This is a genomic window from Bartonella sp. MR63HLJHH (genome assembly GCF_042194155.1).
Lineage (GTDB): Bacteria > Pseudomonadota > Alphaproteobacteria > Rhizobiales > Rhizobiaceae > Bartonella > Bartonella grahamii.
This window is the reverse complement of record NZ_JBHIMN010000001.1, coordinates 57,672-115,342: the sequence shown is the minus strand read 5'-3', so window position 1 is coordinate 115,342 and position 57,671 is coordinate 57,672. Positions and strand designations below refer to the sequence as shown.

49 protein-coding genes and 1 tRNA gene (2 of these 50 cut by a window edge) are annotated in these 57,671 nt (G+C 37.5%); 31 read left to right on the top strand and 19 right to left on the bottom strand.

Annotation, left to right across the window (positions count from 1 at the left end; translation table 11 throughout):
• The 6 genes from rho to ACFIKQ_RS00475 form a co-directional block, all read left to right on the top strand.
• Positions 1-668 carry the 3' portion of a transcription termination factor Rho gene (gene rho / locus ACFIKQ_RS00500; RefSeq protein WP_015857121.1) on the top strand. It extends 598 nt beyond the left edge of the window, so 668 of the gene's 1,266 nt are visible here — the last part of the coding sequence; its start codon lies off the left edge, out of view; the stop codon is at positions 666-668.
• Between the two features lie 31 nt (positions 669-699).
• The gene (gene mnmE / locus ACFIKQ_RS00495; protein WP_375655552.1) at positions 700-2,007 is read left to right on the top strand and encodes a tRNA uridine-5-carboxymethylaminomethyl(34) synthesis GTPase MnmE; all 1,308 of its coding nucleotides are present in this window, start codon (positions 700-702) and stop codon (positions 2,005-2,007) included.
• A gap of 106 nt (positions 2,008-2,113) precedes the next feature.
• The gene (gene mnmG / locus ACFIKQ_RS00490; protein ID WP_375655550.1) at positions 2,114-3,982 is read left to right on the top strand and encodes a tRNA uridine-5-carboxymethylaminomethyl(34) synthesis enzyme MnmG; all 1,869 of its coding nucleotides are present in this window, start codon (positions 2,114-2,116) and stop codon (positions 3,980-3,982) included.
• A complete protein-coding gene (gene rsmG, locus ACFIKQ_RS00485; RefSeq protein WP_375652548.1) occupies positions 3,982-4,629 on the top strand; it encodes a 16S rRNA (guanine(527)-N(7))-methyltransferase RsmG in 648 nt (215 codons plus the stop codon). The genes mnmG and rsmG overlap by 1 nt, the downstream gene beginning before the upstream one ends.
• Before the next feature lie 6 nt (positions 4,630-4,635).
• The gene (locus ACFIKQ_RS00480; RefSeq protein ID WP_375644349.1) at positions 4,636-5,433 is read left to right on the top strand and encodes a ParA family protein; all 798 of its coding nucleotides are present in this window, start codon (positions 4,636-4,638) and stop codon (positions 5,431-5,433) included.
• Between the two features lie 32 nt (positions 5,434-5,465).
• On the top strand, positions 5,466-6,371 hold the full coding sequence (locus tag ACFIKQ_RS00475; RefSeq protein WP_375635354.1) for a ParB/RepB/Spo0J family partition protein: 906 nt from the start codon (positions 5,466-5,468) through the stop codon (positions 6,369-6,371).
• Positions 6,372-6,929: 558 nt separating this feature from the next.
• Here ACFIKQ_RS00475 and ACFIKQ_RS00470 read toward each other — a convergent pair.
• The 6 genes from ACFIKQ_RS00470 to dapF all read right to left on the bottom strand — a co-directional run bounded on the left by ACFIKQ_RS00470 (position 6,930) and on the right by dapF (position 12,744).
• Positions 6,930-7,769: a hypothetical protein gene (locus tag ACFIKQ_RS00470; RefSeq protein WP_375644347.1), complete on the bottom strand. Its 840-nt coding sequence runs from the start codon at positions 7,767-7,769 to the stop codon at positions 6,930-6,932.
• Positions 7,770-7,834: 65 nt separating this feature from the next.
• The gene (gene gloB, locus ACFIKQ_RS00465) at positions 7,835-8,596 is read right to left on the bottom strand and encodes a hydroxyacylglutathione hydrolase (protein WP_375635352.1); all 762 of its coding nucleotides are present in this window, start codon (positions 8,594-8,596) and stop codon (positions 7,835-7,837) included.
• Between the two features lie 62 nt (positions 8,597-8,658).
• On the bottom strand, positions 8,659-9,345 hold the full coding sequence (locus tag ACFIKQ_RS00460) for a septation protein A (RefSeq protein WP_375655548.1): 687 nt from the start codon (positions 9,343-9,345) through the stop codon (positions 8,659-8,661).
• Entirely contained in the window at positions 9,342-10,595 is a 1,254-nt protein-coding gene (ftsY, locus tag ACFIKQ_RS00455) for a signal recognition particle-docking protein FtsY (protein WP_375646932.1), read from the bottom strand. The genes ACFIKQ_RS00460 and ftsY overlap by 4 nt, the downstream gene beginning before the upstream one ends.
• Positions 10,596-10,609: 14 nt before the next feature.
• The gene (gene mtaB / locus ACFIKQ_RS00450) at positions 10,610-11,893 is read right to left on the bottom strand and encodes a tRNA (N(6)-L-threonylcarbamoyladenosine(37)-C(2))-methylthiotransferase MtaB (protein WP_375644345.1); all 1,284 of its coding nucleotides are present in this window, start codon (positions 11,891-11,893) and stop codon (positions 10,610-10,612) included.
• On the bottom strand, positions 11,893-12,744 hold the full coding sequence (dapF, locus tag ACFIKQ_RS00445; protein WP_375655546.1) for a diaminopimelate epimerase: 852 nt from the start codon (positions 12,742-12,744) through the stop codon (positions 11,893-11,895). The genes mtaB and dapF overlap by 1 nt, the downstream gene beginning before the upstream one ends.
• Positions 12,745-12,970: 226 nt before the next feature.
• Between dapF and ACFIKQ_RS00440 the strand changes: the two genes are divergently transcribed.
• From ACFIKQ_RS00440 to lpdA, 8 genes are all read left to right on the top strand, one after another.
• A complete protein-coding gene (locus tag ACFIKQ_RS00440) occupies positions 12,971-13,516 on the top strand; it encodes an AprI/Inh family metalloprotease inhibitor (RefSeq protein ID WP_015857108.1) in 546 nt (181 codons plus the stop codon).
• Positions 13,517-13,614: 98 nt separating this feature from the next.
• A complete protein-coding gene (gene zapE, locus ACFIKQ_RS00435) occupies positions 13,615-14,814 on the top strand; it encodes a cell division protein ZapE (protein ID WP_375655653.1) in 1,200 nt (399 codons plus the stop codon).
• 288 nt (positions 14,815-15,102) lie between these two features.
• On the top strand, positions 15,103-16,065 hold the full coding sequence (gene mdh / locus ACFIKQ_RS00430; protein WP_375635347.1) for a malate dehydrogenase: 963 nt from the start codon (positions 15,103-15,105) through the stop codon (positions 16,063-16,065).
• Positions 16,066-16,155: 90 nt separating this feature from the next.
• A complete protein-coding gene (gene sucC / locus ACFIKQ_RS00425) occupies positions 16,156-17,352 on the top strand; it encodes an ADP-forming succinate--CoA ligase subunit beta (RefSeq protein WP_375635346.1) in 1,197 nt (398 codons plus the stop codon).
• A gap of 3 nt (positions 17,353-17,355) precedes the next feature.
• Positions 17,356-18,258, top strand: a complete 903-nt coding sequence (gene sucD / locus ACFIKQ_RS00420; protein ID WP_375625535.1) for a succinate--CoA ligase subunit alpha — start codon at positions 17,356-17,358, stop codon at positions 18,256-18,258.
• Positions 18,259-18,422: 164 nt separating this feature from the next.
• Positions 18,423-21,422 (top strand): 2-oxoglutarate dehydrogenase E1 component, encoded by a 3,000-nt coding sequence (locus ACFIKQ_RS00415; protein WP_375652541.1) that lies wholly within the window; start codon positions 18,423-18,425, stop codon positions 21,420-21,422.
• A 32-nt stretch (positions 21,423-21,454) separates the two neighbouring features.
• Complete coding sequence (gene odhB / locus ACFIKQ_RS00410; protein WP_375655544.1) at positions 21,455-22,666, top strand: 2-oxoglutarate dehydrogenase complex dihydrolipoyllysine-residue succinyltransferase; 1,212 nt, start codon at positions 21,455-21,457, stop codon at positions 22,664-22,666.
• Positions 22,667-22,697: 31 nt separating this feature from the next.
• Positions 22,698-24,104, top strand: coding sequence for a dihydrolipoyl dehydrogenase (gene lpdA, locus ACFIKQ_RS00405; protein WP_375655542.1), 1,407 nt, complete (start codon positions 22,698-22,700; stop codon positions 24,102-24,104).
• Between the two features lie 1,141 nt (positions 24,105-25,245).
• Here the strand turns inward: lpdA and ACFIKQ_RS00400 are convergent.
• Both ACFIKQ_RS00400 and ACFIKQ_RS00395 read right to left on the bottom strand, forming a co-directional pair.
• Positions 25,246-26,484, bottom strand: a complete 1,239-nt coding sequence (locus ACFIKQ_RS00400; RefSeq protein ID WP_375655540.1) for a saccharopine dehydrogenase NADP-binding domain-containing protein — start codon at positions 26,482-26,484, stop codon at positions 25,246-25,248.
• A gap of 53 nt (positions 26,485-26,537) precedes the next feature.
• Positions 26,538-27,635, bottom strand: coding sequence for a carboxynorspermidine decarboxylase (locus tag ACFIKQ_RS00395; protein WP_375655651.1), 1,098 nt, complete (start codon positions 27,633-27,635; stop codon positions 26,538-26,540).
• 167 nt (positions 27,636-27,802) lie between these two features.
• Between ACFIKQ_RS00395 and ACFIKQ_RS00390 the strand changes: the two genes are divergently transcribed.
• The 7 genes from ACFIKQ_RS00390 to mnhG all read left to right on the top strand — a co-directional run bounded on the left by ACFIKQ_RS00390 (position 27,803) and on the right by mnhG (position 34,583).
• On the top strand, positions 27,803-28,300 hold the full coding sequence (locus tag ACFIKQ_RS00390; protein ID WP_375644339.1) for a BA14K family protein: 498 nt from the start codon (positions 27,803-27,805) through the stop codon (positions 28,298-28,300).
• A 231-nt stretch (positions 28,301-28,531) separates the two neighbouring features.
• Positions 28,532-31,453 carry a monovalent cation/H+ antiporter subunit A gene (locus ACFIKQ_RS00385; RefSeq protein WP_375646923.1) on the top strand — a complete coding sequence of 974 codons (2,922 nt, stop codon included), beginning with the start codon at positions 28,532-28,534 and terminating at the stop codon, positions 31,451-31,453.
• The gene (locus ACFIKQ_RS00380) at positions 31,453-31,794 is read left to right on the top strand and encodes a Na+/H+ antiporter subunit C (protein ID WP_015857096.1); all 342 of its coding nucleotides are present in this window, start codon (positions 31,453-31,455) and stop codon (positions 31,792-31,794) included. The genes ACFIKQ_RS00385 and ACFIKQ_RS00380 overlap by 1 nt, the downstream gene beginning before the upstream one ends.
• Positions 31,794-33,416, top strand: coding sequence for a monovalent cation/H+ antiporter subunit D (locus tag ACFIKQ_RS00375; protein ID WP_375635339.1), 1,623 nt, complete (start codon positions 31,794-31,796; stop codon positions 33,414-33,416). The genes ACFIKQ_RS00380 and ACFIKQ_RS00375 overlap by 1 nt, the downstream gene beginning before the upstream one ends.
• Positions 33,413-33,898: a Na+/H+ antiporter subunit E gene (locus ACFIKQ_RS00370; protein ID WP_375644337.1), complete on the top strand. Its 486-nt coding sequence runs from the start codon at positions 33,413-33,415 to the stop codon at positions 33,896-33,898. The genes ACFIKQ_RS00375 and ACFIKQ_RS00370 overlap by 4 nt, the downstream gene beginning before the upstream one ends.
• Positions 33,895-34,176, top strand: a complete 282-nt coding sequence (locus tag ACFIKQ_RS00365; protein WP_375635337.1) for a K+/H+ antiporter subunit F — start codon at positions 33,895-33,897, stop codon at positions 34,174-34,176. The genes ACFIKQ_RS00370 and ACFIKQ_RS00365 overlap by 4 nt, the downstream gene beginning before the upstream one ends.
• Positions 34,173-34,583: a monovalent cation/H(+) antiporter subunit G gene (gene mnhG / locus ACFIKQ_RS00360; RefSeq protein WP_375644336.1), complete on the top strand. Its 411-nt coding sequence runs from the start codon at positions 34,173-34,175 to the stop codon at positions 34,581-34,583. The genes ACFIKQ_RS00365 and mnhG overlap by 4 nt, the downstream gene beginning before the upstream one ends.
• A 16-nt stretch (positions 34,584-34,599) precedes the next feature.
• Here the strand turns inward: mnhG and ACFIKQ_RS00355 are convergent, their stop codons facing one another.
• From ACFIKQ_RS00355 to ACFIKQ_RS00340, 4 genes are all read right to left on the bottom strand, one after another.
• Positions 34,600-34,989 carry an MliC family protein gene (locus tag ACFIKQ_RS00355; RefSeq protein WP_375635335.1) on the bottom strand — a complete coding sequence of 130 codons (390 nt, stop codon included), beginning with the start codon at positions 34,987-34,989 and terminating at the stop codon, positions 34,600-34,602.
• A 17-nt stretch (positions 34,990-35,006) separates the two neighbouring features.
• Positions 35,007-35,402, bottom strand: coding sequence for an MliC family protein (locus ACFIKQ_RS00350; RefSeq protein ID WP_375635334.1), 396 nt, complete (start codon positions 35,400-35,402; stop codon positions 35,007-35,009).
• Positions 35,403-35,826: 424 nt separating this feature from the next.
• Entirely contained in the window at positions 35,827-36,960 is a 1,134-nt protein-coding gene (aroB, locus tag ACFIKQ_RS00345; protein WP_375644335.1) for a 3-dehydroquinate synthase, read from the bottom strand.
• Complete coding sequence (locus ACFIKQ_RS00340; protein ID WP_375644417.1) at positions 36,935-37,567, bottom strand: shikimate kinase; 633 nt, start codon at positions 37,565-37,567, stop codon at positions 36,935-36,937. Before ACFIKQ_RS00340 ends, aroB begins: the two co-directional genes overlap by 26 nt.
• Positions 37,568-37,826: 259 nt before the next feature.
• Here ACFIKQ_RS00340 and ACFIKQ_RS00335 point away from each other — a divergent pair, with 259 nt between their 5' ends.
• The 3 genes from ACFIKQ_RS00335 to ACFIKQ_RS00325 all read left to right on the top strand — a co-directional run bounded on the left by ACFIKQ_RS00335 (position 37,827) and on the right by ACFIKQ_RS00325 (position 40,590).
• Positions 37,827-38,765, top strand: coding sequence for a site-specific tyrosine recombinase XerD (locus tag ACFIKQ_RS00335; protein ID WP_375635467.1), 939 nt, complete (start codon positions 37,827-37,829; stop codon positions 38,763-38,765).
• A 78-nt stretch (positions 38,766-38,843) separates the two neighbouring features.
• Positions 38,844-39,800: an acetyl-CoA carboxylase carboxyltransferase subunit alpha gene (locus ACFIKQ_RS00330; RefSeq protein ID WP_375644415.1), complete on the top strand. Its 957-nt coding sequence runs from the start codon at positions 38,844-38,846 to the stop codon at positions 39,798-39,800.
• Between the two features lie 40 nt (positions 39,801-39,840).
• On the top strand, positions 39,841-40,590 hold the full coding sequence (locus ACFIKQ_RS00325) for a L,D-transpeptidase family protein (RefSeq protein ID WP_375635332.1): 750 nt from the start codon (positions 39,841-39,843) through the stop codon (positions 40,588-40,590).
• A 1,533-nt stretch (positions 40,591-42,123) separates the two neighbouring features.
• Here the strand turns inward: ACFIKQ_RS00325 and ACFIKQ_RS00320 are convergent.
• The 3 genes from ACFIKQ_RS00320 to ACFIKQ_RS00310 all read right to left on the bottom strand — a co-directional run bounded on the left by ACFIKQ_RS00320 (position 42,124) and on the right by ACFIKQ_RS00310 (position 46,197).
• Complete coding sequence (locus ACFIKQ_RS00320) at positions 42,124-43,185, bottom strand: CobW family GTP-binding protein (RefSeq protein WP_375655538.1); 1,062 nt, start codon at positions 43,183-43,185, stop codon at positions 42,124-42,126.
• Between the two features lie 416 nt (positions 43,186-43,601).
• Positions 43,602-44,693: a D-alanyl-D-alanine carboxypeptidase family protein gene (locus tag ACFIKQ_RS00315; protein WP_375646917.1), complete on the bottom strand. Its 1,092-nt coding sequence runs from the start codon at positions 44,691-44,693 to the stop codon at positions 43,602-43,604.
• A gap of 706 nt (positions 44,694-45,399) precedes the next feature.
• Positions 45,400-46,197 (bottom strand): 1-acyl-sn-glycerol-3-phosphate acyltransferase, encoded by a 798-nt coding sequence (locus tag ACFIKQ_RS00310; RefSeq protein WP_015857082.1) that lies wholly within the window; start codon positions 46,195-46,197, stop codon positions 45,400-45,402.
• A 129-nt stretch (positions 46,198-46,326) separates the two neighbouring features.
• Between ACFIKQ_RS00310 and thiD the strand changes: the two genes are divergently transcribed.
• Positions 46,327-47,181, top strand: coding sequence for a bifunctional hydroxymethylpyrimidine kinase/phosphomethylpyrimidine kinase (gene thiD, locus ACFIKQ_RS00305; protein ID WP_375635329.1), 855 nt, complete (start codon positions 46,327-46,329; stop codon positions 47,179-47,181).
• A 1,320-nt stretch (positions 47,182-48,501) separates the two neighbouring features.
• On the opposite strand, the gene ACFIKQ_RS00300 is transcribed toward thiD, so the two are convergent.
• The 3 genes from ACFIKQ_RS00300 to ACFIKQ_RS00290 form a co-directional block, all read right to left on the bottom strand.
• Positions 48,502-48,714: a GNAT family N-acetyltransferase gene (locus ACFIKQ_RS00300; protein ID WP_375655536.1), complete on the bottom strand. Its 213-nt coding sequence runs from the start codon at positions 48,712-48,714 to the stop codon at positions 48,502-48,504.
• A 48-nt stretch (positions 48,715-48,762) separates the two neighbouring features.
• Entirely contained in the window at positions 48,763-49,308 is a 546-nt protein-coding gene (locus ACFIKQ_RS00295; protein WP_375655534.1) for a hypothetical protein, read from the bottom strand.
• 473 nt (positions 49,309-49,781) lie between these two features.
• Positions 49,782-49,856: transfer RNA gene (locus ACFIKQ_RS00290), tRNA-Gly, on the bottom strand.
• Positions 49,857-50,041: 185 nt separating this feature from the next.
• Between ACFIKQ_RS00290 and ACFIKQ_RS00285 the strand changes: the two genes are divergently transcribed.
• The 4 genes from ACFIKQ_RS00285 to holA are packed head-to-tail and all read left to right on the top strand — an operon-like array spanning position 50,042 to position 53,806.
• Positions 50,042-51,019, top strand: coding sequence for an ABC transporter substrate-binding protein (locus ACFIKQ_RS00285; RefSeq protein WP_375635327.1), 978 nt, complete (start codon positions 50,042-50,044; stop codon positions 51,017-51,019).
• Positions 51,020-51,077: 58 nt separating this feature from the next.
• Entirely contained in the window at positions 51,078-51,974 is an 897-nt protein-coding gene (locus ACFIKQ_RS00280; RefSeq protein ID WP_375635326.1) for an ABC transporter permease, read from the top strand.
• Positions 51,967-52,761, top strand: a complete 795-nt coding sequence (locus ACFIKQ_RS00275) for an ABC transporter ATP-binding protein (protein WP_015857078.1) — start codon at positions 51,967-51,969, stop codon at positions 52,759-52,761. Before ACFIKQ_RS00280 ends, ACFIKQ_RS00275 begins: the two co-directional genes overlap by 8 nt.
• A gap of 4 nt (positions 52,762-52,765) precedes the next feature.
• Positions 52,766-53,806, top strand: a complete 1,041-nt coding sequence (gene holA, locus ACFIKQ_RS00270; protein ID WP_375635325.1) for a DNA polymerase III subunit delta — start codon at positions 52,766-52,768, stop codon at positions 53,804-53,806.
• 375 nt (positions 53,807-54,181) lie between these two features.
• Here holA and ACFIKQ_RS00265 read toward each other — a convergent pair whose 3' ends face one another.
• A complete protein-coding gene (locus ACFIKQ_RS00265; protein WP_375635324.1) occupies positions 54,182-54,328 on the bottom strand; it encodes a hypothetical protein in 147 nt (48 codons plus the stop codon).
• A 1,261-nt stretch (positions 54,329-55,589) separates the two neighbouring features.
• Between ACFIKQ_RS00265 and ACFIKQ_RS00260 the strand changes: the two genes are divergently transcribed.
• Positions 55,590-56,519, top strand: a complete 930-nt coding sequence (locus ACFIKQ_RS00260; protein WP_375635323.1) for a prephenate/arogenate dehydrogenase family protein — start codon at positions 55,590-55,592, stop codon at positions 56,517-56,519.
• 410 nt (positions 56,520-56,929) lie between these two features.
• Positions 56,930-57,671, top strand: the 5' portion of a protein-coding gene (locus ACFIKQ_RS00255; protein WP_375635322.1) for a YihY/virulence factor BrkB family protein. It continues 113 nt past the right edge of the window; only the first 742 of its 855 coding nucleotides appear in the window; it begins with the start codon at positions 56,930-56,932; the stop codon falls past the right edge of the window.

The window sequence follows — 57,671 nt, the reverse complement described above, 5'->3', positions numbered from 1 at the left end:
CTAATCATCCTGAATGTTATCTCATTGTTCTTTTAATTGATGAACGACCAGAAGAAGTTACAGATATGCAGCGTTCAGTAAAAGGAGAAGTGGTTTCTTCTACTTTTGATGAACCTGCAATACGTCACGTACAAGTAGCAGAAATGGTCATTGAAAAAGCCAAACGCCTCGTTGAATATGGACGCGATGTTGTTATTCTTCTTGATTCTATTACACGTCTTGGGCGTGCATATAATACAGTTGTTCCTTCTTCGGGTAAAGTTTTAACAGGTGGTGTGGATGCAAATGCTCTCCAGCGTCCAAAACGTTTTTTTGGTGCAGCACGTAATATTGAAGAAGGTGGATCTTTAACCATTATTGCAACGGCTTTGATTGATACAGGAAGTCGTATGGATGAGGTTATTTTTGAAGAATTTAAAGGAACAGGTAATTCTGAAATTGTTCTTGATCGAAAAGTTGCTGATAAGCGTATTTTCCCTGCTATGGATATTTTAAAGTCAGGAACGCGTAAGGAAGAACTTCTGGTAGAACGACAAGATTTGCACAAAATTTTTGTTCTTCGTCGTATTTTAGCATCTATGAATGTAACAGATGCAATTGAATTTTTGATTGATAAATTAAAGCAAACAAAAAACAATAGTGAATTTTTTGATTCAATGAATACGTAGAGTCATTAAAGTTTTTATTAGGATAAAACCTGTGGATACAATCTTTGCTGTTTCGAGTGGATTGTTACCTTCAGGGGTTGCAGTCATTCGGCTTTCTGGTCCTCATGTTGTGGATATAGTTAAAACGCTTTGTGGTCGTTTACCTAAAGCACGTTTTATGCATTATGGAAATCTTACTGCTCGTGATGGGAGCTTTTTAGATTCTGGTTTAACTGTTTTTTTTCCCGCTCCTCATAGTTTTACGGGGGAAGATTGTGCAGAATTCCATTTACATGGAGGAAAAGCCGTTGTTAGTCGTTTTCTCGATGAATTGTCGACATTTTCTGGATGCCGTATTGCAGAAGCAGGTGAATTTTCACGTCGTGCTTTTATGGAAGGAAAATTAGATCTTGTTCAAGCAGAAGGTCTTGCTGATTTAATAGAAGCAGAAACGGAAAGCCAACGGCGTTTAGCTGTTATGGGTACAAGTGGACATTTAACGACACTTTATCGTGATTGGCGTCATAAGCTTATGAAGGCGCGTGCTTTTATTGAGGCAGAACTCGATTTTGTTGATGAAGCAGATATTCCTAACGCAATATCTGATAAAGTTTGGAAAGATGTTGAGGATCTTTGTACTTCTATTCGTGAATATATTACTGAAGGAGAGCGTGCTAGTATTTTACGTGATGGATTAAAAATTGTTATTGCTGGTGCTCCAAATTCTGGAAAATCAAGCATTATGAATCGTCTTTCAGGAAGATCTGTTGCTATTGTAACGGAAGAAGCAGGAACAACCCGTGATGCTTTAGAAATGAGAATTATTCTTGGTGGTTTACCTATTTTTTTAACGGATACTGCTGGTTTTAGAAAAACAGAAAATAAAATAGAACAAATGGGAATAGAAGTTGCTAAACAGCATGTTAGGGAAGCTGATTTAGTTATTTTGGTTTATGATATAGGAAATCCTGAGCAAGTTGATTTACCAGAAACATCGGCTGAAATATGGTGTGTTGGCAATAAGCTTGATCTTTATGAAAAAAATGATCAGTATTGGTCTATACAATTTTCCGCATTAACTGGTTTAAATTTTGATTATTTTATCAAAGAACTTGAATCATTTTGTCATCATCGTGCTTCTGAAATTGGAAATATTGTTCCGGCGCGTAAAAGACAACTTCAATTATTAAAGGAGGCTGTTAAAGAGATTGAATATTCTCTTAATTATCATTCTCTTGATCTCAGTTTACGTGCAGAACATCTCCGTTGTGCAAGTGATTTTCTTGGAAAAATTACAGGAGATATTGATGTTGAAGATTTGCTTGATATTATTTTTTCAGAGTTTTGTGTTGGTAAATAATGATTCACGTGAAACATTGATTATTTCATAGACAGATTATAAAGATTATGTAATTTATATTCTGTTTCACGTGAAACCTTAGAATATTTTCTACGGAATGAATAAAATGCAATCATATGATGTTGTTATTGTTGGTGGTGGTCATGCTGGCTGTGAAGCGGCTTCAGCTTCAGCGCGTGTAGGAGCCAAAACAGCGCTTGTTACACATAAAATATCAGCACTGGGAACAATGTCGTGTAATCCTGCTATTGGTGGACTTGGAAAAGGGCATCTAGTTCGTGAAATAGATGCGTTAGATGGTCTCATGGGAAGAGCAGCAGATGCTGCTGGAATTCAGTTTAGACTACTTAATAGACGTAAAGGACCGGCAGTAAGAGGACCACGGACACAGGCGGATCGACAACTTTATAAAAAAGCAATTCAAAAATTATTAAAAGAACAAGAAAATCTTACTCTTATTGAGGATGAAGTTATTGATCTGGTTGTTAAAGATAATTGTGTATCAGGTGTTATTTTAAAAAAACAAGGAACAATTTTATCTGGTGCTGTTGTTTTAACAACAGGAACATTTTTAAATGGCTTTATTCATATTGGTGATAAAACATGGGCTGCTGGACGTATGGGAGATCAGTCAAGTGTGCAACTTGCTAAACGTTTAAAAAATTATCATATAAAACTTGGTCGATTAAAAACAGGAACCCCTGCTCGTTTGAGTAAAAAAACAATTGCTTGGGATCATCTTCCAAAACAACAAGCAGATGAAAATCCCATTCCCTTTTCTCTTTTAACAGAGAAAATTGAACAACCACAAATTGAATGTGCAATAACACGTACAAATGAGAGAACACATCAAATTATTCGCGAGAATATTTATCGTTCTGCTTTATATTCTGGAAATATTGAAGGGTTAGGACCACGTTATTGTCCTTCTGTTGAAGATAAAATTGTGAAATTTGGAGAACGTGATGGACATCAGATCTTTCTAGAACCAGAAGGATTAAATGATGATACTGTTTATCCAAATGGTCTTTCTACTTCTCTTCCTGAAGATGTACAAATTTCTCTATTGAAAACCATTGAAGGGTTGGAAAATGCTATAATTTTGCAACCTGGTTATGCTATTGAATATGATTTTGTTAATCCACAACAATTAACGAGAAGCTTAGAATTATGTTCTTTACCGGGTTTGTTCTTAGCAGGCCAAATTAATGGTACAACAGGATATGAGGAAGCAGCAGCACAAGGACTTTTAGCTGGATTAAATGCGGCACGTAAAGTAGGTAAATTAGATGAAATACTTATAAGTCGTTCTACCGCTTATATTGGTGTTATGGTTGATGATTTGGTTTCACGTGGTGTTTGTGAACCTTATAGGATGTTTACATCACGTGCTGAATTTCGTTTATCTTTACGATCTGATAATGCTGATACGCGTTTAACACCTTTGGCACAAAAATGTGGTATTGTGAGTGAAATACGTTGGGAATGTTATCAGAAAAAACAAGAACGCCTTGATCAAGCACGATCAATATGTCAAAATCTTTTTTTAACACCCAATGAAGCTTCTGCTCATGGATTACACGTTAATCATGATGGAATTCGGCGTTCCGCTTATGATTTTCTTGCTTATCCTCATATGACTTTAGAGCGTCTTTCAGATTTTTGGCCACAATTACAAATGATTGATTCTAAAACAGCAGAATCTTTAGAAATTGAAGCACAATATGCGGTTTATTTAGATAAACAAGCACAAGATATTGCCTCTCTTCAAAGAGATGAGCGTTTAGAAATTCCTTCTTCTCTTGATATTCAGGCAATTTCAGGTCTTTCAAATGAACTTAAATCAAAAATTCAAGAAGTGTCGCCGCGTTCAATTGCTGATGCACAAAAAATTGATGGCATGACACCCGCCGCGTTATCGCTTATTATTACATATATTCAACGTCAACGACGTGAAAAGGCTAAAACAGCTTAATGGATTTTTATACAGAAAAAAAATATCAACAATTATTAAATATTGTTCCTTCTGTTTCACGTGAAACGATGGAAAATTTAATTCAGTTTGAGTCTTTAATACTTCAATGGAATGCGCATATTAATTTGATATCTGCTACAACGATACCAGATCTATGGACACGGCATATTCTAGATTCAGCACAAATTTTTCCTTTGTATGCTCATTCTTTACATTGGTGTGATTTAGGATCAGGAGGAGGTTTTCCTGCAATTGTGATTGCTATCTTTTTGAAAGAAAAAAAAGTAGGACATATTAATCTTGTTGAAAGTAATGGGAAAAAAGTTTCTTTTTTGCGAACAGTTATTGCTCAACTTAATCTTCCAGCAACGGTTTATCACGCTAGAATTGAAGATGTATATCAAAAAATTCCCGTATCTGATATTATAACGGCACGGGGATTAGCGCCGCTCAATAGTCTTTTACAACTTATTTTTCCTTTATTAACAGAAAAAACAATCGCTCTTTTGCAAAAAGGTCGGGATTACGCTACAGAAATAAAAAATGCCTCTGCCAATTGGCACTTTGATCTGTTAAAACATAAAAGTAAAGTTGATGAAAATTCTGTTATTTTAGAAATTTCTCATATTCGATCATATAGAGGGTAGAGCAAAATGAGCGAAACACGAATTATCGCTATTGCAAACCAAAAGGGTGGAGTCGGAAAAACAACCACAGCAATTAATCTTGCAACAGCTTTAGCGGCTATTGGTGAAAATGTCCTTATTATGGATGTTGATCCACAAGGTAATGCTAGTACAGGTTTAGGGATTGATCGTAATAACCGTCCTTTATCTTCTTATGATGTTTTAGTTTCGGGAGTTTCAATTACACAAGCGGCTTTAAAAACAGCAGTACCTAATCTTTATATAGTTCCCTCTACACTTGATCTTTTAGGTGTGGAAATGGAAATTTCTTCATCACAAGATCGCATACAACGCTTACGTAAAGCTTTCTATGATGATCCGGAAATGGAAAAAAAATTCAATTATATTTTAATTGATTGTCCTCCCTCCCTTAATCTTTTAACACTTAATGCTATGGGGGCTGCGGATTCTGTTTTAGTGCCTATGCAGTGTGAATTTTTAGCACTTGAAGGTTTAAGTCAATTACTTGAAACAGTAAAACAAGTGCGATCCGTACTTAATCCATCTTTAGAAATCCAAGGTATCGTTCTAACAATGTATGATGGACGTAATAATCTTTCAAATCAAGTTGTTGAAGATGTACGTTCTTTTATGGGAGATAAGGTTTATCGTACTGTTATTCCACGAAATGTAAGAGTATCAGAAGCGCCCTCTTTTGGAAAACCTGTATTGCTTTATGATCTCAAATGTGCTGGGAGCCAAGCTTATTTGCGTCTAGCATCAGAAATGATTCAACGTGAAAAACAAGCGCGTGCTGCTGCTTAAAAAAATCAACTAAAAATTTAAAGAGCAAAATTATGAATGATGATCAATCAAAAAAAAGGCTGGGTCGTGGATTAGCGGCATTAATTGGGGATATCAGTTTAAACAGCGATCTTACACGTTCATCAAATACTGACAAATTTACAGAGTCCGATACAGCTTCTCCTGTTTCTGAACGATTTGTTCCACTTGAATCTATTTCGTGCAATCCACATAATCCGCGACGCCATTTTACCGATTCAGAACTTGATAATTTAGCACAATCAATTCGCCAGCACGGTGTTGTTCAACCTGTTATTGTAAGACCATCACGTGATCATCCTCATCGTTTTGAATTAATTGCTGGCGAACGGCGTTGGCGTGCTGCACAGCGAGCTAATTTAAATAAATTACCTGTTATTGTTCGCGATGTAGATGATAAAACGGCTTTGGAATTGGCAATTATTGAAAATGTTCAACGTGCCGATCTTAATCCTATCGAAGAAGCAATGGGATATGAAATTTTGCTGAATGAGCATGGATATACGCAGGCAGATTTAGCGCAAGTTATTGGAAAAAGTCGCAGTCATGTTGCTAATACGCTTCGTTTGTTAAAACTTCCACCAAAAGTACAACAATTCTTAACCGATGGACAACTTTCCGCTGGTCATGCACGCTGTCTTATCACTGTTGAGAATCCACAGGATTTAGCCGAAAAAATTATTCGCGAAGGGCTTTCTGTGCGCCAAACGGAAATACTTGCGTATGAACAAGCAAATCCAAAAGTCAAAAAACGAACTGCTGTTGAGAAAGATACAGAAACAAAATCTTTAGAAAAATTACTTGCAGATGTTATCGGAATGAAAGTGACTATTCGGCATGGCAAAAAAGGTGGTGATTTAAAAATACGCTACTCTTCACTAGAACAATTAGATGATATTTGCCGGCGTTTGCAAAACTAGTTAATTGTCTAAAATAGTACGAATTCTATCGATATATTTTTGATCGAAATTTAAATCATCTGAAGATATAGTATTTTTTCATTGAAGAGGATTTCTTTATCTTCAAAGGCTATTATTGCAGCAAAGTTGCTTGAAGAGTCATGAGATCAATAATGTAATCTTTAGGTGAGAGATTATGTTTTCTTAAAAGATCTGTTAGTTTTGATCTAGAAAAAATAGAAGCAATGAGTCTTTTAATGCTGTTATCATTTCCGGTATTGGATACCTCTGGCTCTGGAGGTAAATCCTCAATTTCTTTGTTTTAGTTATTCTATTTTTAAGAGGAAATATTCTGTTAAAGGATAATTTACAGTGATATTTGGATGGCTGCTAGGGAGAGAACAAATAGATTGTTTGTTCCCTTTGCCATTGTTATTTGAATATATGTTAAAAAAGAGAAAAGAAAAAACAAACACAATGCCAATTTAAACATGATCAAAATTTATCCTTTCTTTTCCAAATTTCAGTGAAGACTTTTCCGTTTGCGAAGTTAATCATTTGTTCAAAGTAGCATGAATTCTATTTACAACGCCCTCTTAAAGCAACAAGCATTCTATACATATATTTTTTACCAAATTCCAAATTATCTGAAACTACAGCATTTTTTTTATCAAAAGAAATCTCATCTTTTTTGAGAACTTCAAGAGGAAATAACAGCATTGTTAATGTTGCTTGAATGGCGAGGCGACCTATAACAAAATCTTTAGGTGTGATATTATTTTTTCTTAAAATATTCATTAATTTTGGTTGATTAGAAATAGAAGCTACTAATCTTTCAATACTGTCATCGTGTTCAATTTCAATATCAGATGCTTTTTCAGTATTGGATACTTTTGATTCTGGTGGTGAGTTTTCACACTCTTCTTTATTAATTTGTTCCATTTTAAAAAGCAAATCTTCCGTTAAGATGTAATTTGCGATGACATGCGGGAAATTGAATTTATTGGCTGTTTCCTTTTTCTTTGTTGGGTTACAAATTTTGCTTTCAACAGCCAATATTCTATACATATGTTTTTTACCAAATTCCAAATTGCTTAAAAACACAGTTTTTTTTTCATCAAATTCAAAACCCCAGCTAAGCGCCATCAATATTCCTTCAAACATATTGCAACCAACAGCAAAATCTTTAGGTGTGATGTTATTGTTTTTTAAAATACTCATTAATTTTGGTTGATCAAAAATATAAGCGGTAAATTCTTTAATACTACTGTTATATGGGGTATTAGATGTTTTTAACTCTGGCAGTAAATTTTCATATTCCTTTCCAATTTGTTCCATTTTTAAAAGAAAGTCTTCAGTTAGGGTGTAATTTTCAATGAAATGCTGGAAATTAAATTGATTGTCTATTTCCTTTGCCATTGTTAGTTTAGTATGTATCACGAAAAGAAAAAGGAGGAACAAACGTAATACGAACTTAAGCATGTTTAAAAGTTATCCTTTCTTCTTCGAATTTCAGCAAAGATTTCTTCATCTGTTTCTTCTTCCATTGCGAGGTTCCTTCGCAACACACTATCATCCCAGCGGAGAAAGGGATTGGTAGCTTTTTCTTGCCCTAAGGTTACTGGTAAAGTCATAGTATTTTTTGCATGTAGCAAAAAAACTTCTTCTACTCTTTGACGAAGTTTCTGATTATGTGGATCAAGTGTTAACGCGAAAAGAGCATTGTTTTTGGTATATTCATGACCGCAATAAAGAAGTGTCTTATCGGGAAGTTGACGAAGCTTTTTTAAAGAGTTCAGCATTTGAGCAGGTGTTCCTTCGAAAAGGCGTCCACAACCGAGTGAGAAAAGTGTATCTCCAGCAAAGAGCAAACCTTCTTCAGGAAAATAATAAGATAATGCGCCCGAAGTGTGACCAGGTGTTGAAAGAGCCAAAAGTGGGTGAGAACCAAAGAGAAGTTTTTCATCAGGTTGAAGTGTTTGATCAAGATGGTGAATCTTTTCTTTTTCTGCTTCTGGTCCGATAACCATAGCGTTGTATACTTGTTTTAATTCTTCCAATGCTTCTACATGGTCGTGATGATGATGAGTTACAAAAATAGCCTGAAGTGTCCAGTTACGGCGTTTTAAGGCGTCATGAATCGCTTCACCTTCAGGAGCATCAATTGCAGCTGTGTAGCCACTTTTTTCATCATGAATGAGTACACCAAAGTTATCTTTTCGACAAATAAACTGTTCAATCAACATGTTTTTCTCCTGAACAGTGTTTGGTGATGAATCTATAGAATAATATATAGTGGTGAATTTTTTTAAGAATCAGATTTGTCCTCTTCTGTGAAAAGTCCTTTTGAATGTTTCATAATGATAGGCATTTGGGTAAGCATAAAGAGGACTGTTAGGGGCATGACGCCAAATACTTTAAAACTTGTCCAAAAATTGTCGCTAAAATTACGCCAAATAATTTCATTCAAAAGGGCAAGAAAAACGAAAAAGAATGCCCAACGATAGGTAAGTTTTTGCCAGCCTAAATCATCAAGTTTTAATGTAGAATCAAGAGCATAACGTAAAAGTGGTTTTTTAAAACACATACCACCAAAAAGGATGAGCGCAAATAAGCTATTAATAATTGTTGGTTTCATTTTGATGAAAGTATCGTTGTGAAGCCAAAGAGTTAAAAATCCAAAGACTAGAACAAAGATTCCTGAAAGAAGAGGCATAATAGGAATTTGTCTTGCAAGGATCCATGATAAGCTTAGAGAAATAATAATCGCTATCATAAAAATAGCTGTTGCAGGGAAAATAGGTTTACTAAAATTTTGAAAAAATCCAATGTTTTTTATTAACCATTCTCCCTTATAATTGGCAAAAAAGAAGGCAACCAACGGACCCATTTCTAAGAGAAACTTTATGGTTGGTGAGAGAGGGGGGGTCTTATTGTTATTCATATTTTTTTCAGAATTATTGCGTGAATTAGGGTTAGATAAAGGCTGTTTCATGTATGTTTTCCTGCGATAGTTTCGGCAAAGTCAGAAGCAGAAAAAGGTTGAAGGTCTTCAATATTTTCTCCTATACCGATAAAATAAACGGGTAATTTATATTTTGCTGCTATAGCGACAAGAATTCCTCCTCGTGCGGTTCCATCTAGCTTTGTCATGACTAAACCATTAACACCAGCAATATCACGGAAAATTTCCACTTGGTTGAGTGCATTCTGTCCGGTAGTTGCATCAAGCGTTTGAAGGATTGTATGGGGTGCTTGGGGGGTGTGTTTTTTTAAAACACGAATAATTTTTGCCAACTCATCCATCAATTCAGATTTATTTTGTAAACGCCCTGCTGTATCAATAATTAATACATCGCTGTTTGCTTTTTTTGCTTTTTCATAAGCATCAAAGGCTAAGCTGGCGGCATCTGCACCCAATTTTGTCGAAATAACAGGAGAATCAGTACGTTTACCCCAAATATGCAATTGCTCAATAGCTGCGGCTCGGAAAGTATCACCAGCTGCAAGCATAACTTTTAATCCCCCTGCTGTTAATTTTGCTGCAAGTTTTCCGATTGTTGTCGTTTTTCCAGTTCCATTTACACCTACCAGCAAAATAACATGAGGTTTATAGCTGAGATCAAGCTCTAATGGAATTGCAACAGGTTCCAGAACTTTTTTGACCTCATCAGCTACAATAGTATGAATATCGTCTGGGGAAAGATCTTTTCCGTAACGACTGGAAGCTAAAGTATTTGTGATGCGTGTCGCCGTTTCTACTCCAAGATCAGCTTGGATAAGGATATCTTCGAGCTCTTGCAATGTATCTTCATCAAGTTTTCTTTTAACAAAGAGGTCGCCAATTGATCCGCTTAGGCGTTGTGAAGAAAGAGATAGACTTTTTTTAAGGCGCCCAAACCACGCTATCTTTTTTTGTTCAACAGAAGGTTCAGATAAAATTTCTTCATTCTTTTTTTCACGGATGTTGTCTGTGACAATAATTTTACCAGAAAGAGGAATTTTATCAGAATGGGATTCTAGAAATGGAGATTTTTTATCATATTTTGTAAGTGTTAACTCTCGATTTTTTGTTTGCTCTTCTTTTTCTGTGTCTATAGAGATTTGGTTATTTTTTGTCCTTTCATTTTTGTCTTTATTTTCTTCCATTATATCGCTTTTATCAGGAATAGAAATCTGTTGTTTCATTTCCTGCTCTTGAGATTTGTTAAAAGAGAATATTTTTTTAATAAAAGATTTCGTCATAAGAATTTTCCTGCTCAAGCAGCGTTTAATTTTGGAAGGACAGCAATCAATTTATCGCCATCATGATCAACGATAAGGGCTTGAACAATTGTTCCTGCTTTTGCACCTTTAACTTGTACAAGAGTATAATCTTCTGTTCGTCCGATTTCATCTTTTTCAATGAGAACTGTTTGTAGACTGTTTTGCAAATGAGCAAGATGCTTTTGGTAAGCCTCTTCACCTGCTTTACGTAATTTTTCAGCACGCATCTTAACTATTTTACGGTTGATTTGTGGCATACGTGCGGCAGGTGTTCCTTCTCTTGGACTAAAGGGGAAGACATGGAGATGGGTTAAATTACAATCTTTGATTAAAACAAGACTGTTTTGAAACATCTCTTCTGTTTCTGTAGGAAAACCAGCAATTAAGTCGGCACCATAAACCATTGTAGGACGTTTGGCACGCAACTCTTGGCAAAATTGAATGGCATGTTCGCGTAAGTGTCGCCGTTTCATCCGTTTTAAAATCATATTATCACCTGCTTGCAAAGATAAATGCAAATGGGGCATGATCCTTGTTTCATAAGCTAAAAGATTAATGAGTTCTTCGTCTGCTTCAATAGAGTCAATAGATGAGAGGCGTAATCGCGCTAAGTCAGGGACATGATGCAAAATTGCTGAAGTTAATTTTCCTAGAGTAGCTTTTCCAGGAAGATCGTGGCCATAACTTGTAAGGTCAACACCTGTAAGGACCACTTCTTGGATACCCTCACCGATCAGCTTTTTAATTTGTTCTATGACAGCACCCATGGGAACAGAGCGAGATGGTCCTCGTCCATAAGGAATAATGCAAAATGTACAGCGATGATCACATCCATTTTGTACCTGTACAAAAGCGCGGGTGCGCTCTTGCATTGCACTGACCATATGTGGAGCAATTTTTTGTACTTCCATAATATCATTGACACGCACCTTTTCGGAATGGTTAATACCAAAATCAGGAAGTTGACGATAAGAATGGGCGTGAAGTTTATCTTCGTTTCCTAAAACGAGATCCACTTCTGTCATTGAGGCAAAATTTTGTGCTTCTGTTTGGGCTGCACACCCTGTTACAATGATACGTGCATGAGGATTTTCACGTCGTGCTTTGCGGATAGCTTGTTTTGCTTGTCGTACGGCTTCGGTAGTGACAGCACAGGTATTAAAGATAATAGCACCATCTTTAAGCTGATCTAGCCCTGAAGAAGTACTTTCTTTGCGAATGATTTCCGATTCGTAGCTATTAAGCCGACAACCAAAAGTTACAATTTCTATTGCCATCAGGAGTGATCCTTTTTGTAGCACCCTGTTAAAGGGCTTAAAAAACCACTAAATTGATATTTTATTGGTCCTGTCATAATAACGTGATCATCTTCTCGGTAAAAAATATTAAGTGTTCCCTTTGGTAAGTTTACATCAATATGGCGTTGTGTAAGACCACGACGATAAGCAGCCACTGCACTTGCACAGGCAGCACTTCCACATGCTTGTGTTAATCCTGCTCCTCGCTCCCATGTCCGTAAATTTAGACTTTTCTTTGACGTTATGCAAGCAATGGAAATATTGCACTGTTCGGGAAATAGGGGATCATGTTCAAGTTTTGGCCCATATTTTTCTAATGGAATATGTTGAATATCATTTTCAACAAAAAAGATAGCATGGAGATTGCCAATGGATATGAGACAAGCATCTTTTAGGGGACCAGCCGTAATTTCTACGTGATTGGTATCAACTATTTCACGTGAAACAGGCATCTCTTTTGCATTGAAATTTGGGCATCCCATATCAACAGAAATGAGATTATCGGTTTGATATGTCCCTTCAATAATTCCAGTGGGAGTTTCTAAACGAAATTTTTCACCAAAATTGTGATCTTTAAGCCATGCAACGACACAGCGGGTACCATTGCCACAAGCTTTAGCCATTGATCCGTCGGCATTCCATATTTCTATGCGGAAGTCGGCTTTTTTCTGGGTTGGTGTGTGGATAGCCATGATTTGATCAAAATGCATTTCGGGATCTGCTGACAAAGCAAGGATTGCTTGTAGTGTAAGAGCATGAGTGCTTTCACGCATATCAATAACAATAATTTGATTTCCAAGACCGTCCATTTTGCTAAATGGCGTTTTCATGAAACTTCTCTATTTCTAATGATTACTTATAAAGAAATATATGACTGAAAATCTTATAAATTTCTAGTCTTTAATAAAGATAAAATTGGGTACATAAATTATTTCGTTTAAAAATAAGTGATTTTAACCTGTTTTTTTTAATTTGTTAATTTATCTTTGTAACTATAACAAATATTCACTTAATTTTTTTGTGAACTTATTTATTGTCGTGGGAGAGAGTACAGATATGTCGTTTTCAAAAATTTCGTTTTTCGTTGCACTATCAACTGTAATGCTTTTAGGGGGATGTTCAACAACACGGTTTGACAGTAATGACGGTAGTAACGCATTAGAAGTTTTTTATCCATCTCAACAAATGACAACATTGGAAGTGTCTGATCTGTCATCTACTTCTTCGTCGATATCTGAGGCAGCAAACGCTTCGATGTATGAAAAAGGAGATTCTCAGAGTGATGGACGAATGGCTAGTCTCGAATTGCCAAGTAATGCTACTGATTTATTTCCTGCAAGTGTTGCTGGTGTATGGAATCTTTCTATGGGGGGTAAAGTTTGTCGGATCGCAACGCCGCAAACAAAGTTTGGACAAGGGTACCGCGCTGGTCCTTTACACTGTCCAGGAATTGCTTCCCAAGTGAGATCGTGGGCTGTTAAAGGAAAAAGATTATATTTTTATAATAACTCTGGACGTGTTATCCTTGCTCTCTACTCTTCAAATGTTGATCGTTTTGAGGGCCGTACACTTGATGATCATCCCGTTGTTTTAAGTCGTTAAATCATTTTTGATCGTTTATGAAAAACTAAGCTAGACGGGCAGATTCGTGAAAAGTATTTGTATTTTTCATTGAGAACGGTTTGAAAAAGGTTATTTGGATGATTCTCGTTTCAACACGTTATAAAGAGCTTGTCTCTAAAGGGGAGGTTTGTTTTGATCCCGCTCAATTAGCTATAACAGAATATTTTGACCATTTATTAAAAAAAATTGCGGAACAAAACATCTCTCGTCCTTGGACTTGGATATTTTGCTCTTTCTTTAATAGAATATTTAAGAGGAAAAAACAAAATATCTCTTGTGTTGTAAAACAAGGGGATGAAAAAGGTTCTTTTCAGGGGTTGTATGTTTTTGGTGAAGTAGGACGGGGCAAAACCATGCTGATGGATTTGTTCTTTTCTTGTTTGCCTAAAGGTCATAAAAAGCGTGCTCATTTTAATGATTTTATGACTGATGTGCATGAGCGTATTAATTTTTATCGTCAAGCATCTGGGGGTGAAAAGTTTAAACAAGATAATCCTATTTTAGCTGTTGCTGAAGATCTTGCACGAGAAGCAAAGGTACTTTGTTTTGATGAGTTTAGTGTAACAGATATTGCTGATGCTATGGTATTGGGGCGGCTTATTTCTGCTTTGTTTGATAACGGAATTTTCTTTATTGCGACTTCAAATGTGGCGCCGGATAACCTTTATTATAACGGTTTAAATCGTGAACTCTTTTTGCCTTTTATTCAAGTTTTGAAAGCATATGTTCGTGTTGTTAATCTTGATGCAAAAACAGATTATCGTCTTGAAAAATCAAATCTACAGCCTGTGTATGTAGCACCTTTAGGGAAAAAAGCAGATGAATGCATGGATCAAGCATGGGCACTTGTATTGCAAGGACATAAGGAGATATCTGATGAGCTTTCTATAAAAGGGCGCCTTATTCCTATTCCGCGGGTTGGTGCAGGATGTGCACGCTTTGATTATGGAGATTTATGTGCAAAGCCTTTGGCAGCGGCTGAGTATTTGGTATTAGGGGAGAATTATCATACGATTTTTATTGATAATGTACCGGTCATGGATGATACATGTCGCAATGAAACAAAACGGTTTATTTTGCTTATTGATATTCTTTATGAGCGCCACATACGGTTATTTATGTCGGCTGCGGCAGAGGTGGGGGATTTGTATAAAGGGCATGCGCAGATTACGGAAACATTTGAATTTCAAAGAACACAGTCACGTCTTTTTGAAATGCAAAGCCACGATTATTTAAAACTTTGGGAAGAACATTTTCTTTTGAAGAAGAAGCATTGATTATACTTTTACCTTTACGTAAACTGTAAAAACAATAACTCTTTGAAATTAAAGAAATGTAATAATTCTGTTGTATTTTTTTAAAATTCACTTTATCGATACATCGTGATAATTTTCTAATAGTTGTTTCAGCGGAGGGTTGTTGTTTCTGTAAGGAGAAAAATTTGTAAATTTCATTTCTTTACTCCTTTTTATGATATTGTTTGAATATGGTTGAAGTCAAAAATATTCAGTATAGGGACGCTGATGGGTGTGCGCTGAATTATCTAAAAGTTAGGAAAAAATAAAATGGCACGGAAAAAAATAGCTCTCATTGGTTCAGGTATGATTGGTGGTACTTTAGCACATATTATTGGGCTTAAAGAGCTTGCTGATGTGGTCTTATTTGATATTGCAGAAGGTGTGCCACAAGGTAAGGCTCTAGATATCGCCGAATCTTCTCCCGTTGATGGTTTTGATATCAGTCTAAAAGGTGCTAATGCTTATGAAGCAATTGAAGGTGCTGATGTTGTTATTGTAACAGCAGGCGTTGCGCGAAAACCTGGTATGAGCCGTGATGAACTTTTGGGCATTAATTTAAAGGTTATGGAACAAGTTGGAGCTGGAATTAAAAAATACGCTTCTTCAGCATTTGTTATTTGTATTACCAATCCCCTTGATGCAATGGTGTGGGCATTGCAGAAATTTTCAGGTCTCCCTACACATAAAGTGGTTGGTATGGCTGGTGTTCTTGATTCAGCGCGTTTTCGTCATTTCTTATCTGAGGAATTTAAGGTCTCTATTAAAGATGTGACAGCGTTTGTTTTAGGGGGGCACGGTGATACAATGGTTCCTCTCGTGCGTTATTCAACAGTTGGTGGTATTTCTTTGCCTGATCTTATAAAGATGGGCTGGACAACACAGGAAAGAATTGATCAAATTATCCAGCGTACCCGTGATGGCGGTGCAGAAATTGTTGGTTTGTTAAAAACAGGTTCTGCTTATTATGCACCAGCAGCTTCTGCTGTTTCTATGGCTGAGGCCTATTTAAAGGACACTAAGCGTGTTGTGCCTGTTGCAGCTTATCTTTCAGGAGAATATGGGGTTAATGATACCTACGTTGGTGTTCCTGTTGTAATTGGTGCAGGTGGTGTTGAACGAGTCATTGAAATTGATCTTGATAAAGAAGAAAGAGGTGCTTTTGATCATTCAGTAAATGCAGTTAAAAAGCTTTGTGAAGCTTGTATTGCTCTTGTGCCTAGTCTCAAGTAAATTGAACAAGATTTAATTCATTAAAACTAAGTATTTAGAATATTAAAACTTTAGGATTAATAATGATCCATAAAAGAAAAGGACAAATGCATGAATATCCATGAGTATCAGGCCAAACGTCTGCTTCATGAATATGGAGCACCAATTGCAAATGGTGTTGCTGTTTATTCTGTTGAGCAAGCTGAAAAATGGGCGGAAAAATTGCCCGGACCTCTCTATGTGGTTAAAAGTCAGATACACGCTGGTGGTCGTGGTAAGGGTAAGTTTAAAGAACTTGGTCCTGATGCAAAGGGTGGTGTTCGGCTTGCAAAATCTGTTGAAGAAGTTGTTGCAAATGTTCAAGAAATGCTTGGTAAAACTTTGGTAACCAAACAAACGGGTCCAGAGGGTAAGCAGGTCAATCGTCTTTACATTGAGGATGGTGCTGATATTGAAAGGGAGCTTTATCTTTCACTTTTGGTTGATCGTAGCGTTGGTCGAATTGCTTTTGTTGTTTCAACAGAAGGTGGAATGGATATTGAAACGGTTGCTGAAGAGACACCAGAAAAAATATTCACGCTTCCCATTGATGCTGTAGAGGGTGTTACTTCGGTTGATTGTGCAAGACTTTGTGATGCATTGAAACTACAAAGTAGTGCGCGAGAAGATGGTGAAAAGCTTTTTCCGATTCTCTATAAGGCATTTTGTAAAAAAGATATGAGCCTTTTAGAAATCAATCCGCTTATTGTGATGAAAGATGGTCGTTTACGTGTTCTTGATGCAAAAGTTTCTTTTGATAATAATGCTCTGTTTCGTCATCCAGATATTTTAGAATTACGCGATCTTTCAGAAGAGGATCCAAAAGAAATTGAAGCATCAAAGCATGATCTTGCTTATGTTGCTCTTGAGGGTACGATTGGTTGCATGGTTAATGGTGCGGGTCTTGCTATGGCAACAATGGATATTATCAAACTCTATGGAGCTGAGCCTGCAAATTTTCTTGACGTTGGTGGTGGAGCGTCAAAAGAAAAGGTGACAGCTGCTTTTAAAATTATTACGGCCGATCCAAATGTTAAGGGCATTTTGGTTAACATTTTTGGTGGTATTATGCGTTGTGATGTCATTGCTGAAGGTGTGGTTGCTGCTGTTCGTGAGGTTGGTTTAAAGGTTCCCTTAGTTGTTCGTCTTGAAGGCACTAATGTTGAGCAGGGTAAAGCAATTATTAATGAAAGTGGTTTGAATGTTATTCCTGCTGATGATTTAGATGATGCTGCCCAAAAAATTGTTGCAGCCGTGAAGGGAGCTTAAGCTATGTCGATTCTTGTGAATAAAGAGACAAAAGTTCTAGTTCAAGGGCTTACAGGAAAAACAGGAACATTTCATACAGAACAGGCGCTTGCTTATCATGGTACGCAAATGGTTGGGGGTGTTAATCCTAAAAAGGGTGGAGAAACATGGGAAGGTTCAAAAGGCGAAACTCTTCCTATCTTTGCTAATGTTGCAGAAGCAAAGGAAAAAACAGGCGCGGATGCTTCTGTTATTTATGTTCCTCCTGCAGGGGCTGCGGCAGCTATTATAGAGGCTATTGAAGCTGAAGTTCGTTTAATTATCTGTATTACGGAAGGTATTCCCGTTATGGATATGGTTAAAGTGAAGGCGCGATTAGAAAACTCAAAGTCTCGTCTTATTGGTCCTAATTGTCCTGGTATTCTTACACCAAATGAATGTAAAATTGGTATTATGCCTGGTTCTATTTTTAGAAAAGGTTCTGTTGGGGTTGTTTCGAGGTCGGGAACTTTAACTTATGAAGCCGTTTTTCAAACGAGTCAGGAAGGTCTCGGGCAAACAACTGCGATAGGGATTGGTGGCGACCCTGTTAAGGGCACTGAATTTATTGATGTGTTGGAAATGTTTTTAGCGGATGATGAAACTCAGTCTATTGTTATGATTGGGGAGATTGGTGGTTCTGCTGAAGAAGAAGCAGCACAGTTTCTGCAAGATGAAGCAAAAAAAGGTCGTAAAAAACCAGTTGTTGGCTTTATTGCTGGCCGTACAGCTCCTCCAGGACGTACAATGGGACATGCTGGTGCTGTTATTTCTGGTGGTAAAGGTGGAGCAGAAGATAAAATTGCGGCAATGGAATCAGCAGGGATTCGAGTGTCTCCTTCACCATCACAGATAGGTAAGACTTTGATGTCAGTTTTGAAGGGCTAAAAGAAAATTTCACCTGAATAAGAAAAAGTTCTTAGATTCAGGTGAAAAAACTTGAGTATAAAAAGGTAAAACTTTTTTGAATGTTTGAATCATTGCTTGTTTTGTAAGCATTTAAAGGTCGAAAAGAGATATAAGGAGACGGAATAGATGTTCCGGAGAGGTATATGGCAAGGCAGGACGAAATAAATAGCCTTTTTGCACAGACATCATTTCTTTATGGTGGCAATGCGGATTATATAGATCAACTTTATGCTCAATATGAAAAAGATCCTACCAGTGTTGATTCACAGTGGCGTGCTTTTTTTGAAGGACTTCATGATAATAAAGAAGATGTTCTCAGAAATGCTGAAGGGGCAACATGGCAAAGTGATCATTGGCCAGTAAAGGCAAATGGAGAATTGGTTTCTGCTCTTGATGGTGATTGGTCTTCTCTTGAAAAATATCTTGGTGATAAATTAAAGGAAAAAGCAATAACAGGTGCTGCACAAAAGGGAAAAACTTCCAGTGAGCAAGATATTATTCGTGCAACACGTGATTCCGTTCATGCAATTATGATGATTCGTGCGTTTCGAGCACGGGGGCATCTTCGTGCGCGGCTTGACCCTCTTCAATTGGCCGAAAAACAAGAAGATTATAAGGAACTTTCTCCAGAAGCTTATGGTTTTACTCCAGCTGATTACGAGCGTCCCATTTTTATTGATAATGTTTTAGGGTTGGAATATGCAACTATTCCACAAATGCTTGAAATTCTCAACCGTACATATTGTTCAACAATCGGTGTGGAATATATGCATGTTTCTGATCCGGTTCAGAAAGCATGGCTTCAAGAACGCATTGAAGGGCGAGATGAAAAAATTTCTTTCACACAACAAGACAAGAAAGCTATCCTGAAAAAGCTTATTCAGGCAGAAGGATTCGAACAGTTTTTAGACACTAAATATAAAGGTACAAAGCGTTTTGGACTCGATGGTGGTGAGGCGCTGATTCCCGCTCTTGAACAGATTATCAAATGTGGTAGTGCTTTAGGGGTACAGGAAGTTATTTTAGGAATGGCACATCGTGGTCGTTTAAATGTTCTTTCACAAGTTCTTGCCAAGCCGCATAGGGCTATCTTTCATGAATTCAAAGGGGGATCTTATAAGCCTGATGATGTGGAGGGATCCGGTGATGTCAAATATCATTTGGGAACTTCAGCTGATCTTGAATTTGATGGTAAAAAAGTTCATTTATCGCTGTTGGCCAATCCATCTCATCTTGAGATTGTTGATCCGGTTGTTATGGGAAAAGCACGTGCTAAACAAGATCAACTTATGGGACTTGCACATACTGATTTACTCTCATTAAGTGAGCGTTCAAAAGTGATGCCATTGCTTATTCATGGTGATGCTGCTTTTGCGGGACAAGGCGTTATCCAAGAAACTTTTGGTCTTTCAGGTCTTAAAGGTTATCGTGTTGCAGGCTCACTTCATGTTATTATCAATAATCAGATTGGTTTTACAACATCTCCACGTTTTTCACGTTCTTCGCCTTATCCATCAGATGTTGCAAAAATGATTGATGCACCAATTTTCCATGTGAATGGTGATGATCCTGAGGCAGTTGTTTTTGTTGCCAAAATAGCAACAGAGTTTCGCCAAATTTTCCATAAACCGGTGGTTATTGATATGTTTTGTTATCGCCGTTATGGGCATAATGAAGGTGATGAGCCTTCCTTTACGCAACCGCTTATGTATAAAGCAATTCGTAATCATAAAACAACACTTCAACTTTATAGTGACCAATTGGTAGCAGAAGGGGTGATTTCTTTAGAAGAGATTGAGCAACAAAAAAAATTATGGCGCGATAAGCTTGAAGGTGAATTTGAAGCAAGTGCTTCTTATAAGCCTAATAAAGCTGATTGGCTTGATGGAAGCTGGACGGGACTCAAAGCTTTTAGTAGTTCTGATGAACAACATTCTAGAACAACCGGTGTTGAATTAAAAATTTTAAAGGAAATTGGTCAGAAAATTGTCGAAATTCCGGCAGATTTTCACGTTCACAAAACCATTCAACGTTTTTTAAATAATCGTGCTAAAATTTTCGAAACCGGTGAGGGTGTTGACTGGGCAACCGCTGAAGCTCTAGCTTTTGGTTCTCTTTGTTTGGAAGGAGCACCGGTTCGTCTTTCCGGTGAGGATGTTGAACGGGGAACTTTTTCACAACGTCATTCAGTTCTTTATGACCAAGAAAATGAGGCGCGTTATATTCCTTTGAATCATTTACAAAAAGGGCAAGCGCTTTATGAAGTTGTTAATTCTATGCTTTCTGAAGAAGCTGTTCTTGGTTTTGAATATGGATATTCTCTTGCTGAACCACGAGGATTAACACTTTGGGAAGCACAATTTGGTGATTTCTCTAATGGTGCACAGGTCATTTTTGATCAATTTATTTCATCCGCGGAGCGTAAGTGGCTTCGTATGTCTGGTCTTGTGTGTTTATTGCCTCATGGTTTTGAAGGGCAAGGGCCGGAGCATTCTTCTGCACGTTTAGAACGGTTTCTTCAACTTTGTGCGGAAGATAATATGCAGGTTGCTAATTGTACAACCCCTGCAAATTATTTTCATATTTTGCGTCGACAAATTAAGCGTGACTTCCGTAAGCCATTGATTTTGATGACACCGAAATCACTTTTACGTCATAAGCGCGCTGTTTCTCTTCTCAATGAAATGGGGCCAGAAACAAGTTTCTGTCGTGTGTTGCTTGATGATGCAGAATGTCTCAAAGATTCTGTCATTAAGTTGCAGAAAGATAATAAAATTCGCCGTGTCGTTCTTTGTACTGGTAAGGTTTATTACGACCTTTATGAAGAACGTGAAAAAAAGGGTATTGATGATGTTTACCTCCTTCGTGTTGAACAACTTTATCCTTTCCCTGCTAAAGTTTTGGTGAATGTGTTGTCGCGCTTTTTGCAGGCGGAAGTTTTTTGGTGCCAAGAAGAACCAAAAAACATGGGGGCTTGGTCATTTATTGAGCCTTATTTGGAATGGGTTTTGACGCATATTAATGCGCAATATTCACGTGCTCGTTATGCAGGACGTCCTGCGAGTGCGTCACCGGCCTCTGGGTTAATGGTGAAACACCTTGAACAACTGGCTGCGTTTCTTAAAGACGCGTTAGGTTCTTAATTTATTACTACTCTGATGTATGGAAAAATATTATGACTACTGAAATTCGTGTTCCTACTTTGGGCGAATCGGTTACCGAAGCAACGATTGGCAAATGGTTTAAAAAACTTGGCGAAGCTGTCGCTATGGATGAGCCTTTGGTTGAATTAGAAACTGATAAGGTGACCGTTGAAGTTCCTTCTCCTGTTGCGGGAAAATTATCTGAAATCATTGCAAAAGAAGGCGATACGGTTGAAGTAAATGCTCTTTTAGGAGTGGTGGAAGCTAGAGAAGCTGGTGTCTCCCAATCATCTTCACCTTCTGCTACACTTGTTCCAGCGGCTTCATCTGAATCAGAGAAGCCTGCTTCGAGCAGTACAATGCCTCCTTCTCCTTCAGCAGCAAAATTGATGGCTGAAAATAATGTTGCAAAAAGCGATATTTCAGGTTCTGGAAAACGTGGACAAATTCTTAAAGAAGATGTTCTTGGTGGATTAAAACAAAGTACAAATGCCTCTACACCCTCTTCTTCTGCGACGAGTTCTTCGGCAGCTCCTGTCCAAGAAACACGTGAAGAGCGGGTTCGTATGACGAAATTGCGTCAAACAATTGCTCGCCGTCTTAAAGATGCACAAAATGTAGCAGCAATGTTAACCACATTTAATGAGGTTGATATGTCAGCGGTGATGGATTTGCGCAAGCGTTATAAGGACCTTTTTGAAAAGAAACATGGTGTTAAACTTGGTTTTATGGGCTTTTTTACCAAAGCTGTTTGTCATGCATTAAAAGAACTTCCTGCTGTTAATGCCGAGATTGATGGGACAGATATTGTTTACAAAAACTATGTCAATGTTGGAATTGCTGTTGGAACGGATAAAGGGCTTGTTGTTCCAGTAGTGCGAGATGCAGATCAAATGTCATTGGCAGAGATTGAAAAAGAGATTGGTCGTTTGGGGCGTCTTGCGCGTGATGGAAAATTAGCCGTTTCTGATATGCAAGGCGGAACTTTTACCATTACCAATGGTGGTGTGTATGGATCGTTGATGTCAACACCGATTTTGAATGCACCACAGTCTGGTATTTTGGGAATGCATGCGATTAAAGAGCGAGCAATGGTTGTTGAGGGCCAAGTTGTGATCCGCCCCATGATGTATTTAGCGCTTTCTTATGATCACCGTATTGTGGATGGGCAAGAAGCTGTAACTTTCCTTGTGCGTGTTAAGGAAAGCTTAGAAGATCCGGAACGCCTTGTTCTTGATTTGTAAAATACAGTTTTCAGGATGAAAGGAGAAACGGATGTCTTATGATGTGGCTGTGATCGGAGCAGGTCCAGGAGGTTATGTAGCAGCAATAAAGGCTGCACAACTGGGGCTTAAAGTAGCGATTATTGAAAAGCGTACAACATTAGGAGGAACATGTCTCAATGTTGGTTGTATTCCTTCTAAAGCATTGTTGCATGCTTCAGAAGTGTTTTCTGAAACCCAGCATGGTTTTGAAACGCTTGGTATTTCTATTGGTAAATCTAAGCTTAATCTTGAACAAATGATGGTTCATAAGAAAGCTGTGGTGACAGCCAATACAAGTGGCGTTTCTTTTTTGATGAAAAAAAATAAAGTTGATACTTTTTTTGGAACAGCTAAAATTTTGAGTGCGGGTCATGTGGAAGTTGTTGCCAGAGATGGTAATAAACAAACAATTGAAACAAAAAATATTATTATTGCTACGGGCTCAGAGAGTTCAGGCATTCCAAGCGTGAATGTTGAAATTGATGAAAAGACTATTGTTTCTTCTACGGGAGCCCTTTCACTTGAAAAAGTACCAGAGCATATGATTGTAGTGGGTGCTGGTGTTATTGGTTCAGAACTTGGATCAGTTTGGAGCCGTTTAGGTGCTAAAGTTACCATTATTGAGTATCTTAATAAAATTTTGGGCTCAATGGATGGTGAAGTTTCACGGCAATTTCAGAAATTAATGGAAAAACAGGGGATAGAATATAAGACGGGAACAAAGGTGACAGCTGTTACACAATCTGGCTCAACTGCTCAGGTGACTTTTGAAGCCGTCAAAGGTGGTGCAGCTGAAACTTTAGAGGCTGATGTTGTGCTTATTGCTACTGGACGTTCTCCGTATACCGAGGGGCTTGGCTTAGGGGAGGCTGGTGTTCAGTTAGATGAACGCGGATTTATTGCAATTGATGCCCATTGGCAGACGAATGTTCCAGGAATTTATGCGATTGGTGATGTCGTAAAAGGGCCAATGTTAGCGCATAAAGCAGAGGAAGAAGGCGTTGCTGTGGCAGAAATTTTGGCAGGTCAAAAAGGGCATGTTAATTTTGATGTTATTCCTAGTGTTGTTTATACACAGCCGGAAATTGCTAGTGTAGGAAGGACAGAAGAAGAGCTAAAAACTGCTGGTATTGAATATAATGTTGGCAAATTTCCTTTTATGGCTAATGGTCGTGCTCGTGCAATGCAAAAGAGTGATGGGTTCGTTAAAATCCTTTCTGATAAAAAAACAGATCGGGTATTAGGGGGGCATATTCTTGGATTTGGTGCTGGTGAAATGATCCATGAAATTGCAGTTTTAATGGAATTTGGTGGTTCATCAGAAGATCTGGGGCGTTGTTGCCATGCACATCCTACCTTATCAGAAGCCGTGCGTGAGGCAGCTTTGGCAACATTTGCTAAACCACTTCATATTTAAAAAGCTTTTAAAAAGTACATTTTAAAAGTCATAGGAGGCAGAAAATATTTGTGAAGCATACAACAACATTTTAAAACTTTAAAAAGGAATACAACCAATTGTATTGAAATATTCCGTTTGTTGTATGCTTTTCTATAATTATTGTTTTAAAATTCAGTTGTGTAGTTTTTATTGATTATCCTGTTGTGTATTATTGTTTAGAGCGGTGGTGTTTGTTTGGTTTATGTAAAGTTTTACATATGGGGTGGTTTTTATACTATTATAAAATATTTAGGATAGGGTTCTGAGCCTATTTGCGTGCTTTGTTTTAAGAACACATCTCTCAAAATGCGCAAACCTATTTCACGATGGTGCTCGTGAATGGTATAGCTGTAAAGTTCCTCTTGAAATATATAAAATTCATTCAAATTGTTATAAGACCTATTTGTGCATCATCATCTTTATGTTTAGTAAAAGTATACGCTGACATTATAATGCACTTTTTCAGTTCTCAATATTACTAAAGCTCTTTATTATTTGAGAGTTTTTATAAGAGAAATTTTTACTCACACGCCCGCTTTGTTTGTGATGTGCAGGAAAAAGATATTAATTGATTCAATGTGAGGGAGTTTGTGATAAGAGAATCTTATAATATTCAGCGTTATGAATCAAGTTGAAAGTGATATTTATTGTTATAAATCAATGTGTTATATATGATAATGAATCATATGAAGAGAGAAGCCAAGAGGAATTCGCTCAAAGAAATTGAATTGTTTAATGATTGGTGTGGGTTAAGGATATTTGTCATTTAAGATGAAGAGGGGAGGGGTTGAATATTCTACAAAATACCACTCTTTTTTAAAAGAGCGGTATTTTTATATCTTTTGTTTATGACGCTATCTTTTTGATGATAATGACAAGTTATACAGTGTGATTAAATTAGTTTTTGCTTCTCTGTTTTTCTTGATCATTGCTTGCTATGTCTTAGAAAGATGATATGTTTCTTCTTTAAGGTTGTTAAGAAATCGTAATGTTGCCAAAATATAACGAATAGCTAAATTTTTTTGAAAACCATAATTACATGAGAATATTAAGTTTGTTTTCATTGGGCAGTTTTCTGATAACTTAAAAAATTAAGCATATGCTTTCTATAGGTATAAATTTAAAATTCTAATTTTTTATCCTCTTGTTGTTCTCTTATAAAAGTGGGAAGCCCCATACGATCAAGATATTTAAGGAAAGGGCGGGGTGGTAATTCCTCTACATTGACCATAGTCTTAACATCCCATTCGCCTGTAGCAATGAGAAGGGCTGTAGCAGCAGCTGGTACGCCAGCGGTATAGGAAATGCCTTGTGCTCCAGTTTCATGAAAAGCTTGTTTATGATCGGCTATATTATAGATAAAAATTTCTCGCAGGTGTCCATCTTTTTCGCCTTTAATAAGATCTCCGATACAGGTTTTTCCTGTGTAGTCTGGGGCGAGAGAGGAAGGGTCGGGTAAGACGGCTTTCACGACTTTCAAGGGCACGACTTCTTGACCTTCCGCCGTTTTAATCGGTTGTTCGGATAAGAGTCCGAGGTTTTTTAGAACCGTAAAAACAGTGATATAACGTTCACCAAATCCCATCCAGAAACGGACATTCTCCACATCGAGATTTTTCGATAATGAATGAATTTCATCATGTCCTGTCATATAGGCTTTTTGTTTTCCAACAACGGGGAGATCCCATTCATGGCTGATTTCAAACATTTTATTGGAAGTCCATTTTTTATTTTGCCATGACCATACTTGTCCTGTAAATTCACGGAAGTTAATTTCTGGATCAAAATTTGTAGCAAACCAACGCCCATGATTTCCGGCATTAATATCAATAATATCAATATCTGTGATTTTATCAAAATAATCATCGCGCGCTAATGCTGCATAAGCATTCACTACACCTGGGTCAAAACCTGCTCCTAAAATAGCGGTTATACCAGCTTTTTCACATTCTTGACGCCGAGGCCATTCATAATTGCCATACCAAGGAGGTGTTTCACAAATTTTCAAGGGGTCTTCATGGATCGCTGTATCGATATAAGCGCATTTGGTTTCAATACAAGCTGAAAGAACAGACATATTAAGAAAGGCAGAACCAACATTAATGACAATTTCGCATTTGGTCTTTTGGATGAGCTTTATAGTTTCTTCTACATTCATGGCATTGAGCGAATGGCTTTTGAGAACACCCTGTTCTTTCATTGTGTTTTTTTCTTTAATAGAAGCAATGATGGCTTCACATTTTTTGAGTGTTCGTGAAGCAATATGAATTTCACCAAGAATATCGTTGTTTTGAGCACATTTGTGTGCAACAACTTGTGCAACACCTCCAGCACCAATAATGAGAACATTTTTTTTCATTGTAGGTTCATCTCCTTTTTAATACTGTTGTATGACGTTTTTATGGTTGATCTTTATGAAAGGCTTTTCTGATAGTCGTTATAGCTGAATTGGCGTTGAAGTGTTAGTGTACCATCGCATTCTTTGAGAACAATAGCAGGCATTGTAACGCCATTAAACCAGTTTTTCTTGACCATTGTATAACCTGCTGCATCCTGAAAAGACAGCCGATCGCCTATTTTAAGAGGCTGTTGAAATTGAAATGTTCCAAAAATATCACCAGCAAGACAAGATTTTCCACAAACCATGATTTCGTGTGGTCCTTGATTGGGTTCTAATTTGGCATTTTCACGATAAATGAGAAGATCAAGCATATGTGCTTCAATTGAGCTGTCAACGATGGCAAGATTCTTTTCATTATACAATGTGTCAAGAACACTGACTTCTAATGTGGTGCTTTTGGTGATAGCAGCTTCTCCTGGTTCTAGAAAAAGAGTAACACCATGGGTTTTAGAAAATTGTTTTAAACGTTTTGCGAAAGATTCTAAAGGATAATTTTCAGCGGTAAAATGGATTCCGCCACCAAGGCTTATCCAGTCAACCGCAGCGAAAAGTTCTGCAAATTTTTCTTCCATGTGATTCAGCATTTGGTTAAAAAGATTAAAATCAGCATTTTCGCAATTGTTGTGGATCATCAGGCCATTTATGAGGGGTAGAACTTCTTTTATAGCGCTTTGATTGGTTTCGCCTAAGCGGCTAAAAGGGCGGGAGGGATTGGCAAGATCAAAATTGGATGCGCTGATTCTTGGATTTAACCTCAAACCCCGTTGGATGGTCTTGCTAGCTTTAGAAAAACGTTGAAGTTGTTGGATTGAGTTAAAGATAATTTTGTCTGTATAGCTACAGGCTTCATCAATTTCATGATCGGCCCAAGCAACCGAATAAGCATGTGTTTCTTTGCCAAATTTTTCTCTTCCTAAACGCAGTTCATAAAGGGATGATGATGTGGTTCCATCCATGAACTCGGACATTAAATCAAAAACACTCCATGTAGCAAAACATTTCAAAGCAAGTAAAATTTTAGCTCCAGACATTTCCCGTAAACGAGAAATTGTTTGCATGTTTTTGATGAGTTTCGATTTGTCTATAAGGTAGTAGGGGGTTTTTATCATCATTTATTCATTCTTTTTTGAAGGATCTTATTACCAAGATCAACGTTTAGTACAAAGAGTAACAGAATGTCTCAAGAAAAAAGAGTCTTAAGAAAAGAATCTGTTTCTGTCTAGAAAGAGAAAGGCTTTCTGTAATTACTGTTGTTTATTATTTTGAGTTTTGCGTTATGAGTATGAAAAAAAAATTATATTATGCTTTAGCTTTTGTATTGGTTAGCAGTTTTTTCATTATAACAACTACTCTTGTTAATTGGGGGCAAAATAGGAGTGATGCTAAAGCCAAACTGGTTACTCAGACTTCTGTCCAAGATAGTTCGGTGCCTTTGATTTTTACGGGGCGTAGAGAACTTAATGGTTTTAAAGGTTATCGTCATTATCGGCGTGGTTATCGTAAATATAGTGATAATTGGTGGTATCCTGAAGTGGCATTTGTTACGTCACCGCACTTAAGCACAAAAAGCGCATCATTAAAAGCTGTACCAGATGCTAAAAAAGTGTTTTTAACGTCTTCTTCGGAAAAATTAGAAAAAAAAGAGCCATGGATGCTTAAACAACATATTGAATCTTGCCGTGCGCGTTATCGCTCTTATAATAAAAATGATAATAGTTTTCAGCCTTTTCATGGGGGGCGTAAACAGTGTTTATCACGCTTTTTTAAAGGATAGAAATTATTAAATAAATTTTTAATTGCTTCTTGTCGTGGGCGTTATTGTTCTTACAATAAAGAGAAAACTTGCGTGGTGCGCAGCATTTTCATGAAAGCGTTTTTTTTGAAAAATTTAAATACTTTTAAGTTTTATTAAATCTTATTATCATTAAGTGTGGAATGGGGGGTAAGGATATAAGTTTTTGTTTTGTCGATGACAAAATATTAAGGACAGGATGGAGTTGAAAGAATGACAACACGGGAAGCAATGTTGATATTGCTCGTTTTGCTTCCCTTTGGTGGAAGTGCTATCATTGGCTTTTTTCGCTCGACAGCAAAAAATAATGAAGCATGGTTTGCTGGGATTGTTGCACTTTTCTGTCTTATTTTTACAATAATGCTTTATCCGGAAGTTCGCGGAAACCACGTAGTGCGTTTAGATATTTCTTGGCTTCCAGAATGGGGGAGCGATTTGATTCTCCGTATAGATGGTTTATCGTGGCTTTTTTGCTTGCTCATTACAGGAATTGGGTTGCTTGTTGTCATTTATTCACGTTATTACATGGATCCAGCAGATTCTGTACCGCGATTTTTTTCCTTTTTTTTGGCCTTTATGGGATCAATGACGGGAATAGTCTTATCAGGTAATCTCGTATTTTTGGTTATTTTTTGGGAACTCACCAGCATTTTTTCTTTTTTGTTGATCGGCTATTGGTATCATAATGCAAGTGCGCGTGAGGGTGCGCGTATGGCTCTAACGATCACAGGTTTTGGCGGTTTTGCACTTTTTATTGGGGTTTTATTGATCGGGTATATTGTTGGCAGTTTTGATTTGGATAAAGTGCTGCAGTCTGGAGATATGATCCGGTCAAGTTCTCTTTATAGTCCTGTCCTTATTTGTATTTTATTGGGGGGATTAACAAAAAGTGCGCAGTTTCCCTTTCATTTTTGGCTGCCCAATGCGATGGCTGCTCCAACCCCTGTATCGGCTTATTTGCATTCAGCAACCATGGTAAAAGCGGGATTGTTTTTGCTTGTTCGTTTATGGCCTGTGCTTTCTGGGACAGAATCTTGGTTTTGGCTGGTTGGCTTTTCAGGACTCTCTACATTGCTGCTTGGTGCCTATTTTTCCATGTTTCAGCAAGACTTGAAAGGGCTGCTTGCTTATTCAACTATTAGTCATCTTGGATTGATTACCACGCTTTTAAGCCTTGGTAGTCCACTTGCTTGTGTTGCAGCGATCTTCCATATGGCTAATCATGCTACTTTTAAAGCTTCTTTATTTATGGCTGCTGGTATTATTGATCACGAGACGGGAACACGTGATATGCGTAAATTGTCAGGGCTTTATCGCTCTATGCCTATTACAGCAACTCTCGCTTTAGTTGCAAGCGCAGCGATGGCTGGAGTTCCTTTGTTGAATGGTTTTTTATCGAAAGAGATGTTTTTTGCTGAAGCTGTTGAAACGCATATGGAATCATGGCTCGATTGGATTGCACCTTATGTAGCAACGCTGGCTAGTCTGTTTAGTGTAACCTATTCTATACGCTTTATTCATGGCGTTTTTTTGGGACCAAAACCTGTCAATTTACCCAAAACTCCCCATGAACCACCGCATTTCATGCGTTTACCAATGGAGCTTTTGGTGTTTATTTGTTTAGCAGTTGGTATTTTTCCTAATTTAACAATAGGACCTATTTTAGATAACGCGGTTGTGTCTGTTTTAGGATCAATGACAATCCCTTATAGTTTAGCTGTTTGGCATGGGTTTAATACTCCATTAGTGATGAGTTTTGTTGCGTTATTAGGAGGCGGATTACTCTACGCTGTCGGGCACCGTTATTTTTTATCCTGTGATGATGGAGCGCCTTTTTTTCGTCACTTAAATGGACCGCGTATTTTTGAACGCATTCTCGTGATTATTTCTTGGAAATGGGCACGTGCGGTGGAATCTATTTTGTCAACACGTCGTTTGCAGATACAGTTGCACTGGATTTTTTGGGTGTGTTTTGCATTTGTTGGTCTTTTACTTTGGTGCGATGGTTTTATTTCAGCGGGGGCGTTACCGCTTTTCCCAGTTGATATTCCCTTTCTCGCTCTTTGGTTAGTTGGCGGATTATGTGCACTTTTAGTTGCTTGGCAAGCGAAGTTTCATCGTCTTGCATCACTCATGTTGTTGGGGGGAGCTGGTTTGATGACTTGTGCAACCTTTTTATGGCTTTCTGCTCCTGATTTAGCAATAACACAATTAGTTGTTGAGGTTGTTACAGTCGTCTTATTATTGCTTGGTTTACGGTGGTTGCCTAAACGTTTGCATAATCCTACTCCAACGCCTGTTCGTTTTTTCGTGCGCTTGCGTCGTATCCGTGATTTCATCATAGCCCTTGTGGGAGGTGCTGGTGTAGCATGGCTCTCTTTTGCAGTGATGACACGTCCTCAAGGTACGACGATTTCTGATTTTTTTCTCACAAAGGCTTACTCTGATGCTGGTGGTCGCAATGTTGTGAATGTGTTGTTGGTTGATTTCCGTGGTTTTGATACTATGGGAGAAATTGTCGTTTTGGGTGTTGTATCACTCACTGTTTTTGCCCTTTTACGGCGGTTTCGTCCTGCCCCTGAAAGTATTGATGCACCTTTTCAGCAACGTGTCCAGAAAGCCTTTGATATGGCACAGCCTAATCGAAATGTGGGAGATACAGTGTTGAATTATTTAGCTGTTCCTGCTGTTATTATGGGTTGGCTCTTTCCGATTATTATCGCTTTTGCTATTTATTTATTTATGCGAGGGCATGATCTGCCAGGAGGTGGATTTGTCGGTGGTGTTACTTTGGCGATAGGATTTATTTTACAATATCTTGCACGCGATATTCGGTGGGTGGAAACGCATTTGAGAGTTTTACCTTTGCGTTGGATGGGCTTTGGTTTATTGTTGTCAGTCGTAACGGGGATGGGCTCTTGGTTTTTTGGATATCCTTTTTTAACATCCTTTTTTCGATATATTCATTTTCCGTTAATTGGAAAAGTTCCCATGGCATCTGCTTTTTTGTTTGATTTTGGTGTGCTTTCTCTTGTGTTAGGAGCAACTGTTCTCATTTTAATTGCACTTGCACACCAGTCAATTCGGAGTTACCGAATCGGTAAGAAACCTGTTTTGAAAGAGAAGGAAAATTAATGGAAATTGTTCTTTCTTTAGGTATTGGTATTCTTGTTGGATCAGGAATTTGGCTTATTTTACGTCCACGCACTTTTCAAGTCATTCTTGGTTTGTCTTTGATTTCCTATGGTGTCAATCTTTTTATGTTTTCAATGAGTAGACCGCGTAGTAATGCCGCTCCAATTGTTGATCCTACTACTGTTATTAATCCAGCTAATTATGTCGATCCTCTTCCTCAAGCCTTAGTTTTAACTGCGATTGTGATTGGTTTTGCAACGACAGCTTTATTTTTAGTTATTCTCTTGGTTTCACGCGGTTTAACGGGTTCAGATCACGTTGATGGACGTGAGGTGCAGTGATGGAAGTAGGGGTGCACCATCTCCTTATTTTGCCTATTCTTTTGCCGTTAATCACTGGAGCACTTCTTCTTTTTTATGATGAACGGCGTTCGAAATTTAAATCATTGATTAGTCTTTTTTCGGCGGGATTGTCGGTCGTTATTGCTGTTTTACTGATTATACGTACTCTTGAAATAGCGCCGGCTTGCGATGTTTATCGGCTTGGCAATTGGCTCTCTCCCTTCGGAATTGTTTTGGTCCTTGATCGTTTAAGCGCCATGATGCTTTTACTTTCAAGCTTATTGGTGACTAGCGTACTGGTTTTTGCGCGGGCTCATTGGTACAAAGCGGGTTCTCATTTTCAGTCACTGATGCAATTTTTCATGGTTGGAATGAACGGCGCTTTTTTGACCGGTGATTTATTTAATTTATTTGTATTTTTTGAAGTTATGTTAACGGCTTCCTATGGGCTTGCTTTGCATGGTTCTGGTCAGACACGCGTGCGTGCAGGGTTGCATTATGTTGTGGTTAATCTTGTTGCTTCATTACTTTTTTTAGTTGGTACAGCACTTATTTATGGAGTCGCTGGTACTCTTAATATGGCCGATTTGGCTGTTAAAATAAAATATATATCTTCTACAGATATTGTTTTGTTCGAAATAGGTGTTGCACTTCTAGGTATTGCTTTTTTGCTTAAGGCTGGTATGTGGCCGCTTAATTTTTGGTTGGTGCCAACTTACAGCGCGGCAGTAGCGCCCGTTGGAGCTTCTTTTGCACTTTTGAGCAAGGTGGGTATTTATATTATTTTACGTTTAACGCTGCTGTGGTTTGGTCCTGAAAGTGAATATTTTAACCATTTTGGTCATACGGTTTTGTTTTATGGTGGGCTTGCCACTTTGATTTTTGGTTTTATTGGGGTATTGGCGAGCCAAGTTTTGGTGCGTTTGGCAGCTTATAGTGTTCTTGTCTCTTCTGGTACATTGTTGGCAGCAATAGGGATTGGCAATGCAGCACTGACAGCAGGTGCACTTTTTTATATTGTTTCTTCAACTTTAGCACTGGGAGCTTTTTTTCTTTTGGTAGAGTTGGTTGAACGCTGTCAAGATGTGGCTGCTAATGTTCTGGCTGTCACAATGGAGGTTTATGGTGATGATGAAGAGGAGGAAGAAGATGAAGTTGGCACATATCTCCCTGTAACCTTGGCAATTCTTGGGGCTTGTTTTGGTATCTGTGCCATTTTGATTATTGGATTGCCACCTTTTTCTGGTTTTGTTGCTAAACTTATGATGTTCATGGCAGTTTTAAACCATAGTAGAGAGGATTTTTTTGCCTCTCTTCCGGTTTATCATGATTGGCTTTTTGTGGTTTTTGTCACCCTCTCAGGTTTTGCAGCTTTGATTGCACTGACACGAACGGGGATTCGAACTTTTTGGGTTTCTCTTGAAGGTCGCGTTCCCCGTGTGCAGGTGATAGAATTTGCGCCTATTGCTGTTCTTCTTGCCTTGTGTTTTCTTATAACAATTGTAGCCGGTCCTGTTAGTCATTATATGTCTGAAACTGCTAAGACTTTGTATGAACCTCAGAATTATATTGGGAGCGTTTTAACGGATTTTTCTCTCGAAAAGAGGGAGATGAATAAATGAATCGTTTTTGTCCTTCTCCTTTTTTCAGTGGTGTCATTGTCCTTATGTGGCTTATTTTAAATGGTTTTAGTTTAGGGCAATTGTTTTTAGGTATTATAACCGCTTTGTTTTGTGGTTGGATGATACGGCTTCTTGAGCCGGAGAAGGTTGCTATTAAAAACTGGAGTGCGGTTTTTCGTCTTATTTTTCGAGTCTTGATAGATTCTATATCCTCAAATATCTCGGTGGCTTGGTTTGTTTTAACAAAAAGGTCTCGAAAACAGCGATCTGGCTTTATTGTAGTGCCTCTTCTGCTTCATAATCGCACTGCTTTGGCTATTTTAGCGTGCATCCTTTCGGCAACTCCTGGAACGGCTTGGGTTGCCTATAATAGTAAAAAGGGTGAGCTTTTGCTCCATGTCTTAAATTTAAAAAAAGGATATAATTATCAACGATTGATAAAACAACGGTATGAGCAATTACTTTTGGAGATTTTCTTATGAGTATGGTGATCCTTTATTGGGGGCTTTTCTTTTCACAGTTTTTTTTAAGTTTGGCGGTGGTCTTCGCATTGTTTCGGTTGATTCGTGGTCCACGGGCACAGGATAGAATTGTTGGTTTGGATGCTCTTTATATAACCACTGTTCTTTTGTTTCTTACATTCGATATCCGTTCAGGAACAACCATTTATTTTGTTGCTGCCCTCATTATTGGGTTGTTGGGGTCTGTTTCAAGCATCGCTTTAGCGAAGTTTCTTATGCGGGGGGAGGTTATTGAATGAAAGATGACGTATCGCTTGTGGTGGCTATTGCTATCACGGTTTTCTTAATATTAGGGTCTGGATTGACACTGATCGCAACGATAGGTTTGGTGCGCTTTTCCAGTTTTTATGAGCGTTTGCATATGCTTTCAGTGTGTACGAGTTGGGGTGTTGGTAGCATTCTTATTTCTTCATTTCTTTATTCAATATTTGTGGACCATTATTTTGTTTTTCATGAAGTGTTGCTGATGTTTTTTTTGTTTTTAACAGCACCGGTAGCTTCTATGTTGCTCTCACATACAGCAGCTTATCGACATCATTCAGAAGAACAGTCAGAAAAACCGCTGGCTCTTTTATTAAACCAGACGGAGGAAAAGTTACTCACGTCAGAAGGAACATCAAGCGATGAGAGCCAGCGCGGTTCTTGAAATGTAAGAACCTTCCTTATTCTGTGCTTTTTTCTTCTACACACGTGAGGGACGTTGCGTGGTCTTCAGTAAGGGTATTGTAGAATGAGGCCTCGTTTCCTTTTGTCCACCAAACATATTCACCCCCTACATATTTTGCTCCAGAAGCAGAAACGACATTGGAAGCGATGATGCGCTTTCCATTCCATTTGAGATCAACTAATGCAATATCATTGGTAGTGTAGTAGGTTGCTTCAACACGTTCTTTTTTTGTTTCATTGCTGCATTGATAGACAGCGGTTTCTTTTTTTGGTTCTGAATCGTCTGGTACCTCAATGACTAAAGAGCCGGCAAAGGCACTCGTTGAGCTAAAAAGCGATAGATTTAAAACGACTAAAAACCGTAAATTAAAAAGAGTTTTTTTCATAATGATTCCTTCGTTATTTAGAACAACAATGTTGATTCATCTTTACAGTGGATGGGGGTTTTTCTTTCTGGATCACGAAGATGATCGTAAAGTGTGACTTCGTTGTTCTTTTTCCACCAAATATACCAGCTTCCTTCGTATTTTTCCCCTGTGTCTGCGACTACATTTGCAGCAACGACGCGCTCTCCTTTCCATTTGAAATCAACCAACGAAATATTATCAGCATTGAGATAGACCGCTTCAACGCGTTCTTTACCTGTTCCAGTATCACACTGATAGGTAATGGTCTCTGTTTTTGGCTCTGGGTTGTCTGGTACCTCAATGATAAAAGAACCAGCTAAGCTATTGTTTGAGCTGAAGATTGATAAACTTAAAGCGGTGAAAAATCCTAAAAAATGTAAAGTTTTTTTCATGATGCTTCCCTATATTCCTATATTGTTCACAAAGAATAATTTGATTGATACAATGGTGTCTACGGCAGGATTCGAACCTGCGACCCCAGGATTCATACCACTTCGATTTTCACCGCCAGCTTTTCATGGCTGTTTGTGGTCTGGACTGTCTCTTCACCTTGAAGCTTTTAGCTCTTTAGGTGCTGCCCGTTCAGTCTCTACACCTTTCTCTCATTTGAGGAGAGACTTGGCTCGGGATTGGCATTGGCATATAGTCTCCCATGAAGCTTTCCCCGAATTTGAGCAGATCCACTTTGAGGATTTCTCCTTAAAGCGCCCAATTTCTTTAGGAATCCTGTGCTCTATCCTACTGAGCTACGCAGACATCATCATACTTATTCCTTTAATAGAAGTATAAAAACGAATCAATTATATTCAATATGAATTAACGAATTTCTGCTAATTTTTGTTCCAGAAAAGTCAAAACTGCTTCCGGAGAGACATTTTTTGCAATAAATGATTGACCAAGTCCGCGTGTTAAGATGAAGGTCAAATTGTTTTGCGAAACTTTTTTATCTTGGGCAATGAGAGTCATTAAAGTGTCAGAATCTGGTAACTTCCCTGGGATATCCTTTAATTGTGTAGGCAACCCTATAGATTTGAAGTGTGCTTCAATACGTTGTGTAAGTGTGGGACTTATCAAATTTAGTTGAGCAGAGAATTGATGCGCTAGAATCATTCCAATTGCTACAGCTTCGCCATGGATTAAGCGGTCTGAGTCATAGGCGGTTGCTGTTTCAAGCATGTGTCCAAATGTATGGCCGAGATTTAAGAGCGCGCGCTCTCCTGCTTCGTGTTCGTCACGTGCTACAATGGCAGCTTTAAATTGGCATGAGCGGACAATAGCTTCTGTTCGTATTGGGCCATTGGAAAAAATTTCTTTCCCATTTTTTTCAAGCCACTCAAAAAAATCAGGCTGGTTAATGAGTCCATATTTAACCATTTCTGCGTAACCAGCACGAAATTCGCGCGGTGGTAGGGTATCAAGAAGACATGTGTCAGCAATAACGCATTGCGGTTGATAAAAAGTACCAATAAGATTTTTACCATATTGGCTATTGATTCCAGTTTTTCCACCAACGGAGGAATCAATTTGTGCAAGAAGCGTTGTGGGCATTTGAATAAAGTTCATACCACGGCGGATTATACTTGCCGCAAATCCTGCTAGATCGCCAATGACACCACCACCAAAAGCAATAACACAATCGCCTCTTTCTAAACGCGCAGCAAGAATTTGACCGATGACAATTTGCAGGGTTGAAAATGATTTTGATTGTTCTCCTGCTTCTACAATAATAGGGACAGTATGAATTTTATTTTTTATTAACTCTGCTTGTAATATTTCCAAATGAAGAGAAGCAACATTTGTATCTGTAACAAGTGCCAAGCGCGTTGGATGAGGATCTTTTTTGTTAAGAGCATGTTTAATCTGTGAAGCAGCTTGTGCAATCAGATTCGGACCAATGATGATATCGTAACAGTGTTTGTCCAGTTTAACAGTGACGGTCTTTGTTTGCATGCTGGTTGTCCCTATTGTTAATTTCTGTGTATAGGTAGTGCTGTACAGATCGTATAACATTTTGTGCTACGGTATGACGGCTTTCTTTATGACTGTTAATTGTTAAGTTTGCCTTTGCATAGATAGGATAACGCTGTTCCATGAGCTTTTGCATGGTTTCTTTAGGGTTGGCTGTTTGAAGCAGGGGGCGTGTTGGGTGCTTTGAGACACGTTGCATGAGGATATCAAGATCGACTTTTAGCCATATGGATATACCATTTTGGTGAATGGCTTTTCGGATATTTTCATTTATGTAGGCACCACCACCTGTTGCTAAAACAAGAGGACTTTTTTTTATGAGGTTTAGAATAACACGCTGTTCAAGAGCACGAAATTCTGATTCACCATAAATTTCAAAGAGTTCAGTGATTGTCATTTGCGCAGCTTTTTCAATTTCTTGGTCAGAATCATAAAAGGGTAAACGGAGCATGGTGGCGACGCGTTTTCCGATCACTGATTTTCCTGCCCCCATAAGACCAACAAGGACAAGTACTCTTTTATCAAGGGACGATAAGAGCTGATTCTTTATTTGTGTTATGGGGACGCGTTTTGGTCGATTGCTTTTCATAACTTTATTTCGGCATTTATCCATCTTAAAGTCAATTCCTGTTAATCTTTGTGAGGCATAATACGAGATAGAATATTTTTGGTAGGTTATTATCTTATGCCAACATTGACCAGATTTTTGATGATTCTTTTCATTTTGCTTTCTGTTCTTTTCATTATAATGGGTGCTCTTGTGGTTTGGGTTGAACCAGTAACTGTGGATATGTACATTGATGTCCCCTTGGATTCATGGAATCTTTCTACGGAAGCGAATCAATGAAATGAAAAGTGGTGCTGTGATAGATCATTTTCTTGAGATGATGAGCGCGGAGAGGGGGGCTTCACCTCATACGCTTGCGGCTTATCAGCATGATTTGCAGTGGGCACAAGACGAATTGTCTTCACACTCTGTTTCGCTTTTTTCAGCAAAAAAAGAAGATTTAATTACTCTTTTATCGCTTATGCATACTTTTGGTTTTGCGGCATCGTCGCAAGCGCGCCGTTTATCGACTTTGCGTCAGTTTTATCAATTCCTTTATGCTGAAGGGTTGAGAGCAGATGATCCCTCTCATGATATTGATGCGCCTCGCCAAGGGCGTCCTTTGCCAAAAATCATGAGTGAAGATGCAGTGATAAAATTGCTTGATTTAGCACAGTTAGAAGTTAATCAAGCTCATTATGGATCTAAGGATTATCTGCGTGCATTGCGTCTTCAGCTATTGAGTGAAATGCTTTATGCAACAGGATTACGCATTAGTGAATTGGTGAGTCTGCCTGTGCAGGCTGTTCGGGGGAAAGCATACAGCATTTTGGTTCGTGGTAAAGGCAAAAAAGAACGAATGGTGCTGTTATCAAAAAAAGCATATCAAGTTCTTTTGCAGTGGTTAAATTTGCGTGATCAGGGAAAGGATGCCGCAAGTTCTTATCTTTTTCCAGCGCATTCAGAAACAGGGTATATTGCGCGTCAAGTTGTTGCACGGGAGTTGAAAAATCTCGCCACAAGGGCAGGAATTGAAAGTAAACACTTTTCTCCCCATGTGTTGCGCCATGCTTTTGCTAGCCATCTTTTGCAAAATGGTGCTGATTTGCGTGCCGTTCAACATTTGTTAGGTCACTCTGATATTGCTACCACTCAGATTTATACCCATGTGTTGGAAGAGGGACTTTATCGTTTAGTTAATGAGCATCATCCACTTGCCGATGAGCAAAAGGCTCGTTAAAGAAAAGGTGATGTTTTTGAAAAAGACTTTATAAAGCAAATTATAAGTGTATAAGTGACACTGAATGAGTTGGTACAAATGTATAATTATCTTGATTTTGAAAAACCAGTTGCTGATCTTGATGGGAAAATTCTTGAATTAAAAAAAATTTCTCAGGAAAAAGGCAGTCTTGATATGAGTGACGAGATTGCTCGTCTTGAAACGCGTTCCCAAACAGCGTTGCGCGATATTTATAAAAAATTATCGCCGTGGCAAAAAACACAAGTCGCTCGTCATCCTGATCGTCCCCATTTTATGGACTATTCTAAACGCTTATTGAGTGATGTTACGCCTTTGGCAGGAGATCGCAAGTTTGCTGAAGATGAGGCTATTCAAGCTGGGTTTGCACGCTTTAGGGGAGAAGCAGTTGCTTATATCGGTCAAGAGAAAGGTCACGATACGCAAACACGTTTGCGTTATAATTTTGGTTCTGCACGTCCAGAAGGCTATCGTAAAGCTGTACGTATTATGGAAATGGCTGACCGCTTTGGTTTGCCACTTCTCACTTTTATTGATACAGCAGGTGCTTATCCTGGTGTGAGTGCTGAAGAACGTGGGCAAGCGGAAGCAATTGCTCAATCAACAGCTGCAACTTTGCGTTTGAAAGTTCCTGTGGTTTCCGTTGTTATTGGAGAAGGCGGTTCTGGAGGGGCGATAGCAATCGCGGCTGCCAACAAAGTTTATATGTTGGAGCACGCAATTTACTCTGTTATTTCACCAGAAGGAGCAGCTTCTATTTTATGGCGTGATCCAGCTCGTGCAAAAGATGCTGCAATGAATATGCGTATTACCGCTCAAGATTTATATCGCTTAAAGATTATTGATGGCATTATTTCGGAACCTTTAGGGGGAGCGCATCGTGGCAAAGAGATTGTCATTGATGCAACGGGTGATGTTATTTCGGAGGCTTTAAAAGTTATGGCTGGAAAAGATGGTGAAGCTCTTAAACAAGAGCGAAGGGAAAAATACCTTCAAATTGGTCGATCTCTAACATAGGTTATTTTTTGTGAGGGGTGTTGGATTGGAGTTTTATTCGATGACATTTAGCAGATTCCTCGCTGTGTGTGTGTTGTTTGTAATGGGAATATTGGCGGCATGTGGGGGAAGATTGCCAGCTTCTATTCGTGCCAAAGTTGAGCAGCCGTTGCCACAAGAAATCCAGAACAGAATGGCTTTGTACGATATTGATCCTTATGCACCAATTGTAATGCGATTTTTCAAGGAAGAAAATCTTGCTGAAGTTTGGAAGCAATCTCGTTCAGGGCTTTTTATCTTGGTTGCTCGCTATGGCATTTGCAAATGGTCTGGTAAGCTTGGACCTAAATATAAAGAAGGGGATCTTCAGACACCAGAGGGTTTTTATACTATTAGCGCAAACCAAATGAATCCTTATTCAAAATATTATCTTTCTTTTAATATAGGATTTCCTAACCTTTATGATCAGGAAAATGGTCGTACAGGAAGCAATCTTATGGTGCACGGTTCTTGCTTTTCCGCAGGTTGTTATTCTATGAGTGATAAGAACATGGCTCAAATTTATGCGTTTGCACGGGATGCTTTTAAAGGAGGACAAAGAGAGTTTCAGTTGCAGGCCTTTCCTTTCCGCATGACCGAGGATAATATGTTACGTCATAGCAATGATCCTCATTATCAATTCTGGGTTATGCTTAAGAAAGGTTATGATTTTTTTGAAAAAAATCGTCAGCCTCCAACTGTTGAAGTTTATGGAAAACGTTACGTTTTTAATCGCGATATTGATAAAACTTCAGTTTCTCTATTGCAGTGAGTGTTATTGTATCCTGATGGACCGTAGACACTATCACTTATAAATGGCGATACAGGATATGCAAAAACTTTACGCATAAGGTGTTTAAGTGAGTAGTCAGTCTTTTAAAGCCTAGAGTTTTTTCATAGAGTCTTATGTAAGTAAATCAGATGAAGTGGGAAGCCAAGAGGAATTTTCTCAAAGAAGTTGGATTATTTGCACATCGGTCAATCTTCATTTTTAGTGAAGAGTAAGTTAATATAAAATGTACTTCTCTTTTTATTTCTTTCAAAGAGTTTTATTCTTTCATGCTGTAAAATATTATCTTGTCGTGCTATTATACAAGATAGATTCACACATTTTAAAATGCGATATTGCCTCTGTCTGATTTTGTTTTTTTCTTAACAGGGATTTTGATTTCACTTAGCTGGAGTAAATATAGAGTTGAGCAGAATATTTTAGAACCAAGAATTTGTCCAATCGGTCTGTGAAATGAATCACATGAAGTGGTTCGCAGATGAAGTACATTTAGAGAGAAAACAATCTGATTACAGATTTATGGATATTAAAATTTTTATCATAACAATTTGATTTACAATGACAGTTTATTATTTTTAGTTTGAATTGAGGGACTCAATATCATAAGATCCTTTTATCTTAAAATCTGTTTATAATGAATCAATCGAAACCATTTTTTGCACACCATAAAATTGGATTAGCATGTGAATAAAACTCTTAAAGAAAAGAGCACAGATAGTTTTCATGAGTACTCTAAAGTGCCAAGTTTTCTAAAACATTTTTAACTGGCAAGAGTATGAGGCTACCAGTTTGCATATTTATAGAGTAAAGATGGAGAATTTTGTATTATATTATTTATGGGTAGCGTTTTGAAATAGGAATGATGCGTATTGAGAGACGGTGTTTTTAAACGAGTGCGTGAATTCGCGATAAAATGATGTTCTATTTTGTGTGAAGGCGACTATTTTACAGATAAGGGTAATATGTTAGCGCTGGAGTGTTTTAATACGTAGTCATTTTGCGTCATGCGGTTTTGTAAGAGAGCTAAAAAGTTTCAATTGTGGTAGTCTATAGTGATTTTGTCGTCCAGTGAAAAGGTACGAATAATTTTATGGGAGGCATTATTGTTTAGAACGCATTGTTAAAAATGTGTATTTTCTTATTTTTTATTCCATTATGTGAATAAACTTGAATAGGAATGTTTATAAATTTATAACATATTGATTTATAAGTATATTTTTAGCGTTATTCAACTTGAATTAGTATCTTGGATACCGTAAGATTCTCCCGTTTCAAAGTTTCTCCATGTTGAATCAATTAAAACCATTTGCTTGCGCATTACAAACGGGGATAGCCGCGGGGGTAAAGCTGTGCAAGAAAAGACTAAAACGCTTTTTATGAACCATCTAAAGTGCCAAGAGCTTGTTCGACATTGGGGATTAGCAAAGTGTGTGATGATGCCAGTTTGCTCCTTTAAAAGCATAAAGATGGTAGTACCAATGAATTTAATGTTATATCATTGAAGGGGAGAAAAAATTAAAATTTTATTCCTGGAATGACCAGAGGATTTTCTAAGAGAGCTGTTTTGTCTGCAGTATCTATTGCTGGTTTATTAAAGAAAGCATTGAGGAGCTTTTGTATTGCTTCTTTTTCAACACCATCGGCAATGATGACAAAACGTGTTTGTTTTATTCCTTTTGGCCATGCTGGCAATCTTATGGGAGGATGAAAAAATGTTTGTACGCCATGTAATACAAGTGGGCGATAAGGGTCATCATGCAGTGCGATAATTGCTTTAATACGTAATAGTTTTGTACCATAACGCTCTTGTAGGAGATCTAAAAAAGCTTCAATTGTGGCGTAATCAACAGGACCCTCACAGTTGAGTGAAAAGGTACGAATGGTTTTATGGGAGGTATGATCATGTGGGGTAGTCGTAAGATTTTGTTTAAGTTTTGTATTTTCTACTTTTTCATCCCATAATGTGTTATTTATTAATAGCTTTGAACAGAAATCTTCAGAATGGGCGTCAATGATTTGTGCTGTAGGATTAATCGTTTTAAGTGTGTTAAGGAGCGTATCTGAAAGCGTTTGTTGGGTCATAAGGTCTGTTTTGGTGAGAATAATTTTATCAGCAAATATTAATTGTTTATATATTTCAGGATAGCGCTCACATATGGAAAGTGTGCTTAATGTATCAAATGTTGCAAGAACAGCATTTATGGACAATGTTTGAATAAATAACGGGTGGCTTAAAAGTATTTGTAAAATAGGGGCGGGATCAGCCATCCCTGTGGTTTCAATGATAATATGATTGAGTTGTTTGATCTGTCCTGTCTGAACGCGATTTATTAAATCAATTAATGTGTCGATGAGATCACTGCGTAAATTGCAGCATAAGCAGCCATTGGCAAGCTCAATAATTCCCTCTGTCGTTTTTTCAACTAGAAGGTGGTCAATACTGATTTCGCCGAATTCATTGATGATAACAGCACATTCTGTTAAAAGAGGGTCTTGTAGCATACGGTTGAGCAAAGTTGTTTTGCCAGAGCCTAAAAAACCAGTAATAAGCGTGAGAGGGATGCGCTTTATTTTCATGTTAATCATCAACCGTGGTTTTGTTTTAAAAAAACATATTTCAGTACGTTTAACCAATTTATAATGGTGTCCGTGAGGGATATAATGGTTAACACCCTATGAAATCCATTGTACCACTATCTTTACGCTTATAAAGGTAGGTGTATGCAGGGTATATCATACACTTTTTTAGCGTCAATGTTATGATAATTCTTGGTTCTTGAAAGAATTTATAGGAGGAATTTTTATTCCTTGTTTTAATTATTTTATCTACATGTTCATCTACCTCGTGACGTGCAAGAGACTGGTTTTTATTGATTCAACAAATACAGATTTGAAATGAGAGAATCTTACAACATTTGTGGTTCTAACATAAGATACAAAATAATTAATTATCATTATAAATCAAAGTATTATAATTAATCGTAGATTATGATTTATGGCTTTTTTATAGAATGGTTTGCGCGTCTTTTATACGAACTATAGGGCTTTCTTAGTGGCTTTACTGTTATTTTAGGTGTTTTTGGCGTACGAATGAGGTGTACTGGTAAAGGATGAGAAAAAGGAGGTGGAGCAGTGATAAAAGGTGAGGTGAGAATAATATTTCCTTGATCATCATATGAATTTGCATGCATTTTTATGGCTTCAGGTGTGCATGTTTGTTGTCTCATATTGTTGGCTTGTGTTATATTTCTCCCATAAGGTTTTAATGTTGCTAGTGTTAATTGGGGTCTTCCTTGGTGCAAAAATCCTGTTTCAAGAAGTTGTGCAGCTTTTTCTTCTCTTTCAGTTATGTTGTTAGCACCTAGAATGACAGTAATAATTGTACGTTTATTGCGTGTGGCTGAGGCAACAAGATTAAAACCCGAGGCACAAATAAAGCCTGTTTTCATACCGTCTATTCCATAAAAACGGCCAATGAGGTTGTTTGAGTTATGCTGGACTTTTCGATTGTTACCAAAATCAATGGCTGGAATAGAAAAATAATGAGCATATTGTGGAAATTCTCGACGTATTTGAACGGCTAAAAGAGCAATGTCGCGTGCCGTGGAGTAGTTTTGAGGGTCTGGTAAACCACTTGCGTTTGCGAAATGCGTTCCAAACATGCCTAAACGTTTAGCTTCTCTATTCATTTTACGTACAAAATTTTTCTGTGAACCTGCAACAGCTTCACTCATGGCAATGGCTAAATCATTGGTAGATTTAACCATGGTGATACTTAAGGCTGTATCAAGTGTGAGTACAGAACCAGCTTTATAGCCTGAACGATATGAGGGAGCTTTTGCGGCGTATTCGCTGATGGTGATATGTTTGTCTGGTGAAATTTCCCCTCGGCTCATGGCACGAAAAATAACATAAGCGGTCATTAATTTTGTCAAGGAAGCAGGGTACCAACGCTCAAAAGCTTGATTATGTTTTAAGATATGCCCCGTTGTAACATCAACAGAAATAAAAGGCTGCGCTAGAGCAACAGCGCTGAATAAACTCAAAATCACAGAAAAAAATAAATTATAGAAGAGACGTTGCATTAATTTAAATCGAGTTCCTTCTTATTCGTTATTTAGAATTGTTTTAATGTAGCACACAAAGCTTTTAAGTCTAGGTTAGGAAGGAAAGATGGTTAATTGCTGTATCCGTTGTGTCTCGGAGATAAAAACCAATACTCATTTTTATTTTCCCCTTGAATTTGGTTTGATGACTTACAGTATCTTAAGAAATACTTTTTAAATAATGAAGATTGTACAAGATTTCAGGTTCTTGGGGGATTGATGTTTCTTAGGAAGGAACGAATCGGCATAATCATACATTTTTCTTGTCCTCCTGTTAGGACAGCCCTTGGCACTTGAGAGGGGTCGTAAAAAGCATTTAATCTTTTCTTGTATCGTTTTATTCACACAGATATCCCTGCTTGTAATGTGCAAGCAAATGATTCTAATTGATTCAATATGGAATAGATTTGAAATGAGAGAATCTTACGGTATTTCGAGGTCTCATTCAAGTTGAATAACGATAAAATATCCTTATAAATCAATATTATGTATGTTATTTAAACGATTTTAAAGAGAGGAAGAATTCTTTCTCAAAAAAAATTCATACATTGGTCATTTCTTATAATGTACATGTGTTTTATAATTTTGAATTAGAAAGTTTGAAGTATCTTTCTTATATTTTTGTTCCATATACGCCGCTCAATATACAAAGTGATGCGTTATTCTGATCAATCAATACATTGTTTCATGATGAATGATTTAGTTTTTGAAGTTTCTGAACAGCGTATGGTGGCATAGGAGGAGGGGTAGGATCTTGAGCTGCTAAGAGAAGCAGTTCATCACACGCTTTTTCAGTTTTTTGGACAAGTTGATCTAGAAAATCACGTTTGCTTAAACCAGCTTCTATCGGGGGAAGAATACGGACACGAATTGTTCCGGGATAGCGGCGAAAATTATTGCGTGGCCAGTATAAACCCGCATTGTGTGCAATAGGCACAACTTGAAGCCCTAATTCATTATAGAGCGCGACAATTCCTGACTTATAATCTGGTTCTTGACCGGGTTGTCGGCGTGTTCCTTCGGGAAAAATCAAGATTTGGCGCCCTTGTTTTACTTTCTCTTTTGCTTTTTGTATAACCATTTTTAAGGCTTTGATGGGCGTTGTACGGTTAATGGGGATAATTTGTGTTTTTGCCATATACCAGCCAAACAATGGAATCCACATCAATTCACGTTTTAAAATGAGAGTAGGATCATCTAAATAGGGAACAAGACTGAAAGTTTCCCAAGCCGATTGATGCTTTGGAGCAATGATATAAGCTCCTTTGGGAAGATTTTCTAAACCTTCAATCTCATAACTTGTACCTGCGATGTATTTTTGCAAAAAGAGTGTAACGCGCGCCCATGTTTTAGGGACAATCCATGCCTTTTTGCGGGGCATTAAAAAATAAACGGGAGCGTAAAGGATCATTTGTATGAAAGTTGTTGTATAAAAAGCGAACGTAAAAAGAATAGAACGAAGGATAAGCACTACATTTTCCATTTTATATCTATAAGAAGACTTCGTATATAATATAATTCACATGAGAAAACATCTTCTTTATGTTTTTTCAAGCATCTATTTTTTCGGTAACTCATTTTCCGATATTTAAAAACAGAAGGAAAGAGGTTGATGGAATTACAAAAAGATAAACTTTTTATTCCACGGATTTTATCTATTGCGGGAACAGATCCTTCTGGTGGCGCTGGAATGCAGGCGGATTTGAAGGTTTTTTCAGCTATGAAAACTTATGGTATGAGTGTGGTTACAGCTGTTGTTGCACAAAACACTCAGGGTGTGCGTTCTTTTCAGGCATTAGATGCTTCTTTTGTTGCAGATCAAATTGATTCTGTTTTTGAGGATATCCATGTTGATGCCGTTAAAATTGGTATGGTTGCAAATGCTCAGATTGCACAGGTTATTGCAGAACGTCTTGCTTATCATAAAGCACGTTTTATTGTTTTTGATCCGGTTATGGTTGCAAAAAGTGGTGATGTTCTTTTAAAGTCTGATGCAATTGAAATTATGCGTGATGTTCTTGTGCCGATGTCAACTTTGATCACGCCAAATTTGCCTGAAGCTGCACTGTTATTGGGAGGTGAAGTGCAATGGTCTTTAGAGACTATGTATCAATATGCTCCACGACTCTTGGCGCTAGGGTGTCATGCAGTTTTGTTAAAAGGGGGACATTTGAATACGCTTACCAAGAATAGTACAGAAAATTACGATTATTCTAGTCCAGATCTTTATTGTGATTGTGAAAACCTTGTTATACTTGAGGCTTCTCGTCTTTCAACCACTCATGATCATGGGACAGGGTGTACCATTTCTGCCGCCATTGCAGCTCTGTTACCTACCCAACCTTTGGATTGCGCTGTTAAACAAGCAAAAGATTATTTGCATGGCGCTTTAACTGCCTCAAATGCTTTAAAAGTAGGGAAAGGGCGAGGGCCGCTTCATCATTTTTATGCATTATGGAAAGATTAATACAATAATTGATTGTGAAAAATCTTCACTCTATGAATTTGTTTCGTCATTATATGCTGTTTTGGACTTATGACTGATAAGTGTTAGCGCATTGTAGATTAACAGTTATTTTGTATTAAGAAGAATGAGAAAAAAATGTTATAATCTATTTCTTTTATATATTTTTTACGATTAATCTATCCTGTTTCAGAGGCAATTTTGAGTATAAAAAGAGAGCAAGGAATTGTAAAATCAGGATTTGATAGCAAAAAGAGTAGAGGGAAAGACCTTTTACAAGGCGATATTAAAGCTGGATGATCCCGCTATATTTGCTGTTTCTTACATTGGTGGCAAAACAGGATGAGCCGAAGTCGTTATAAAAATTATTGAATATATCTAATATTTACAGAATTTTTTGTCGGCATGGGTAGGGTTTTCTAAATGGAAATTGATACGTAACGTCATTATCCTTTTTTTATGGAACTGCTTTATGGAATTGTTGGCGTTTCAGATAAGCAGCCGTGAGGAGTTTCAACATTTAATACAGCAGATCTAGAAACTTTTATGGATTTAGAGCGGCTTTAAGGTTTTTATATTTATAGTGATTAAGTTTTAGCGAGAAGGTAGTCGATCGCACAATCGGAGTTTCAATAGACTTGTAGCGTGTGGTTTAATCTTTTCAAACTTGAATTTTTATTCTGTCATTTAATGGATTTCACCATTAAGTATTTAAAATGATTTGATTTTATTGTGCACTATGACTGTTCAACACCTTATTTTACGTTGATTGAAGTTTTGTTCCTCATATAAAATAGTATGCTTCAAGTAGAGTGCACTTATATTATTAATTAACATGTTTATTTTAAAGAGATTTCTCATCATCAACTGTAATCTAAAAAAAGAAACAATATACATAAAGGACCTTTAAAAGGGTTTTGAAGCTCCTTTGGTTATTGTATAAAGCGAAGATTTTTTCTATTAATTGACTAACAGACTAACCATCTAACAAACTATGATATAACTGTAGTTTTAAATATTTGCTTTTTCGAGTTTTTTATAATTATCAGTAACAGACAGTAAATTATCGATCATATCAAATAAAATTTTCACTTGTTCAACTTAGATCTGTGATAGATATCTTTTTTAAGACAATGATCCTGAAAATTATAAAAGTAAGAAAATTTGAGTGAGTCATTTGAAACAATTATATTTGTAATAACTTTTTTAACTTTTCACTATCAGTATTAAAGAAGATTGGCTAAACTTTCTTGGTTGTATAGATTGGTTTTCTGTATTTGAGTTTTGCTGAAAATAATAAGTTCGCTTATCGATGAAAAGAATTCATCGCTCAATGATCATGTGTTTATTGGAATAAACTTTAAATTCACCAAAGTTTATAAAACCCAATTTTTTATAAATGCCAATTCCCTCGTGAGATGCTTGCATACCAATAACATGACATTTCTTTCTTTTTAAATGCTCAATAGCAATTTTTGTCATGAATGTCCCAACACCTTTTTTCTGAAAATCTGGATTGGTGACAATATCATACACTCCACCAACTCCATCTGCTTAATACAAAAACATATTGCTACAGGATTATTATTTATGTAACCAACGAACATCTCTACATCTTTTATAACAACGGCCTATTGTTTCATAAAATATAACCGCTTCTTCATCAAAAGGCTCGAAGACTGATGCCATAACATTTCCGTAATCTCTAAAATCTTGAAGTGATTCAACTTCCTTGATTTTGAAATTATCTGGCGTAGAAGTAACATGTGAGTCTATATTTTGTGCTAAAACTGCCATTCCTACCTCTGTTTCAACATGCTCTAAACCAATAGATAAGAGAACTTCATCAACTTTATAATGAGACGAATGAGGTCCAACCCACCAAGCTAAAGGTAGTTTTTGTGCATTAAAGGAATGGATTATGGATTTTGCTTGGTTTGTAGGTATAGTTTCTTGTAAACTTTTAGCAGAGACAATATTGAATGTGTCTGAAGCAAATGTTGAATTAACAGAAGATACTCCATTTGGAAAATCAACAACCTTCATTTTAGGGCATGATTTTGGTAAAAAACGTACCTTTGAGCAAAAATTATTCTCTAATGATAAGTCAATTTTTGATTTGTTTAACATTTGTTTTTCTTGTCATGGCTCATCATTTCTAATTAATCTTTTAATATTGGGGCTGTAAGAAAATCCGTTAGCTCAAAAGTAATCCCAAATTCTTTTAAATACGCCTCTATAACCTGCCAAGGTCGTAAAAGATCTGCCGCGAATACTGAAAAAACTATTCTCGGGATTGCAAGAAATAAAGTTATTGTTGCCAAATAACGTCATGAACCAATGGGAATTGTCCATCTCGCTTTTCAAGCTTATTTTACACGGATTTAACGACCTAATAGACAACGGTAACCTTCCAGAAAAAATCCGTCTAAGTTAAAAATTGTTATCTTATGATCTAAGCCCCAATCCAATAGATGCTTCACAAGAAATTACGAATCTTAAAACTCTTTGAGAAAAAATAAATTGGCAAAAAACCTAGTGGCAAAATATACAAAACCCGCTGGCAAGCTACACACGCAAGAGCGAATAAATACAAAATTCAATGGAGCGGGCGATGGGATTCGAACCCACGACCCCAACCTTGGCAAGGTTGTGCTCTACCCCTGAGCTACACCCGCTGACCGATTCGATATATATCTTGCCTGTATGGCGTAGGCTTCTACGAATTGCAACAAAAAAATATCATTTTAGTTTGATTTATTTTGTACATGTTTTAATAAATTGAAATAAAGATTGATTTTAGAAGATTCTTCAGTAATAGATTATTCCTTTTTTAATTTTGCATAGAGAGGGGTGGAGTATAATGTTGAAGAGAATAAAAATATTAGGGATTATCATTGCAGCTGTTTTTATGATGAACAGTGTTGCAAAAGCGGATGACCAAGTTAAACGCGTTAAAGTTGCAATTACACAGATTATGGTCCATCCTGCTGCGGATACCGTTCGTAAAGGTGTGGAAGATGTTCTTGCAGAAAATGGCTATAAGCAAGGTGAAAATTTTCAACTTACCTTTTTATCAGCGCAAGGCAATATTTCAACAGCAACGCAAATTGCACGTAAATTTGTTGGTGATAAACCTGATGTTATTGTAGCGATTACCACGCCTTCAGCACAAACAATGCTTGCGGCGACAAAAACAATTCCTATCGTCTTTGCTGCGATTTCTGATCCTATTGGAGCTAAAATCGTTTCTTCGCTTACCAAACCTGGCGGTAATATGACGGGAAGTTCTGATCGTATAGATGTTGCAGAAAGTGTTAAACTTTTACAAGAAGTAAAACCAGATTTGAAAAAACTCGGTTATCTTTATAATGCTTCTGAAGCAAATTCTGTTTCAACACTTAAGGTGTTAAAGAACGTGGCAAAAAAAGTTGGAATTGAAGTCATTCCTTCATCGGCGCCAAAACCTTCTGATGTTCAGGCGGCAACGCGGGCTTTAATTGGTAAAGTGGATGTTATTTTTATTCCCGCTGATAATACGGTTCTTTCTGTTTTAGAAGGAGCAGCAAAAGTTACACAGGAAGCAAATGTTCCTGTATTTACTGTCGATTCTAATTCTATTGGACGCGGTCCTTTTATGACGCAGGGCGTAAATTTCTATGATGTAGGGGTTGAAGCTGGGAAATTGGTTGTGCGTATTCTAAAGGGTGAAAAGCCTGGTGATATTGATGTTGTGCAGGCGGCTAGTAATGACATTCGAATTGATATGAAAGCAGCAGAAAAAGCGGGGATTGTTATTCCGCAGGCAGTTATTGATCGTGCGACAAAAGTGATTCAATAACTTTGATAGGATGTTGATACAATAAAATACGTTAAGTTTTCATGGGGATTGTCTTTACATGAATATATTTGCGTTTTCTGGCGCTGTGGAATTGGGTCTTATTTATGCGTTTGTGGCTATAGGGGTTTATCTCTCTTTTCGCGTTTTGGACTTTCCTGATTTAACAGTTGATGGCTCATTTCTTCTTGGGTCTTGTGTCTGTGGCGTCTTGATTCTTTTAGGTTTTAATGCATGGACAGCTATGGCATGTGCTTTTTGTGCAGGCATGGTAGCTGGTTTATTAACAGCTATGTTGAATTTGCGTTTTGGTATTTTGAATCTTTTGGCTTCCATTTTAACAATGTCAGCGCTCTATACGGTTAATCTTCGTATTATGGGAATTATGGGAGGATCTAATATTAATTTAGCGCTTGCTGATACGGCGTTAACGCCCTTTTATAATCTGTTTGGTTTGTCTGATATTTTTGTGCGTCCTCTTTTCATTGGTACTGTATTGCTGGTTGTAGCGTTTTTGATTTGGCGTTTTTTGGAAAGTGAAATAGGTCTTGCTATGCGTGCAATGGGAGCTAATCCACGGATGGCTACAGCTCAAGGGGTTCATACGTCGGCGCTAATTTATTTTGGTATGGGGCTTTCAAATGCCTGTGTTGCACTTGGTGGTTCTCTTTATATTCAAACTGCAATTGCAACGGATATTACCGGTGGAATTGGAACAATTGTTTTTGGATTGGCAGCTGTGATTATCGGTGAAACTTTGTTTCGTACGCGTAATATTTTTTGGATTATAATCAGCTGTATTGTGGGGTCTGTGCTTTATCGTGTGGCGGTGCAATTTGCATTTGAGGCAAATGGAATTGGTATTGATACGTCGACAGATCTTCAGTTGATTACTTCACTGTTGGTTATTTTAACCCTTATTGTGCCACGCTATTGGAGGAGGCGTAAACGTGATTGAGTTTTCTCATGTTGGGGTTACATTTAAACCGCAAACACCTTTGGAAAAACAGGCTTTGATTGATATTAACCTTAAAATTGATCAGGGTAGTTTTGTTACGGTTATCGGTTCAAATGGCGCTGGTAAATCAACCTTGCTCAGTGTTTTAGCAGGTGCAACGCTTCCCTCAACAGGGAAAGTGGTTATCAATGGGCAAAATGTTTCTAGACAATCAGTCAGTGAACGCGCTGGAAAGGTTGCTTGTGTTTTTCAAGATTCTTTGATAGGCAGTTGCGGTTCTTTAACAATTGAAGAAAATTTGGCTCTTGCTGCTCTTCGAGGAAGTCGTCGTGGTTTGCGTTCGGCTTTAAACCATGAGAAACGGCAATTTTTTCGAGAAAAAATTGCTCAATTAGGCATTGGTCTTGAAGCATATATTCATAATCCTATGGACAGTTTATCAGGTGGGCAACGCCAAGCTGTTTGCCTTGTGATGGCAACATTAGCCCATGCGGATGTTTTATTGCTTGATGAACATACCTCAGCGCTTGATCCTGGAATGGCTGATTTTGTGATGCGGTTGACTGAAAAAATCGTTGAAGAGAAAAAACTAACGACTATCATGGTGACTCATTCTATGCGTCAGGCTCTTGATTATGGCGATCGCACCTTGATGTTGCATGGTGGAAAAGTGATTTTGGATGTCTGTCATGAAGAGCGTAAGGGCTTGGATGTCAATGATTTAATTGGCATGTTTCAGAAAGTTCGCGGGGAAGTTCTTGATGATGATGAACTGTTAATGGATTAATAATGTGGCTCAGAAAAAAGCACATGAAGTTGATCAGTTTTTAACGCGTTTTTCACGTGCTTTTCCTATTGTTCTCATTTATGGGCCAGATCGTGGTCTTATTTGTGAGCGTGCACAATGTTTTGCAAAACTTACACAGGTAGCAATAGAAGATCCATTTTCGACAGTTCGTTTGGATGCTGCTGAAATTGATAAAGATCCTGCACGTTTGGAAAATGAAGCGCGTACGTTATCGCTTTTTGGGGGAGATCGTTTGATATGGATCTCTAATGCTGCTAACCAAAAAGGTTTTCTTGCTGCCTTGAAAATTTTAATTGAGAAGCCACCAGAAGCCTGTTTTATTCTCATTGAATCAGGGGACTTAAAAAAAGGAACAGGGTTGCGCAATGCTGTTGAAACGTCATCAAAAGCAATGGCTTTGCCCTGTTTTGCGGATGATATGCGTTCTCTTGACGGTTTGATTGATGAGGTTTTAGAGCAGTTTAAAAAGACTCTTTCTTTGGATGCACGTAGATGGTTGCATGAAAGTTTAGGGGCGGATCGCCTTGTATCACGAGGTGAATTAGAAAAGCTTTGTCTTTATGCTGCAAATGTTCATATTACTCTTGAAGATGTGAAAGCTGTTGTAAGCGATGTCAGTGCTCTTTCTCAAGATGAAGTCATAGATGCTCTTTTATTAGGTGATATATCAGGCTTTGAAGTGCATTTTAATCGACATGCAGCATTGCATGGGGCGCTTTTTTTTATTTTGAGTACAGCACAAAGGCATTTTCAGCAATTACAGCTATTGCGTTATCAGGTAGAGGTTGAAGGAAAATCGCCTTTTACGGTGGTTTCTCAAGCACGGCCTCCCATTTTTTTTCAACGGAAAAAGACAGTTGAACAAGCTTTAAAATATTGGAAGTTAGAACAGATTTCCTACGCAATGGAAAGAATTCAGGGTGCTGTTTTAGACAGTCGTAAAAATCCACTTTTGGGTGAAGCTATCATTCGTCAAGTTTTGTTAGGGCTCACAATTATTGCACGACGCCAGATGGCAGCTTAACAGTTTAAAAATATGATGATTTTTTATTTTTAGTACGCCACAGAGGTATTTTCAGCAATTAAAACTTTTGTGTTAACAAGTAGAGGTTAGTTGTAGTTTTGAAGAGCTTGAAAGTTTTATAGAAATTTTTCTTTAGAAAAATTATTTATCTTCGAAAGGCAGTTTTTACACCGTTTTATTATCTTGTTGTGCCGTAAAACACTGTTGGTTCGTGATATAGAGCTCAGGTAAAATTTTACGCATTCGGTGTTTTTGTGTGAGTATGTGGTGAATATTAGGCTGGTTCATAGCGCCTTAATTGGGGTAACACCCCTCATGCAAAACAGAGCATCTCAAACAACAGAAGACACTTGTATGGTAAATTCATACGCTTTCTTAGAAATATTTTTCAATGCGCGTCATATCTATTTCGCGACGGCGTTTGTGAATGGTATAACGGTAAAGTTCTCCGTGAAGAATATAAAATCCATAGAGCATCTCTATCTTTACGCTTAATAAAAGTGCAAGCCAGAGCACTATCATATATTTGCCTAGTCTCTAATTTGCTACAGTTTTTGGCATTAGAGAGCGTTTTTCATCATTTTTTTCTCACATGCCTTCTTGTGACGTGCAGACAAGAGATTTTAATTGATAAGAGGATTTGTGATGGAAGAATTTTACCGTATTTGAAGTTATGATTCAAATTGAAAAACAATTATTATATTTATAAATCAATATATTATAGATTAATAGAATCACTTAAAATAGTGAACCAGTGGAATCTTTTAGATAAGAAAATGAATTGTTTGCAGATCGGTATGAATTAAGAATCTTCGTGGGATGAGGAGAAAGTCAAGATAGATTATGATGAAAACGACAGTACCTATGGGGAGACTTTTATGTTTGATACAGGGATGATTATCTTAGCAATGAATGCTCTCAAATTCCAAGGATTTTCGCAACATTGGGGGGTAGGCAAATATAATGATAGTGTTTTATTAAGTGTAAAGAGGCTCGTACTTAATGGATTTATAGTTATAACATTTACGAACACTGTTGTGAGATAGGCTGGGGAGCGAGATGCTTTTTAAAACAAATGCATGAATTTGTAATCCAAATCTATTCTGTTTGGGGCGTTCTATTTTACGTGAGGGTTGTGATTCCATTAAAGGGATGTTTGGTGTTTTTGTTATCAAACTTTTTCTTTATTGAGAGGGGGTGTTTTTCTCGTATTTGTTTGATTTACGGTATCAGGAATTGGGAGAGGAAAATGTTTTTAATGGTATTTTTTGTATGCGTTGTTTTACGGTGTTTTCAATATTCACAAAACTTGTGTTGATGTTGTAGGTGGAGGCGTAATACGTTCTTATATAGGTCTAATGTACAAATTAATAAATGTATCGGGATAATTGGGAAAGAGTTGGTGTCTGCTTACGCTTTTGATGTGTTTTTTTATGAGTAAATTAGTAAGATAAAGTAAACTGATGAGATTTTATGTAGAGTCGTTGTTATCATAATTGAGAGTGCATTTATATTTTGTTTCAGTGATGTGCTTTGATCAGTAATTAAGTGGGAGTTTTAGAGCGTGATGTTAGATTTCTCGTCATTTATTTTTTATGTGTTTTCTAGGTAAAATGATCTGTTGTCAGCTTGCGCAGGTGATGATTGGTAAACTGCGTTATTCTTTATTCTCTAGTTGTCGTTTTTTAATGTTTTACGCATAATTCTTGAACAAACAGACAGGAAAATTATGATTTTACAATTGTCTTTATTGCCATTTGCAAAGAATCTTTGAAGGTGAAAGATGCCCCATATTCAATTTGAAAAAATAGCGCTCATTGGGATCGGTCTGATTGGATCTTCTTTAGCAAGGGTGATTAAAAAGAAAAATCTTGCGGCTCAGATTTCTATTGCAACGCGTCGTTCAGAAACCCTGAAAAGAGCGCGTGAATTGGAGCTTGGGGACTTTTATACGACAGATAATGCAAAAGCTGTTGAAGGAGCGGATTTGGTTATTGTTTCTGTTCCTGTTGGGGCGAGTGCAGAGGTGGCAAAAAATATTCATGATCATTTAAAACCTGGAGCGATTGTGAGTGATGTTGGTTCTACGAAAGCGTTGGTTATTGCGGAAATGGCGCCTTTATTGCCAAAAACGGTTCATTTTATTCCAGGGCATCCTATTGCTGGAACGGAATATTCAGGACCGGATGCTGGTTTCGCTGATTTATTTATGAATCGTTGGTGTATTTTAACGCCTTTTGCTGAGAGTGATGCTGCTGCTGTCGCACAATTGACAGCGTTTTGGGAAGCTTGTGGTGCGCGTGTCGAAAAGATGGAACCTAAACATCATGATCTTGTTTTGGCTATTGTTTCGCATTTGCCGCATTTGATTGCTTATAATACTGTTGGGACAGCGAGTGATTTAGAAAAGGTGACAAATTCAGAAGTGATTGCTTATTCTGCTTCCGGTTTTCGTGATTTTACGCGTTTGGCATCTTCTGATCCCGTTATGTGGCGCGATATTTGTTTGCATAATAAGGATGCTATTTTAGAAATGTTGAGCCGTTTTAGTGAGGGGCTTGCTTTTTTAGAGCAGGCAATTCGTTTAGGAGATGGTGAGACATTGTTTAACTTTTTTACACGTACGCGTGCTGTACGTCGCAATATTATTGATGCTGGACAAGAAATTGATGCTCCTGATTTTGGACGTCAGAGTGTTTCTAAAAAAGGGTGAGTAAAAGCAAGGGTTTTTTGTTGAATTTCATTGGTTTTTTCTAGAAATTGATAAGAAGTTTTCTCTCTATTCAGTCATAGATTGCAATAAAAAAGAGTGGCGATTGCTTCGATACAGATAACCGTGACTTCAAAAGGTTTTATGTGCGCAAGATTATCGTGCTTAACTATCTATAGGGCATATGATGTACAGAAGAGGTTACGGATCTATAGAAGAGACAAAAAAATGAAGTCGTTGTAGAATTTCATATAGTGGGTTGTTGTTTTTGTTTTAGTATAAAGTCAGGCTTGACCGTATTGATTATTGCCCTTTATATTGCAACATTGGGAAATGTTTGTTTGCAGGGTTTTGATGATTTTTATAAAGCTTGAAATAGACAGAGGAAGAGTTTTACCAGAAAGTATTGAGATTTGTTAAGAAATATCTTTTGGTATAGCTATCGTATCCTTGTTGACGCAGTAAGCCATTATTGGCGTGATAATGGGAGTGCTTTTGCAAGCCATGTCGCGCTCTCTGGGCTTTTAGCATTTTTCCCTTTTTTTATTTTTGGAACTTCTCTTGCCAGTTTTCTTGGTGCTTTTACATATACACCGCAAAAAATCAAAGCACTTGTGCAGTTATTACCAGATGTCATTGCAGAGCCTTTATCTCAGGAAATTATCAATGTTTTAACCATACAGCGGGGAGGAGTGTTGACAGTTTCTGTCATTGGAGCGGCTTATTTTGCCTCTAATGGGATAGAGGCATTACGTACAGCTTTAAATAGAGCTTATCGTGTTGTTGATCGGCGTAGCTTGTTGTTTTGTCGTTTTCAAAGTTTGTTTTTTGTGATTCTTGGAGCTGTTGGTCTTATTGTGATCAGCGTTTTGTTGATTTTAACACCTCTGCTGATCAAGATTATGCAAAATCATTCTTTTTTCATTACAGAATATATCGGTATCATTCGTCTATGGCGTTACATAATCGCAGCGGTTGTTCTCTTTGTAAGCCTTTTGATTGTTCATAAATGGCTACCAGCAGAGCGGCGGAAGTTTATAGATATTTTACCAGGAATTGTACTGACAATGTTTGTATGGTTTATGGCTTCAATTGCTTTTGCTCAATATTTAACAATGTTTGATTATATTTCTACCTATGCAGGGTTAGCATCTA

What these genes read in the sequence shown, in the direction of transcription:
- ACFIKQ_RS00325 (WP_375635332.1), top strand. Translation starts at nt 39,841, where the DNA reads ATGACATTTAGCAGATTCCTCGCTGTGTGTGTGTTGTTTGTAATGGGA.
- ACFIKQ_RS00330 (WP_375644415.1), top strand. Translation starts at nt 38,844, where the DNA reads ATGTATAATTATCTTGATTTTGAAAAACCAGTTGCTGATCTTGATGGG.
- aroB (WP_375644335.1), bottom strand. Translation starts at nt 36,960, where the DNA reads ATGCAAACAAAGACCGTCACTGTTAAACTGGACAAACACTGTTACGAT.
- lpdA (WP_375655542.1), top strand. Translation starts at nt 22,698, where the DNA reads ATGTCTTATGATGTGGCTGTGATCGGAGCAGGTCCAGGAGGTTATGTA.
- ACFIKQ_RS00265 (WP_375635324.1), bottom strand. Translation starts at nt 54,328, where the DNA reads ATGATAGTGCTCTGGCTTGCACTTTTATTAAGCGTAAAGATAGAGATG.
- rsmG (WP_375652548.1), top strand. Translation starts at nt 3,982, where the DNA reads ATGGATTTTTATACAGAAAAAAAATATCAACAATTATTAAATATTGTT.
- mtaB (WP_375644345.1), bottom strand. Translation starts at nt 11,893, where the DNA reads ATGGCAATAGAAATTGTAACTTTTGGTTGTCGGCTTAATAGCTACGAA.
- zapE (WP_375655653.1), top strand. Translation starts at nt 13,615, where the DNA reads ATGATTCTCGTTTCAACACGTTATAAAGAGCTTGTCTCTAAAGGGGAG.
- ACFIKQ_RS00365 (WP_375635337.1), top strand. Translation starts at nt 33,895, where the DNA reads ATGAGTATGGTGATCCTTTATTGGGGGCTTTTCTTTTCACAGTTTTTT.
- ACFIKQ_RS00380 (WP_015857096.1), top strand. Translation starts at nt 31,453, where the DNA reads ATGGAAATTGTTCTTTCTTTAGGTATTGGTATTCTTGTTGGATCAGGA.
- ACFIKQ_RS00260 (WP_375635323.1), top strand. Translation starts at nt 55,590, where the DNA reads ATGCCCCATATTCAATTTGAAAAAATAGCGCTCATTGGGATCGGTCTG.
- ACFIKQ_RS00355 (WP_375635335.1), bottom strand. Translation starts at nt 34,989, where the DNA reads ATGAAAAAAACTCTTTTTAATTTACGGTTTTTAGTCGTTTTAAATCTA.
- odhB (WP_375655544.1), top strand. Translation starts at nt 21,455, where the DNA reads ATGACTACTGAAATTCGTGTTCCTACTTTGGGCGAATCGGTTACCGAA.
- ACFIKQ_RS00470 (WP_375644347.1), bottom strand. Translation starts at nt 7,769, where the DNA reads ATGGCAAAGGAAATAGACAATCAATTTAATTTCCAGCATTTCATTGAA.
- sucD (WP_375625535.1), top strand. Translation starts at nt 17,356, where the DNA reads ATGTCGATTCTTGTGAATAAAGAGACAAAAGTTCTAGTTCAAGGGCTT.
- mdh (WP_375635347.1), top strand. Translation starts at nt 15,103, where the DNA reads ATGGCACGGAAAAAAATAGCTCTCATTGGTTCAGGTATGATTGGTGGT.
- mnmG (WP_375655550.1), top strand. Translation starts at nt 2,114, where the DNA reads ATGCAATCATATGATGTTGTTATTGTTGGTGGTGGTCATGCTGGCTGT.
- ACFIKQ_RS00400 (WP_375655540.1), bottom strand. Translation starts at nt 26,484, where the DNA reads ATGAAAAAAAATGTTCTCATTATTGGTGCTGGAGGTGTTGCACAAGTT.
- ACFIKQ_RS00340 (WP_375644417.1), bottom strand. Translation starts at nt 37,567, where the DNA reads ATGAAAAGCAATCGACCAAAACGCGTCCCCATAACACAAATAAAGAAT.
- ACFIKQ_RS00370 (WP_375644337.1), top strand. Translation starts at nt 33,413, where the DNA reads ATGAATCGTTTTTGTCCTTCTCCTTTTTTCAGTGGTGTCATTGTCCTT.
- ACFIKQ_RS00320 (WP_375655538.1), bottom strand. Translation starts at nt 43,185, where the DNA reads ATGAAAATAAAGCGCATCCCTCTCACGCTTATTACTGGTTTTTTAGGC.
- sucC (WP_375635346.1), top strand. Translation starts at nt 16,156, where the DNA reads ATGAATATCCATGAGTATCAGGCCAAACGTCTGCTTCATGAATATGGA.
- dapF (WP_375655546.1), bottom strand. Translation starts at nt 12,744, where the DNA reads ATGAAAACGCCATTTAGCAAAATGGACGGTCTTGGAAATCAAATTATT.
- gloB (WP_375635352.1), bottom strand. Translation starts at nt 8,596, where the DNA reads ATGTTGATTGAACAGTTTATTTGTCGAAAAGATAACTTTGGTGTACTC.
- ACFIKQ_RS00415 (WP_375652541.1), top strand. Translation starts at nt 18,423, where the DNA reads ATGGCAAGGCAGGACGAAATAAATAGCCTTTTTGCACAGACATCATTT.
- ACFIKQ_RS00315 (WP_375646917.1), bottom strand. Translation starts at nt 44,693, where the DNA reads ATGCAACGTCTCTTCTATAATTTATTTTTTTCTGTGATTTTGAGTTTA.
- ACFIKQ_RS00310 (WP_015857082.1), bottom strand. Translation starts at nt 46,197, where the DNA reads ATGGAAAATGTAGTGCTTATCCTTCGTTCTATTCTTTTTACGTTCGCT.
- ACFIKQ_RS00350 (WP_375635334.1), bottom strand. Translation starts at nt 35,402, where the DNA reads ATGAAAAAAACTTTACATTTTTTAGGATTTTTCACCGCTTTAAGTTTA.
- ACFIKQ_RS00460 (WP_375655548.1), bottom strand. Translation starts at nt 9,345, where the DNA reads ATGAAACAGCCTTTATCTAACCCTAATTCACGCAATAATTCTGAAAAA.
- thiD (WP_375635329.1), top strand. Translation starts at nt 46,327, where the DNA reads ATGGAATTACAAAAAGATAAACTTTTTATTCCACGGATTTTATCTATT.
- mnhG (WP_375644336.1), top strand. Translation starts at nt 34,173, where the DNA reads ATGAAAGATGACGTATCGCTTGTGGTGGCTATTGCTATCACGGTTTTC.
- ACFIKQ_RS00295 (WP_375655534.1), bottom strand. Translation starts at nt 49,308, where the DNA reads ATGTTAAACAAATCAAAAATTGACTTATCATTAGAGAATAATTTTTGC.
- ACFIKQ_RS00440 (WP_015857108.1), top strand. Translation starts at nt 12,971, where the DNA reads ATGTCGTTTTCAAAAATTTCGTTTTTCGTTGCACTATCAACTGTAATG.
- ACFIKQ_RS00395 (WP_375655651.1), bottom strand. Translation starts at nt 27,635, where the DNA reads ATGATAAAAACCCCCTACTACCTTATAGACAAATCGAAACTCATCAAA.
- ACFIKQ_RS00285 (WP_375635327.1), top strand. Translation starts at nt 50,042, where the DNA reads ATGTTGAAGAGAATAAAAATATTAGGGATTATCATTGCAGCTGTTTTT.
- ACFIKQ_RS00480 (WP_375644349.1), top strand. Translation starts at nt 4,636, where the DNA reads ATGAGCGAAACACGAATTATCGCTATTGCAAACCAAAAGGGTGGAGTC.
- ftsY (WP_375646932.1), bottom strand. Translation starts at nt 10,595, where the DNA reads ATGACGAAATCTTTTATTAAAAAAATATTCTCTTTTAACAAATCTCAA.
- ACFIKQ_RS00475 (WP_375635354.1), top strand. Translation starts at nt 5,466, where the DNA reads ATGAATGATGATCAATCAAAAAAAAGGCTGGGTCGTGGATTAGCGGCA.
- ACFIKQ_RS00375 (WP_375635339.1), top strand. Translation starts at nt 31,794, where the DNA reads ATGGAAGTAGGGGTGCACCATCTCCTTATTTTGCCTATTCTTTTGCCG.
- ACFIKQ_RS00385 (WP_375646923.1), top strand. Translation starts at nt 28,532, where the DNA reads ATGACAACACGGGAAGCAATGTTGATATTGCTCGTTTTGCTTCCCTTT.
- ACFIKQ_RS00390 (WP_375644339.1), top strand. Translation starts at nt 27,803, where the DNA reads ATGAGTATGAAAAAAAAATTATATTATGCTTTAGCTTTTGTATTGGTT.
- ACFIKQ_RS00280 (WP_375635326.1), top strand. Translation starts at nt 51,078, where the DNA reads ATGAATATATTTGCGTTTTCTGGCGCTGTGGAATTGGGTCTTATTTAT.
- ACFIKQ_RS00335 (WP_375635467.1), top strand. Translation starts at nt 37,827, where the DNA reads ATGAAAAGTGGTGCTGTGATAGATCATTTTCTTGAGATGATGAGCGCG.